We start from the raw sequence: 57671 nt of genomic DNA on the forward strand, positions 1-57671 counted from the left end.
GGGGCCATCACCATCGAGGAGATCGACCTGTCGATCTCCGACGGCGCCGACGAGGCCGAGGCCGCCGCGCCCGGCCACTCCGAAGACGCCGTCATCTGGGAGGAGCTCGCCGCCCGCACCTCCGCCGAGACCCGCCTGACCTGGTCCTACCTCGTGTTCCTCGCGCTGGCCGTGCAGATCGCGGCCATCGGCGCCCTCCTGGACCAGCCGATCCTCATCGTCGGCGCGATGGTCCTCGGCCCCGACTTCGGGCCCGTCGCGGCCTTCTGCTTCGGCGTCATGCAGCGCGACCTGCCGCTCATCGGCCGGGCCGCCCGCACCCTCGCGGTCGGCTTCGCCGTCGCCATCGCCGTGACCCTCGCGTGTGCGGCCGCCAGCCGCCTCGTCGGCTGGATAGAGCCGACCATGCTCGACGACCGGCCCCTGACCAGCTTCATCATCCACCCCGACCGGTGGTCCTTCATCGTCGCCGTCCTCGCGGGCGTCGCCGGCATCCTCTCGATGACCGCCCGCAAGTCCCAGGCCCTCGTCGGCGTCTTCATCTCCGTCACCACCGTGCCCGCGGCCGGGAACATCGCCGTGGCCGTCGCGCTGGCGCACTGGGACGAGGTGGGCGCGTCCCTCGTCCAGCTCGGCGTCAACCTCGCAGGGCTGGTCGTCGCCGGGATCGGCACGCTCCTGGTCCAGCGGTTCCTGTGGAGCCGCTTCGAAGTGGGCTTCAACGCGACCGCCGTGTCCCGGGAGCCCTGAGTCGCGTTACAAGGCGTCGCATTCGGCGAGGATGCCGAGGGAGACGGCCTCGCCGGGGCCGTGCCCGGTCTCGCGGTGGATCAGCAGGGCCTCGCGGGCCCGCGCGGCGGCCGCGGCGGGCCGCCCCGCCTCCAGGTCGACCGCGGCGAGCACGTTGAGCGCGCGCCCTTCGAGGAACCGGTAGCCCGCGTCCCGCGCGGTCCGCAGCGCCTCCCCGGCGGCCTCCGCGGCACCGGGGTCGCCGTTGCGGAGCATCGCGGACGCCCTGCCCGCCATGGCCTCCACGCGGTGGAACACCGTGGCGTCGTGCTCGGTCATGGCGAGCACGCGGTCGTACAGTTCGACCGCTTCGGCTGAGTCGCCCGCGGCGTCGCACGCCTCCGCAAGGGTGACCGTCCCCGCGGCCCAGACCCGGTGGTCGGCCTCGTCGGTCCGGTCCGCGACCACGTGCGCCGCCAGCTCCCGGGCCTCGTCGATCCTCCCCGCGGCGAGGAGGAGCCTGGCGCGCACGCCGGGCAGGTCGCTGGTCCGGTCGATGGTGGCGGCCCGGTGGAGGATCGCGGTCCCCTCCTCCAAGCGGGCGTTCGCGACGTCGAGCCGTCCGCGGAAGCCCTCGACCTCGGCGAGGTGGGCCAGCAGGATCACGCTGATCGGGTCGTTCCCCGCTGCGGTGGTGAGTTTCAGGGCCTGTTCGAGGAAGTCGACGCCGGTGGCGAGGTCGCCCAGGAGGGAGTGGAACAGGCCCAGCATGTTCAGGTTGGTGGACTCGGCGCGGGTCTCGCCGATCTCGCGGAAGGCGTGCAGTGCGGCGTAGGCGTGCTCCAGCCCTTCCCGCATACGGCCCTGGCGGTAGCAGGCCACCGACAGGTTGCCCTCGGCCGCGGCCACGCCCGCGGGCCAGTCCGCCTGCCGCGCAAGAGCGGCGGCGTCGCGCAGGTGCCCGATGGCCTCGGCGTGCCGGTTCGAGCGCATGAGCCCGCAGCCCAGCGCCATCGCCGCGGCGGCCCCGCCGAGCGGGTCGCCCGCCGCCGCGGCCGCGTCCACGGCGGCCCGGCCGAGACGCATGCCGTCGGCCCCGAGCATGTTCAGCCACGTGTACCCGCGCAGCACGTCGGCCATGAGCCACGCGAACGGCGACCGCCCTTGCACTGCGGCGAATTCGGCGGCGGCGCAGAGGCTCTCCAGCTCCGCCGCGAGCCACTGCGCCGGGTCCCGGGGCGCGGGCCGCTCGTGCAGTGCCGGAGGCAGTGTCAGGCCGATCATGGCCGGGTAGAGAGCCGCACGGCAGGCGCCCGCGCTCTGGAGGTACCAGTCGAGGAGGCGGTCCAGGGCCGCGTCGCGCTCCGGTTGCGGCGCTTCGGTGTCGAGGAGTTCGGCGGCGTAGAGGCGGATGAGGTCGTGCAGGCGGAAGCGGCCGCGGCCGTCGGGCTCGACCAGGTGGCCTTCGACGAGCGAGCGGAACGCCTTCGCCGCCGCGGGGCCGCCGTGCAGCGCGGCGGCCGCATCGGGCCCGAAATCGGGTCCGGGGATGAGGCTCAGCAGCCGGAACAGCCGCGCCGCTTCGGGATCGAGCGCCCGGTACGACCAGGAGAACACCGCGCGCAGGTCCACCGAGTCCTCGTCCACCGCGAGCGCGTCGAGGCGCGAGCGCTCCAGCTCGTCCGCGACGGCCCCCAGCGTCAGGCCCGGCGCCGCCGCGGCCCTGGCGCCGGTGATAGCGAGCGCCAGCGGCAGGCCGGTGCACAGGTCCGCGATCCGCTGCGCCGCTTCGGGTTCGGCGGCGACCCTCGCGGCCCCGAGCTGCCGTTCGAGCAGCTCGGCCGCCTCGTCGGCGTCGAACGCCTCGACCTCGACGACCGCGGCCCCGTGCGAGGCGGCGAGCCCGACGAGCCTGCGGCGGCTGACGACCACCGTGCGGACCTGCGCGGGGTCGGGCAGGAGCGGGCGCACCTGGGCGGCGTCCCGCGCGTTGTCGAGGATGAGGAGCCGCCGCCCGGCGCCCATGACGCTGCGGTACAACGCGATCTGCGCCTCCGGGTCGGACGGGAGCCGCCGCTGCTCCACGCCCAGCGAGGCGAGCAGGTGGCGGACGGCCTCGTCCGGTGCCATCGCGGTCCCGTCGGGGCCGAAGCCGCGCAGGTCGATGTAGAGGCGCCCGCCTGGGAACCGTTCGGCGGCCCCGTGTCCCCAGTGGAGCGCGAGCATGGTCTTGCCGACGCCGCCGACCCCGGTGAGGACGACGAGCGGCGGCGCCGCGTCGAGGGCCGCGAGCGCCGCGGTCCGGCCGGTGAACACGGCCGTCGCGGACGGGAGGGTCACCGGCGCCGGGGCCGCGGCCGCCGCGGGCTCCCCGTTCAGCTCGGCCAGGCCCGCCTCGTCGAGGCCCAGCGCGTCGGCGATGAGCCGCAGCGTCTTCGGCTGCGGCCGCACCCGCCCCGACTCGATGTCCCGGACCGTGCGCGTGCCGACGCCCGCCTTCAGCGCCAGCTCCTCCTGCGACATCATCGCCCGCAGGCGCAGCGGCCGGAGATTGACGTGGGCTTCGGGCATGCGGCAATGATAGGCCGCCGCAGCCTGCGGTCCGCCCTCGTTCCGCCCCGCGGACGGGTGGCCCGCCCGCCATAGAATCCTTCGCAATCTGTTGGCCGCCGCTTCACGCCAGCGCTCGGTGAGCGGGGGAGCATCGGTGCCGGAGGTGGGAATGCTGCTCGTGATCGCCGACGACGAGGACGCCGTGTGCGACTCGCTGTCGCGGACCTTCCGCTTCGAGGGCTACGCGGTCCGCACCGCGAAGGACGGCCGCGCGGCGCTCGACGCCATCCGCGAGCACCGCCCCGACGGCGTCGTCCTCGACGTGACCATGCCCGTCCTCGACGGCCTGGAGGCGTGCCGGATGCTCCGCGCCGAAGGGAACCTCGTGCCGGTCCTCATGCTCACCGCGCGCGACGACGTCAACGCCCGGGTCGCGGGCCTCGACTCCGGTGCGGACGACTACCTCGCCAAGCCGTTCGCCCTGCAGGAGCTCCTCGCGCGCGTGCGGGCCCTGGTGCGCCGCACCAGGTACGAGGCCCTCGCCGAGGAGCCCCCGGAGCACCGCTTCGACGACCTCACGCTCAACCCCGTCACCCGCGAGGTCGCCCGCGCGGGCCGCCAGGTGCGGCTCACCCGCACCGAGTTCGCGATCCTCGAACTGTTCATGCGCCACCCGCGGCAGGTGCTCACCAGGTCCGTCCTGTTCGAGCAGGTCTGGGGTTTCGACCACGGCGGCGGCTCCAACAGCCTCGACGTCTACCTGGGCTACCTCCGCAAGAAGCTGGAGGCCGAAGGCGGACGGCGCCTCCTGCACACCGTGCGCGGCGTCGGGTACGTGCTGCGCGAAGAAGCACTGTGAGGAAGACGCGATGAGGCTCCGGCCGCGGCGCCGCCCGGGCCGACTCAGCATGCACGCGCGGGTCGCCCTGCTCACCGCGATCGGCGTCATGTTCGCCGTCGCCGTCGTGTCCCTCTCGGGCTGGTACATGATGCGCAAGCGCATGTACGAGAACCTCGACGCGCAGCTCCAGAGCGACGCCCAGACCGCCGCGCAGGCCGAGACCCCCGACGACGCCCTGCACGACATGTACGCCGCCGACCTGCCCGCGAGCGACTGGCGCGACGAGATGGACGACCTGCCCGCCGAGGCCCAGCGACTCCTCGACGCCGACGGCCCGCCGCCGCCGATAATCGTCCGCTTCCTCGACGCCGACGGCGTCCCCGTCTCCAGCACCGAGGGCGCCGAGTGGCTCGGCAGCGCGCACCCGCTCCCGATCCTCCTGTCGGACAACGTGGTCACCGTGGAACTCGCCGACGCCGGGCCGGGGGACCTGCGGTTCTACCGCGTCGCCACGGTCGCTGCCGACGACGGCGCCGTGCAGGTCGCGCGCCTGGTCACCGGCATCGAAGGCGTCCTCGAAGACCTCCTGTTCCTCGTCGCCTACGTCGGTTTCCTCGGCGCGCTCCTGTCCGGCGTCGTCGGCTGGGGCGTCGCCCGCACCGGCCTGCGCCCCCTCCACCGGCTCACCGGCGCCGTCGAGGACGTCGCCCGCACCCAGGACCTCCACTCCGTCATCACCGTCGACGGCCAGGACGAGATCGCAAGGCTCGCAACGGCCTTCAACCGCATGATGACCGCGCTCAACACCGCGAAGGCCGCGCAGCAGCAGCTCGTGCAGGACGCCGGGCACGAGCTGCGCACCCCGCTCACCAGCCTGCGCAACAACGTCGAACTCCTCACCTACGCCGAGACGCAGGCCGAGTCCGGCCGCACCCTCGCCGCCGAGGACCGCGCCCGCCTCCTGCGCGACCTCGGCACCCAGGCCGAAGAACTCACTGCGCTCACCGCCGAACTCGTCGAACTCGCCATGGAGAACACCGACCCCGAACCGCTCGTGCCCCTCGACCTCGCCGACGTCGTCCACGGCGCCGTCACCCGCGCCCGCGCCCGCTGGCCCGGCATCGTCTTCGCCGTCACCATCGCGCACGCGGTCATGGACGGCCAGCCCGGCGGCCTCGCCCGCATGGTCCTCAACCTCCTCGACAACGCCGCGAAATGGAGCCCCCAGGGCGGCGTCGTCGAAGTGCGCCTCCGCATCTCGCCGAGCGGCGGCCGCGCCGTGCTCACCGTCGCCGACGAGGGCCCCGGCATCGGCGAACCCGACCGGCCCAAGGTCTTCGAGCGCTTCTACCGCGCCGCCGAGGCCCGGTCCATGCCCGGCTCCGGCCTCGGGCTCGCAATCGTCGCGCAGGTCGTCGCCACCCACGGCGGCGACGCCGAAGCGGGCGCGTCCCCTTCCGGCGGCGCGGAACTGCGCGTGAGCCTCCCGGTCAGCGGGCGCCAGCGCCAGTTCTTAGGGAAACCGGCGACCGCCTCTTAAGAAGTTTTCATCCGCGGACACGACAGTCGGATCACGGGTCGCCGACCCGCGCGCCCGCCGCCCAGCGCCGTGATCCGAAAGGACCCCATGCTGATCCTGGCCATCGTTCTCGCCGCCGCCGGAGCCGCCTGCATGGCCGGCGCCGCCCACCTCCAGCACGGCGCCGTCCACCGGTCCGCCGCCGGCCCGGTCCTGCGCCTGTCCGCGCTCCGCACCATCCTGCGCACCCCCGAGTGGTACGCCGGGAACGGCCTCGTCGTCCTCGGCGCCGGACTCCACATCACCGCCCTGACGCTCGCCCCGATCACCGTCGTGCAGCCGATCGGCATGCTCGCCCTCGTGCTCACCGTCGCCTTCTCCGGCACCGCCCTCACCCGCGCCGTCGCCGCCGCGCTGGCGATGAGCGTGGTCGGCGTCGTCGGCATGACCGCCTTGTCCGCCACGGGAACCGGCGCGGCCGTCCCCGCCCCCGACATCGTCGCAGCACAGTGGACGCTGCTCGCCGCGGCCGCCGCCGCACTCGCCGCCCGCTTCGCCACCGGCACGGGCCGCGCGCTGCTCCTCGCCGTCGCCGCGGCCGTCCTCTTCGGATTCACCTCCGCGCTCGTCCGCGCGGCCGCCGTCGCGCCCATCGCCCCGGAACTGCTCGCCGCGGTCCTCGCCGAAGCGGCCGTCGCCGCGCTGGCCGGGGCGTGGCTGCTGCACAAGGCCTATGCGGCCGGGCCCGCGGCGACGACCGCCGTGGGCGCCACCACGATCGTCGACCCGCTCGTCGCGGTCCTCATCGGCGGCCTCGCGTTCGCCGAGACCTCCGGCGCCGTGCTCGCCGTGATGGCCGCGCCCGCCGTCCTCGCCGTCGCCGGTCTCGTGGTCCTCGCCCGCGCCCTCCCCGCGCGCACCGCGCCCCAGGCTCCGCGACGTGAAGGGCCGCTGCGCATCGCGATCACCGCCGACACGTACTGGCCCGACGTCAACGGCGCGGCCAACTTCGCGCACCGCCTCGCGACCGGCCTCGCCTCGCGCGGCCACGACGTCCACGTCATCTGCCCCTCGACCAGGAACGAGCCCTTCACGGAGACCGTCGGCGGCGTCACGGTCCACCGGATCGCCTCGGTCCGCACCCCGTTCCACCCGACGTTCCGGTTCTGCCCGCCTTGGCGCGCAGCGAAAGCCGTGCCCGCTCTGCTCGCCGCGATCGAACCCGACCTCGTCCACACCCAGGCGCACTTCCTGATCGGCCGCAGCGCCGTCCGGGCGGCGGTGGCCGCGGGCACGCCCCTGGTCGCCACCAACCACTTCATGCCCGAGAACCTCATGGGCTTCGGGCCCGCGCCGCGCTGGACGCACCGCCTCATCGCGGCCGCCGCCTGGCGCGACCTCGCCCGCGTCTACGACCGGGCCACGGTCTGCACCACGCCGACGCCGCGCGCGGCGGAGCTGCTGGAGCGCAACGGACTCGACCGGCCCGTCATCGCGATCTCCTGCGGCATCGACCGCGGGCGCTACGCCGGGTCCACCGGGCCCGCCGCCGCGCCGACCGTGCTGTTCACGGGCCGCCTGGAAGCGGAGAAGAACGTCGACGAGCTGCTGACGGCCGCCGCGTCCCTCCCCGACGACGTGCGGATCGAACTCGTCGGCGACGGCAGCGCCCGCCCGCGCCTGGAGCGGCAGGCCGCCGACCTCGGCATCGCCGACCGGGTCGTCTTCCACGGCTTCATCACCGATGACGAAGTGGTGCAGGCGTATCAGCGCGCGCACGTGTTCTGCATGCCGGGGACGGCCGAGCTCCAGAGCATCGCGACCATGGAGGCGATGGCCGCGGGCAAACCGGTCGTCGCCGCCGACGCGATGGCCCTCCCGCACCTGGTGCGCCCGGGGCGCAACGGCTGGCTCTACCCGCCCGGCGACACCGCCGAGCTGGCACTGCGCCTCGGCGCGATCCTCGCCGACGAGGCGGTCCGCACCGCCATGGGCAAGGCGAGCCTCGACCTCATTGCCTCCCACGACCTCGACGCCACGTTGGACGAGTACGAGCGCGTCTACCGCGACATCGCGAACGTCCCGGTCCCGGCCCCCGAGCCGGTCGCGGTCTCGGTCGCATAGCGCCGCAACGCGAAAGGGCTCCGCGGTGGTCCGCGGAGCCCTCAATGCTCCATTCGGCGGCGGGGGAGGACCCGCGCGCCGGGTCCGGTCACCAGTCCCATCGCTCACCGCGCGGGGAGCGGCCCCGGCCGCCCTCGCGTCCGTGTCCGCGCTCGCCGCCGCGCCCGCGTCCGCGGCCGCCGCGGTGCCCCGGGCCGTCGAAGCCCGGCCCGAACCCGCGCCCGAACCCGGGTCCGCCGCGGCTCTCGAATTCGAACGCGATCTGCTTGAACTTGCGCATGCGCGCGTCGGCGGCCCCGGTCAACTGCGACTCCTTCGCCTCGATGACGCGGTCGAGGAGCCCGGCCAGCTGGTCCTGCTCCTCGTCGCTGAGCACGCTGAACGGGTCGTCGCTGGGGGTCTCCTCGCGCTGCTCGGCGGCGCTGCGCCCGGCGTCGGTCAGGTCGACCATGCTGGTGCGGCGGTCCTCCGGGCTCGGCTCGCGCCGCACGAGGCCGGCCTCTTCGAGCTTGCCCAGCAGCTCGCCCAGCGACTGCGAGCGGATGCCCAGCAGGTAGGCGAGGTCCTTCTGCGCGATCGGCGACTGGAGCGAGAGCAGGTGGAGCACCCGCCCCTGGCCCTGGAAGGCGCCCGCCCGCGGGCGGTCCCCGCGGCGCAGGTGCGCGTCGCCGCGCCGCAGCAGCAGGAACAGGTACGAGAGGCGCCAGCCCAGGTTGCGGCCGGTCTCCTCGTCGTCCCAAGCGGTGTCATCGCCCGTGCGCTCGTCGCGCTCCGGGCCTCTCTGATCATGTTCGTCGTACATGAGTGGATTCCTTTCGATCGGACCTCCGGGATTTCCGAAGGTTCCTTCGTAGATCATAAGCGAAGGAACCTGCAAACAACAACAGGTACCTTCGATTATTTTGCAGGACCCTTCGTTCCCTGCGTCACGTCGCGCCGCCGTAGGCTGACCGGATGGAGCAGGACGAGCGCGCACGCCACCGTTCATCGTTCGGCGGTGCGGCCGCCGCCTACGCCGAGCACCGTCCGGACTACGCGAAGGCGGCCGTCCGCTGGGCCCTCGACGCCGCGCCCGGGCCGCGGGTCCTCGACCTCGGCGCCGGGACAGGCAAGCTGGCCGCGCTCCTCGCCGCTGCGGGCGTCGACGTGGTCGCCGTCGAGCCCGACGAGTCGATGCTCGCGCAGCTGCGGCACGACCTGCCCGAGGTTCGCGCCCTCCATGGCAGCGCCGAAGCGATCCCCTTGCCCGACGACTCGGTCGACGCCGTCCTCGCCGGGAACGCCATGCACTGGTTCGACATGGCCGCGGCCGGACCCGAGATCGCCCGGGTCCTCGCCCCCGGCGGCGTCCTCGCCGGGCTCTGGAACGTCCTCGACGACGGCATCGACTGGGTCGCCGGGCTCGCCCGGACCGCCGGGCCCGCCGTCGTCGGCCCCCGCGACACGCCCGCGAGCTGGCGTACCGAGACCGCCGACATGCACCTCCCCGCCACGGGCGCGCCCTCCTTCGGCTCACCCGAACGGGCGCACTTCCCGCACCACCAGCGCCGCACCGCCGACACCCTCGTCGCCACCCTCGCCACGCGCGCGGGCGTCCTCGTCATGCCCGACCGGGAGCGCCGCGACCTGCTCGACCGCCTCCGCACCTACCTCGAATCCCGCCCCGAGACCGCCCGCGGCGAGTTCACGCTCCCGATGCAGACCTGCGTCCTGCGGGCGAGGTCACTCAAGGCCCGGACTTGATTTAGACTCAATCCAAGGTAAGATCAAATCCAGTAAGGGACGCCGCCAGGCGTCCCGCTGCGACGCCGGGCGCGTCGCGGGTCCCTAGAAAGAAGCCGCCGGGGCCCGCGCACCGCCCGACCCGGCTCTGCCGCATCGGCCCCCCTGTCAAGGACCCGCCGATGGGAGCCGCAGCCGGACCGGGTTCACAGGGCTTTCCCGGGACGGCGAGACGAGGGCCCCATGCCGAACGGCATGGGGCCCTCGTCTGCGCTCGGGGCGCGCGTCAGATCGTGTTGGAGTACTGCTCGAACGTCTGGTTCGCCGCCAGGGCCAGGGTGACCGCCTCTTCGAGCTGCTCCTTCGCCTGCTGCCACTGGCCGAGGGCCTCGCCGGGGAGGGCGCTTGAGGTGTCCTGCGTGGCGGCGCTGCCCGCGCCGATCGCGGTCTCGATCTGGGTCTGCGCGGCGCCGATCTGGCCGATCGCCTCGTTCGCCTGCTCGATGGCGGACTGGATCTGCGCCTTGATCTCTGCGGTACTTGCCACGGGCGGTCCTCTTTCTGGAAGCAACATCGAGTCGCTACAACGGTAGCCGCGATGCGCGGCGCGCGGGCGCCGGCGGACGCTCGTTTCGTTCAAGACCGGCGCCTCGAAGATCGGTAGGTTCGGAATCGGCCGCTCCTCAAGGGAGGCGGCGGATCGATTCGGGAAGGACACCGATCATGAAGGACGTCACGACGTTCCTGTGGTTCGACGGCAAGGCGATGGACGCGGCCGAGCACTACACCTCGATCTTCGAGGACGGGAAGATCCTGGAGGTCACCGAGAACGGCTCGGCCGGTCCCGGCGAGCCCGGGTCGGTGCTCACCGTCGACTTCGAACTGGCCGGGCGGCGGTACATCGCGCTCAACGGCGGCTCGGGCAACGCGTTCAACACCTCGGTCTCGCTCATGGTCCACTGCGACACCGCCGAGGAGGTCGACTACTTCTGGGAGCGCCTCTCCGAAGGCGGCGAGAAAGGTCCCTGCGGCTGGCTCAAGGACAAGTTCGGCCTGTCCTGGCAGGTCACTCCCACCCTCATGTTCGAACTCCAGAAGGACCCGAACCAGGTCAAAGCCCAGGCCGTCGTCGCAGCGATGCTCCGCATGGGCAAACTCGACCCGGCAGAACTCCAAGCCGCCTTCGACGCCGCCTGACCGGCCCCTGGAAGTCCGGGGGTCGGGCGACGGGGGCGTCGAGTACGCTCCGCGGCGAAAGGCCTGGCCGACTCCCGGAAGGGGCACATGCAGATGCGCACGCTCTACGTCGTCACCCATCCGGAGGCGACCCATCATGTCGAGCGAGTTGTGGGCGGATGGCACGACTCGGCCCTGACAGCCCGCGGTGCCGCCGCCGCGCAGGCGATTGCCTCAGCGCTGCGGGCGGAGGTCCCCGACGGCGCCGAAGTGGAGTTGTGGTCCTCAGACCTGCAACGCACCGCGCAGACCGCCGAGGTGATCGGCGCGGCGTTCGGGGTGCGGCCGGTGTTCGACGGGCGGCTCCGGGAGAAGTCGTTCGGAGAGGCCGAGGGCAAACCGCAGGAATGGTTGGACGCCAGGCGGATCGCGCCTCCCGCAGTCGGCGACCGGATGGCCCACACCGGCGGGATCGCAGGGCTCGAACCGGATTCGGCCGTGGCGCAGCGGGTGTATGCGGCGGTGGACGAGATCGCCGATCGCCCGTGCGCGCATCAGATCGTCGTCACCCACGGGTACGCGCTGACGTTCGTCGTGGCCGCGTGGGTGCGGATGCCGGTCGCGTCATTGGGATACGCGGTGTTCAAGGCGGGCTCGGGGAGTATTACGACGCTCGTCGAGGACGACTTCTATCGGAGCCGTGCTGTGGTGCGGCTGGGCGAGGTGGGGCATCTCGGCTCGGTCGGGTGAGGGTCTGCGCAAGCGGATCCAGTCGGGGGAGCGGCCGCTCGTGTAGGGGCTGGCGAGGCGTTTGGCGATCGAGCCGCGGGGGTCGGCGGGCGGATCGGTGGTCCAGGGGCGGGTGCGCCAAGTGTCGGAGTCGAGGCCGAGGCCGTCGAGGGCGATGCGGCGGTAGATGTAGGGCTCGTGGCGGACGTCGACGGCGTTGAGGGCGAGGACGTCGAAGACGACCACGGTGGCAGGGAAGGCGTCGGCGAGACGGGCCGCGTCCTCGGGGGACGTGTATCGGCGGCGCATCCCGGCGGGGGAGAGGACCAGTTCGCCGTCGAGGACCGTGCCGTGGAAGTCGGTGATGCGCGCGAGTTCGGGGAAGCGGTCCGCGAGGTCGGTGCCGTAGCGGGTGAGCATGCGCCAGCGCCCGTCCGCGGCGCCGCAGACGACGCGCAGGCCGTCCTGCTCGCGCTCGTAGGACCAGCCGCCGCGGGAGGGCGGCGGGCCGGGGATAGGCAGCATCGGTGCGGGCAGGTCCACGTCCTGAGACTAGGACGGATATCGAAAGAACTCTCAGGTTTCACTCCTGCCGCATGCGCATCGGTGCGATCCTGGGTCCATGGCGATCTGGAGCGGGGCGATAGCGTTCGGGCTGGTCAGCATCCCGATCAAGGTCACTGCGGCCACCGGCAGCCACGACCTGGGCCTCCACCAGTACCACGCGGCCGACGAGGGCCGGATCCGCTATTTGAAGGTGTGCGAGATCGACGACGAGCCGGTGGACCCCGACGAGATCGTCAAGGGCTTCGAGACCCCCGACGACGAGGTGGTCCTCCTCGACGAGGACGACCTCAAGGACCTCCCGGTGAGCACGTCGAAGACCATCGAGGTCCTGGAGTTCGTGCCCGCCGAGCAGATCGACCCGATCTACTACGACAAGAGCTACTACCTCGAACCGGACAAGACCGGCGGCCGCCCCTACGTGCTCCTGCGCGAGGCCCTGATCCAGCAGGACCGGATCGCGGTCGTGAAGGTGACGCTGCGCCGCCGCGAGAGCCTGGCCGCGCTGCGCCCCCGCGGCGAGGCGCTGGTCATGCACACGATGATGTGGCCCGACGAGATCCGCAAGCCCCAGACGAGCGGCCTCGACGCGGAGGTGCGCGAACAGGAGCTGGAGATGGCCGGGACGCTCATCGACGCGATGGCCGCCGACTTCCACCCCGAGGGCTACACCGACGCCTACCAGGAGGCCCTCGCCGACCTCATCGAGGCGAAGCACGAGGGCCGCAGCGCCCCGAAGTCGAAGCGGGAGCGGCCGAAGGCCAAGGTCATCGACCTCATGGACGCGCTCCAGCAGTCCGTCGACCAGCGCAAGCGCCCCGCCAAGAAGACGGCGCGCAAGGCCGCGAAGAAGACGGCCAAGAAGAGCGCCAAGAAGACCGCCCGCAAGGCCCCGGCCAAGAAGGCCGCGAAGAAGGCCGCCGCATCGCGCCGCAAGAGCGCCTAGCGCGCGAGGCGCCGGCGCTTCGCCGCGCTCCTCGCGGCCCGCCGCGGGCCGATGAGCGCGTCGAGCTTCGCGCGGGCCGGGCCCGCCGGGGCCGCGTATTCGTCGATGTCCGCCCACGGGTCCGCCTTGCGCGCCAGGCGCCTGCGGATCGTGCGGATGGTGTGGCCGCCGGGGACGGCGCGGCCGAGCTCGCTCCAGTCGAGGGGCACGGCCACGCCCGCGCCGGGCCTGGCGCGCAGCGTGTACGGGGACGCGAAGGTCTGCGACCGGCCGTTGCGGTTGACGTCGAGGAAGATCCGGCCTGCGCGCTTCTCGATGCGGTGCTGCACGGTGAGCACTTCCGGGTCGGCGCGGGCGAGGTGCCCCGCAAGGTCGCCCGCGAGCTCGCGCACGAACCGGAAGTCCTCGCTGCGGTCCAGGGGCGCGACGACGTGGAAGCCGCGGCCCCCGGTGGTCTGGAGGAACGGCGTGAACCCGAGGTCGGCGACGAGGTCGCGGACGCGCCGCGCGACGTCCCGCAGCACCGCCACGGGCACGCCGTCCGGCGGGTCGAGGTCGACCACCATCCGGTCGGGGTAGTCGATCGCGTCGACGGTGCAGGGCCGGATGTGGAACTCGATCGCGCTGTGAGCCGCGAGGTAGACGAGCGTCGCCTCGTCGTCGCACACCACCGCGTCGGCCTGCGTCCCGTCGCGCTTGGGGACCGCCACGGTGCGCACCCAGTCGGGGAAGTAGTCCATGGCGTGCCGCTGGAAGAACCCCTCGGCGCCGATCCCGTCGGGGTGGCGCAGCAGCGTCAGCGCCCGCCCGGCGAGGTGGGGGAGCATCACGGGGGCGACGGCCCGGTAGTGGGCGAGGACGTCGGCCGCGGTGATCCCCTCGCCGGGGAACATCTCCTTGTCCGGGTGCGGGACCCTGATGGTGCGCCCGCCGACCTCGACGTGCTCCGGGCGGGCCATCAGGCGGTCTCCCTGACCACGTCCCGGGCGGGCTTGTCGGTGCGCTCGCCCTGGTAGCGCGGGTGGCGCAGCATCCCGTCGGCGGTCCACTCGGTGAACGCGACCTGGACGACCAGCTCGGGCCGGACCCAGTGGGCGCGCTCGCGGACCGGGTCCTTGAACGGGCTCTTCGGCTCGGCGAGCGCGTCCATGCGCTCGCGCAGGGCCCGGAGCGTGGCGTCGTCGTACCCGGTGCCCACCTTCCCGGCGTACCGCAGCGGGCCGCGCCCGTCGTGGTAGCCGACGAGGAGCGCCCCGAAGCCGGCGCGCGAGCCCTGCGGGTCGGTGAAGCCGCCGACGACGAACTCCTGGTCGCGCACGCATTTGAGTTTCAGCCAGTTCTTGGAGCGGCCGCTGCGGTACCGCGACGAGGCCCGTTTGGCGATGAGGCCCTCCCAGCCGCGGCCGCAGGCGTCCTCGAAGAGGGCCTCGCCGTCGGTGTTGCGGTGCGCGGAGTATCGCAGCGGGTCCTGGAACGTGAAGGCCCGGCGCAGGAGCCGCTTGCGGTCGCGCAGCGGCAGGCGCGTGACGTCCTCGCCCTCCACCGAGAGCAGGTCGAACAGGTAGTAGTGGACGCGGATGCCGGTGGCGGCGATCCGGGCGGGGTCGGTGAGGTGGATGCGGCCCTGGAGGCGCGCGAAGCTCGTCTGCGCGCCGTCGAAGGCGACGATCTCGCCGTCGGCGGTGAACCGCGGCCCGGCGAGGTCGGCGAGCGCGTCGGCGATCTCGGGGAACCCGTCCTCGATGGGCCGCCCGGTGCGTGACCACAGGCGCACCGCGCCGCCGTCGCGTTCGGCGATGGCCCGCATGCCGTCGAGCTTGCGTTCGAACACCCAGTCGGGACTGGAGAACCGGCGCTCGGTGAGCGTGGCGAGCATCGGCTCCCGGAACCCGGTCACGACTCGTTCCCCCGTGTCATGCCCGCTCAATACCCGGCCGGGGACCTCGGCAAACGCTCCCCGGCCCGGGCCCGGTCAGCCGTGGAGCGTGGGCTTGTAGACGAACTCCTGGATGCGGCCGTCGTACGTGCTCGTCTCGATGAGCTCCAGGTCGAAGTCCTCGGCGCCCGCGAAGATCGGGGCCGCGCCGGACCGGCCGGTGACGACCGGGAACAGCGTGATCTGGAGGCGGTCGACCAGGCCCGCGGCCAGGAGCGACCGGTTGAGCGCGAGGCTCCCGTGCGAGCGCAGCGGCACCTCCGAGCGCTCCTTGAGGCGGCGCACGACGTCGACGCCGTCGCCGCGCACCAGGGTCGCGTCGTGCCAGTCGAGCGGTGCTTCGAGCGTGTCGGAGACGACCGTGGCGGGGGCCTCGATCATCCGCGTGACCCACGGGTCGCGGACCTCGAAGTCCTCGTCGGCGTTGGCGAGCATGCCTTGGAAACTGCGGAAGGTGTTGCCTCCGAAGACCATCCGCTGGTCCTGCGAGTACTGGTCGAGGCGGTGGGCGAGGAACTCGGGGCCCTGCTTGCCCCAGTACCCGCGCCAGTCGCCGGTGGCGGCGCCGAAGCCGTCGAGGCTGGTGAAGACGTCGAAGGTGTACTCGGCGGTCATGTGGAACTCCTAGCGGTCGGTGCAGTCGTGTACCAGTGCAGACTGGCACCGCCGCCGGAATTCATCGGCCGTTTCAGGCCCTCGGGATGTCCTTGCCCGTGGGCCGGTACTCGGTGAGGACGATGCGGCCGTCGAGGACGCGGTGGTCGGTCAGCTCCAGGTCCGCGGCGGCGACCGCCGAGAACGTCGAGTCCCGTCCCGCGTCGCCCGCGAACAGCGGGAACGTGAGGATGCGGACCCGGTCGACGAGCCCGGCCGCCAGCAGCTGGTCGGCGAGCGACAGGCTGCCCCAGGTGCGGATCGGGTCGCCGTCCCCGGCCTTCATCGCCGCGATCCCCGAAGCGAGGTCGGTCTCGATGCGCGTGTTCGGCCACGGGATCTCGGTGAGCGTGGTCGTGAAGACGGTCTTGTCGAGCGCCATCGTCGACTCGTACGTGTCGCCCCAGGCCTCGGCCGGGAGCGACGCGAACGCCTCGTACGTGCGCCGCCCCATGACGACCCGCTGCGGCTTCGCGGTCTCCTCGTCGATCCAGGCCCCCAGGTCGGGCCCGTAGTACCCGAAGTAGCCGGGGAGCCCGTCGCTCCCGGCCCAGCCGTCGACCGAGACGAACAGGTCGACCGTGAGTGTGCTCGCCATGATGTACCTCCATCGGCTCCGCAGGCGTCCGTCCATCCTAGGGGCGGGGACCGACAGTGGCCTCCAACGAGTACGCGCAGGGGAGGAGGACCTGCCGGTCGTACTCTCCGGCCGGGTCGGTGAGCAGGGACGTCAGGAGGTGGACCGCGCGGCGGCCCATCTCGTGCCGGGGGACGCGCAGCGAGGCCCACTGGCGGGTTCCGACCTCGCCGACGGGGATGTCGACGAGGACCACGATCGACAGGTCCCGGGGGATCTCCAGGCCGCGGATGCTCGCCATGGCCGCGAGGACCCGCAGCAGGCTCACCGACTCCACGAGCAGCGCGGTGGCGCCGGAGGCGACCGCGGCGTCGAGCCACTGCGCCGTGAGGCCTTCGGGGTCGGTGAAGTGCGGCTCGGGGACGGGGAGCCCGAAGCGGCCCAATGCGGTCGCGAAGCCCTCCCAGCGGTCCACTTGAGGCTCGTGCCTGGAGGTCTCGCCGAGGTAGGCGAAGGACCGGTGGCCGACGCCCACGAGCTCGTCGACGATGCGGCCGGTCGCGGTGCGGTAGTCGCCGCCCACGTACGCGATCCCGTCGGCCACCTCGCGGTGCCCTATGTAGACGAACGGGTAGTGCTCGGCGGAGAGCCGGGCCAGGTCGTCGCGGTCGGCGTGGTGGCCGAGGAGGAGGCTCCCGGCGGCCTGCTGGAGCCCGTTCGCGCCGTCCTCGTAGATGCGGCGCACCCCGTCGTCGTGGCGCGCGGCGGTGAACAGCATGAGGTTGCAGCCCTCGGCGGCGGCCTGGTCCTCGATGCCGCGCATGAACTCGAAGTAGTAGTCGCCGGTGCTGGTGGGGAAGATCGGCTCGAAGGTGTGGACGCCGAGCAGCAGCGGCTGGGCCCGCGCGGCCGGGGCGCGCTGCGCCGAGGCGGGCACGTACTGGAGGCGCCGCGCGGTGCTGAGGACCCGCTTGCGGGTCTCCGCGGAGATCCGGCCGTTCTCGGCGGTCCCGTTGAGCACCATCGAGACCGTCGACTGCGAGACCCCCGCCTCCTTGGCGATGTCGGCCTGCCGTGACGTCCGCTTGGTCATCGTTCCATCCTCCTTCATCGATGCCCGTCCCCCGTGCCCAGAATCGCGCCGCCCGCGAGCAGGTCGCCGCGCAGCCGCCCGTAGTCCACGTCCTGGACGGCGGTCTTGTCGGCCGCCGCGAGTGCCGCCGCCGTCCCGGCCGCCTCGCCGAGCATCATGAACACCGGCTCCATGCGGACGGACGCGAACGCGACGTGCGACGCGGACACCGCCGACGCCACCAACAGGTTCTCGCACTCCCCACGCGCGGGCACGAGCGCCCGGTAGGGAACGCCGAACGGTGTCGACAGTGGATGCTGCACATTGCCCTCGTTCACGGGCTGCCCGTCGACGACGACGCGCTTGGCGTTGTGGGAGTCCATGACGTACGAGGCCAGGGCCACCGGGTCGGCGCAGCCGCGCCCGGCGGCGTCGTGCTGGGTGACGACCCGCTCGGCGACCATGCGGCGGGCTTCGCGCACGTACAGCTGGTGCGGCCAGTGCGACTGGGCCGCGAACTCCTGCGGCGCGAGCCCGAACAGGCGGGTGTCGGCCCGCACCCGCTCGGGCAGGCGCCGGTCGTTCGCGAGGAAGTGCAGCAGCCCGGCCTGGTAGCGCACGTGGTCCTGGTAGATCGCCTCGCGCTCTTCGTATCCGGCCTCGGGCCAGCGGTAGTTCGCTCCGATGTGGTCGGAGGAGACCGCGCCGTGGTTGTTCATGTCGTACACCTCGCCGCGCACGCGGGTGCAGCGCCCGTACAGCTCGTACACGCCCGCGTCGACGTAGCGGCGCAGCAGCTCGTACCGGCCGGGGTCGTACCCGTCGGGCTCGGGGAACGGGACGCGGTCGGCTCCCGTGGTGACGTGGAGCCGGAAGTTGTACGCCTGGAGCCGCCGGTCGCCGTCCCCGGTGGCGCCCATGGGGTCCGGGCTGATCCCCGGGAGCAGGCCGCTCTCGGGCCGTCCCGGCTCGACGTAGGGGTCGACGGGCCGCTGGAACTGGTGGTTCCAGCTGCGCTGCACGCCCGCCTGCGGCTCGCCGTACACCTCGGACGACTCGCGGCCGACGGTGTGCGAGACCCCGGCGCGGGCCATGAGGTCGCCCTCGTAGGAGGCGTCCACGAACACCCTTGCGGCGTAAGCGGAACCGTCGTCGGTGGTGATCGCCGCGATCCGCTGGCCGTCCATGACGACGCCGTCGAGGTGCCTGCGCCTCCGCAGCTGCACGCCCGAGTCGGCGAGCCACTCGGTGAGGATCGCCTCGGCCAGGCCCGCCTCGACGTCCCAGTGCGGGTCGGCGGCCCGGTAGCGGTGCGCCACGCGGCGGTAGAACTCGCGGGCGAGGCCGCCCACCGTGGCCGCGTCGCCCACGTCGGTGGTGCCGAGCCCGGAGGCGGTCATGCCGCCGACGTGGTCGCCGAAGGCGAGGAGCACCACGGACCGTCCCTTGCGGGCGGCCGCGATCGCGGCCGTGGCGCCGCCCGCGGTGGCGCCGTAGACGACGACGTCGGCGTCGAGCCGCTCGGGGGCGCCGATCGCGGGGAGGAGGTAGCGCACGCCGGGGAGGGCGGGCGCCGAAGTCATACGATCGTTCATCGCATCAGCATACAACGAATTCATATCAGCGCTATCGGCACGCATGTGCCACGCTTCCATGCGGGAAAAACTTCCGGATCGCTCTTGACATCTCCCGGCATCCTTGCGGTAACGTGGGCTCGACCTCATCGAATATCGACTGCGTTGCTGATAATATCAGCAACCATCATCGACCGGGAGACCCCCACATGCCTCCAGTGCACGAGACCGCGACCGACCTCCTCGTCGTCGGCGGCGGGCTCGGCGGCGTCGCCGCCGCCCGCACCGCCGCCCGCCTCGGCCTCCACGTGCTGCTCACCGAGGAGACCGACTGGCTCGGCGGGCAGCTCACCGCCCAGGCCGTGCCCTCCGACGAGCACCCCTGGATCGAGTCCGGCCTCACCTCCGCCGGGTACCGCGAACTGCGCGACCGCATCCGCGACTACTACCGCCGCAACTACCCCCTCACCGCGGCGGCCGAGGCCGAGCCCGCCCTCAACCCCGGCCTCGGGAACGTCTCGAAGCTCTGCTGCGAGCCGGCCGTGGGCGTCGCCGCCATTGACGAGATGCTCGCCCCCTACCGCTCCGCCGGGCGCATCACCGTCCTGTACGGGCACGTGCCGGTCGCCGCCCACGTCGAGGGCGACCGCATCGCGGCCGTGACCCTCCGCGGCCCGCAAGGCGACCGCACCGTCACCGCCCCGCTCGTCGTGGACGCCACCGAGCTCGGCGACCTCCTCGAACTCGCGGGCGTCGAGCACGTCGTGGGCGCCGAGTCCCACGCCCAGACCGGCGAGCCCTACGCCGCCCCCGAGCCCGACCCGACCGACCAGCAGTCGATCACCTGGACCTTCCCCCTCGAATACCGCCCCGGCGAGGAGCACGTGGTCGACCGGCCCGCCTCCTACGACCACTGGCGCACCCACGTGGACGACTTCTGGCCCGGACCCCAGCTGTCCTGGGAGAAGATCGACATCCACACCATGGGCGGGCGCACCAACCGCATCTTCGAGGGCGACATGGACGCCGTCATGCTCCCCGACCTGTGGCACTTCCGCCGCATCCGCGCCCGCACCCAGTTCGACCCCGAGCTCATCGACACCGACATCACCCTGGTGAACTGGCCGAACATCGACTACTGGGAGGCCCCGCTCATCGGCGCCGACGTCGACGCGGCCGCTCGCGACCTCGCCCTGCAGCGCTGCAAGGAGCTGTCGCTGTCCTACCTCCACTGGATGCAGACCGAGGCCCCGCGCCCCGACGGCGGCACCGGCTACCCCGGCCTCAAGCTCCGCCCCGACCTCACCGGCACCGCCGACGGGCTCGCCAAGACCGCGTACATCCGCGAGTCCCGCCGCATCAAGGCCCGCTTCACTGTCTTGGAGCAGCACGTCGCCGTCGTCGACCGCCCCGAGGGCCAGGGCGCCGAGCAGTTCGCCGACTCGGTGGGCATCGGCCACTACAACATCGACCTCCACCCCAGCGCCGCGGGCGTCAACTACGTCAACCTGGAGACCTACCCGTTCCAGATCCCGCTCGGCGCGCTCCTGCCCGTGCGCGTGCGGAACCTCCTGCCCGCCAACAAGAACATCGGCACCACCCACATCACCAACGGCTGCTACCGCCTCCACCCCGTGGAGTGGTCGATCGGCGAGGCCGTCGGCGCCCTCGCGGCCCTGTGCGCCGCCGAGAAGACCGAGCCGCACGCCGTCGGCGACTCCCCGCGCCTCACCGAGGACCTCCAGCAGCTCCTCGCCACCACCGTGGGAGCCCCCGTGGCCTGGCCCGAGGACGTGCAGCGGACCCGCCCCTCGCAGGCGTCCAAGAACGCGACCCCGGTGCTCGCCAAGCCGAAGAAGCGGGTGCCCGGTGCCTGACGTCCTCATCTACGGCGCCACGCCGGCCGGGATCATGGCCGCGCTCCGCCTCTCCCTGCGCGGATACAGCGCCCTGGTCCTCGAACCCACCGGGCACGTCGGCGGCATCGTCGCGGGCGGCCTCGTCAAGACCGACACCCCCGACGTCCCCGAGGCCCTCGCCGGGCTCACGCGCACCCGGTTCTTCGCCGGGATCGGCGCCGAGTACGGCGAGGACGGCCCGAAGTACCTCTTCGAACCCAAAGCCGCCGAACGGGTCTCGTGGAACCTCTTGCACGAGGCCGGAGCGGAGGTCCGCACCGGCCAGCGCGTCGAGTCGCCCGCCGACGTCGAGCGCACCGCCGACCGCATCACCGCCGTCCGCACCGGCGGCGAGTGGCACCGGGCCCGGTTCTTCATCGACGCCTCCTACGAAGGCGACCTCATGGCCCACGCCGGAGTGCCGTACACGACGGGCCGCGAAGCCGCCTCCCAGTACGACGAGCCCCTCGCCGGGTTCCAGCCCGCCCGCGCCTACCGCCGCGGCCCCTTCACACCCAACACCGGCTACCCGGTCGGGCCTGTCCCCCTTGAGGCCGAAGGCGACGCCGACGGCAAGACCCAGGCGTACAACTTCCGCGGCGTCCTCACCCGCGAAGCCGACCGCCTCCCCTTCGAACGGCCCCACGACTACGACCCCGCCCGCTACGGCCACCTCCTCCAGCACCTGCGCGACCGCGACGTCGCCGGGCTCTCCTCGATCGTCACCCATACCGCCGCGCTCCCGAACGGCAAGTTCCAGACCAACCAGGCCCTGTTCTTCGGCTTCGACCTGCCCGGGGCCTCCTGGGACTACCCCGACGGGTCCTGGAAGCGCCGCGACGACATCGTCGCCGAGCAGGCCGCCTGGCACCAGGGGATGCTCTACTGGCTCGCCAACGACCCGGCCCTCCCCGAGGCCTTCCGCGCCGACGCCCGCACCTTCGGCCTCCCGCCCGACGAGTTCACCGACAGCCCCCTGGGCCCCGGCTTCCCGCACGCCCTCTACGTCCGCGAGGCCCGCCGCATGGTCGGCGCGCACGTCCTCACCCAGCACGACCTGCTGAAGCCGAACAACCGAAAGGCCACCGCCGTCGCCTGCTGGGCCTACGCGATGGACTCCCACGTCGTCCAGTACTACCCCGAAGGGGACGGCACCGTGGTCGGCGAGGGCACCCTCTCCGGCACGGTCCACAACCCGCCCGTGGACCTCTACGAGATCCCCGCCGAGGTCCTGTTCCCCTCGCGCGGCACCGCGAACCTCACCGTCGCGGTCTGCTTCTCCGCCAGCCACATCGGGTTCTCCTCGCCGCGCATGGAACCGAACTTCGGGATGCTCGGCGAAGCCTGCGGCGAACTCGCCGCCCAGTCCCTCGCCACCGGACTCCCGGTGCAGGACTACGACTACCCGGCGCTGGCGGCGGCGCTCACCGAGCACGGCGCGGTCCTCGACCTCCCCGACAAGGGACGGCGCCCATGACCGACGTCATCGAGTTCCCGATCGGCGGCCCGGACCTGCCCGCGTTCCAGCCCGGCCCGCTCGACGCCGCCGCAGGGTGGCGCGACCACCGGATCGAGCTGACAACCGAAGTACCCCAGGGGAACTGGCTGCTGCGGCTCGAATTCGACGCCGGGCACGGGCCCTGCCCCGACCTGCTCGTGGACATCGACGGACGGGCCGGGCTGTTCCACCCCGACGTGGTCCGCGAGGACCGCTCCGAGGTCTACCGGCACGGGCCCATCGCGGGCGCGGCCGTCGTGGAGGTCCCGCTCGGGGACCTCGCCGCGGGGGAGCACCGCATCGGCGTCACCACCACATTGGACGCCGAGGCCGCGACCGGCCCCGTCGCCGACCCCGGCGGGCCCACCCGCCATCGCGAGCAGTTCGGCCACCACTTCGGCTCGGGCCTCACCTGGCGGCGCCTCGCCCTGGTGCCCCACGACGCACCGGCCCGAGTCCACGTCTCGCTCGCATCGACGCCGCTGTTCATCGAAACCGAAGGGCTGCACCAGCTCGTCGACCTCACCGTCACCGCCCCCTTCGGCGCCGCCGCCCCCCGCACCGCCGAGGTCCGCATCGCGGACCGCACCTGGACCCACGACCTCGCGCGCCCCGGCCGTGACGCCGGCCAGGTCCGGGTCCGCTTCCCCGTCCCCGGACTCACCGGCCCGACCGCGGCCGAGGTCCGCCTCGACGGCGGCGCGCCCGCCGCGTTCACCCTCGAACCGAAGCGCAAGTGGACCGTGCACCTCATCCCGCACGTCCACCTCGACGTCGGCTACACCGACGTCCAGGGCAAGGTCCTCGAACTCCACTCCCGCAACCTCGACCGCGCCCTCGCCGCCCTCGACCGCGACGACGGCTTCGCGTTCTCCGTCGACGGGTCACTCGTCGTCGCCCAGTACCTCGCGACCCGCTCCGGCAAGCGCGCGGAGCGCGTCCTCGCCGCGCTCCGCTCGGGCCGCGTCTCCGTGAACGCCTTCCACTCCCTGTTCCTGTCCGGCGTCGCGAGCCTCGAAGAGGTCTACCGGGCCGCCTACCTCGCGGCGCGGCTGCGCGACGAGCACGGCGTGCCCGTCGACTACGCCAACCTCACCGACGTGCCCTCCTACTCCGCGGCCGTCCCGTCCATGCTGCGCGCCTTGGGGATCGACGCCTTCGTGGGCATCGAGAACCACCACCGCGGCGGCGGCGCCGACTCCGACCTCCAGCACCTCGCCAGCCCCGTCATGTGGGAGGGGATCGACGGCTCCCGCGTCCTCACCCACTTCTCCGACACCTACTCCCAGCTGCGGTTCATGGCGGGCGACCCGCAGACCCTCGCGGGCGGCGCGCACGCGCTCGCGCGCTTCCTCGCCCGCTACGAGCGCGAGGACTACCTCCCGCACGACCTGCCCGTCATCGGCACCCACGCCGACAACGAGGACCTCGCCGACGGCGACGCCGCGTTCGCGGCCCGCTGGAACGCCGCCTACGCCTGGCCGCGCATCGCAGTGTCCACCATGGCCGGCTACCTCGACGCCGTCCGCCCGCTCGCCGACCGGCTCCCGGTGTGGCGCGGCGACGGCGGCTCCTACTGGGAGGACGGCGTCGGCACCGGCGCCGCCGTCGCGGCCGAGCACCGCCGCACCCAGGCGCTCCTGCCCGTCGCCGAGGCCCTCGCGGCCCTCATCGCGTGCACCGACGACACTTACCGCCCCAACCGCGACGCCCTCGACGCCGCCTGGGAAGGCGCCCTCTTCGGCTGCGAGCACACCTGGACCTGGTCCCACGCCAACGCCCACCCGCACGGCGACCAGGTGGGGGACCAGCTCGACTGGAAGCGCCACCAGGTCCACACCGGACACCGGAACGCCCTGGACGAGACCCGCCGCGCCCTCTCGCAGCTCGGCGAGCTCGTCACCACCGCCGGCCCGACACTCCTGGCGCACAACCCGCTCGGCTGGGCCCGCGACCTCGACGTCGAGGTGGAGGCCCCCGCCGGGACCCCGTTCCTCCACGGCGGCGAACCCCTTCCGACCGAGGCGCTGGCCGACTGCGACGGCCTCGTCAAGCACCGCCTCACCGTCCCGGACGTGCCGCCCTTCGGCTACCGCGCCGTCCCCATGGGCGCGGCCCGCACCCTCGCCCCCGGCGAGGAGGGCGGGGTCGCCGAACGCACGGCCGCAGCGATCGACGACTGGCGGCCCGTCCCGGCGACGCTCACCACCGACCGCTGGGACCTCGCCCTCGACCCCGACACGGGCGCCGTCCGGTCCCTCACCCACCGCCCCACCGGCCGGGCCCTGCTCGACCATGCCCTGCAAGACCCAGCCTCGCCGTGGCGGCTCGGCGACGTCCTCTACGTCCTCAACGGACCGGACGCGCTCACCAGGGGCGACCACCCCGACGCGTTCGCGCACTCCGGTGCGCCCCATACCCATCCGCATCCGCCGACGTCCACGATCTCCGGCCGCCGCCCGCTCGCCGACCCGCCCGACCTCACCGTCGCCGCCGCCGCGATGCGCCCGGTCGGCCTGCGCCGCACCTACGACGGCTGGCGCCTGCGCACCGTCGGCACCGCCCGCAACCTTCCGCACGTCGAGGTCGACCTGCTCCTGCGCGACGGCGACGACCGCGTCGACGTCCACGTGCGCTTGGAGAAGGAGCGCGAACTCGCCAAAGAGGCCGTCTACGTCGCCTTCCCCTTCGCCGCAACCGAACCGCGCTTCCACTACGACCGCCAGCAGGGCTGGGTCGACCCCGCGGCCGACCACGCCCCCGGCGCCTGCAACGAGTGGTTCACCACCCAGTACGGCGTCGCCGTCGAGACCGCCCCCGGCGGGCCGGCCGTCTACTGGACCAGCGCCGACGCACCACTCGTCGCCCTCGGCGACATCGTGCGCGGCGAATGGCCCGACCACTTCCGCCCGCGCAGCGGCGCGGTCTTCTCGTGGGTCATGAACAACTACTGGCCCACCAACACCCCGCCAGAACAGCACGGGACCCTCGACCTCCACTACTCCTTCACGCCCGCAACCGGATTCGACCCCGCCGCGGCCGGCGTCTTCGGCCGCGAGACCCGCTTCCCCGGCGTCGCGAGCGAGGTCAACCGCCTCGACAAGTTCGACACCGACCCCCGGCCGCTCCCGGCCGACGCCGCCTCCCTCCTGGACCTCGACCTGCCGCCCGGCGTCCACGCCACCGTCGCCGAACCGCGCGACCGCGACGGCCTGCTCGTCCGGCTCCAGGACCTCACCGGGCGCGGCGCGGAGGTGCCGCTCCCGCCCGGGACCGCCGTGCGCTGCCGCGCCGACGAGACCCCGCTCCACCCCCTCCACGGCCCCGCGGTCGCCTTGCGGCCCTGGGAGGTCGTATCACTCCTCCTGAAAGGGGCCGCCCGATGAAACGGCGAGTCCTCCTCGGCGCCGGAGCCGCGATCGGCGGCACGGCCCTCGGCGGTGCGATCACCGCCGCACCCGCCGCCGCCCAGACCGCCGCGGGCCCCCGCGTCGGCACCTGGGGCGCCGCCGCCTACCCCCTCGCCGACGTGACCTTCGGCGGCCGGACCGGCCGGTTCATCGTCCGCACCAGTGTCCCCGGAACCGCGCCGCGCCTGCGCCTGTCCAACGTCGGCGGCACCGCCCCGCTCACCGTCGGTACCGTCTACTTCGGCCTCCACACCGGAGGCGGGGCCGTCGCCGCGGGCACCAACAGGGCCGTCACCTTCAGCGGCAGCGCCTCCGCGGTCATCGCCGCCGGGGCCGTCGTCCTCTCCGACCCGATCGACCTCGACCTCCCCGCCGAAGCCGATGTCGCCGTGAGCATCCACGTCCCGGACACCGTCGCGAACGTGACCGGACACAGCATCGCCGCCCAGCGCTCCTACCTCACCGTGGACGGCGACCACGCCGCCGACGAGTCCGCCGACGCGTTCACCGAGTTCATCTCGAAGTGGTACCTCCTCGACGAGATCACCGTCCAGCTCGACGGCCCCGGCGGCGCGGTCGTGTGCCTCGGCGACTCCATCACCGACGGCGTCGGCTCCACCTCGAACCTGAACCGGCGCTGGCCCGACTACCTCGCCCGCAGGCTCCTCGCCGCGGGCGCGAGCACCGGCGTCCTCAACGCGGGCGTCTCCGGCAACCGGGTCCTGTGGGACGGCGCGGCCCCCTCCGCGCAGGCCCGCCTCGACCGCGACGTCCTCTCCCACCCCGGCGTCCACGCCGTGGTCCTCCTCGAAGCGATCAACGACATCGCCTCCGGGAAGGCCGCGGCCCCCGGTGACCTCCTCGCCGCGTACGCGCAGATCCGCGAGCGCCTCGCCGTCCACGGCGTGCGCCTCGTCCTCGGCACCGTCACCCCCTGGCTCGGCTCGGCGAGCTACACCGACGCCAAGGAGGCCATCCGCGTCGCCGTCAACACCGCGATCCGCGAGAGCGGCGACCCGTACATCGACTTCGAGGCCGCCGTCCGCGACCCCGACGACCCCAGGAAACTGCGCGCCGAATACGACTCCGGCGGCGGCGTCCACCCCTCGTGGGCCGGCTACGAGGCCATGGCGGCCGCCGTAGACCTGACGCTGCTGGAACCGAACCCTTCACTGTGACACCTGATCGGAGCTGATCATGAGCGACATCCACATCGGCAGGCGAGGCCTGCTCCGGGCGACCGGCGGCGCCGCGCTCCTCGCGGCCGCGGGCGGCACCGCCGCGTGCGGCGACGGCGCGGGCACCGGCGAGGCCCAGACCCTGAGCGAGACCGGCGTCGAACTGCCCTCCTACATTCCCAGCGAGATCGCCGCCCCGGACCTCCCCGCCACCGAGGACGGCGTCCTCGCCGGGTACTACTCCTTCCCGCGCGACCTCGTCGACGCCTTCGACGCGCCGCCCGCCGACGGCGCCGGGACGGTCTCCATCCTCACCAACATGTTCAACCCGGTCCCGCCCGGCATGGGCGACAATGCCTACTGGCAGGCCGTCAACGCCTCCGTCGGGGCCGAACTCGACATCACCATGACGCCCGCCGCCGACTACCTCGCGAAGCTCTCCACGATCATCGCGGGCGGCGACCTCCCCGACATGCTCCTGGTCTCCGCGAGCCTCGCCAACCGCTCCGACGTCCTCGCGAACCTCTGCGCCGACCTCTCCGGGCATATCTCCGGCGACAAGATCGCCGACTACCCGCACCTCGCGAACTTCCCCACGGACTCCTGGCTCCCCAGCGTCTACAACGGCGGCCTGTACGGCGTCCCGAACCCGCGCGCGATCGTCGGCACCATCATGTTCGCCCGCGGCGACCTCTTCGCCGCGCAGGGCCTCAACCTCGCGCCCGGCAGCTACGACGAGTTCCTGGAGGCCGCCACCGCCCTCACCGACCCCGCCGCCAACCGGTGGGCCTTCGGCAACCCGCGCGGCCTCATCACCTACGTGGGCAACATGCTCGGCGTCCCAAACGTGTGGCGCGAAGAGGGCGGCGAGTTCACCAACGAGTACGAGACCGAGGAGCGCCGCGAAGCCGTCGCCCGGGTCGCCGAGATGATGGCCGCCGGGCTCTTCCACCCCGACGCCGCCTCCGAGAACATCAACCTCCGCGACCTGTTCGGCAACGGCACCATCGCGATGGGCCCCGACGGCTACGCCGCCTGGGACATCCTCGCCGACACCTACGGCGTCGACGTCCAGGGCATCCCCGCGCCCTCCTACGACGGCAGCGGCGAGGGCGTCCACCGCGCCGGGACCACCAGCTTCGGCCTCATGGCCTTCAAGAAAGCCGACGACGACCGCATCGCGCAGCTCCTCAACGTCGCGAACTGGCTCGCCGCCCCCATCGGCTCCACCGAGTACATGCTCCGCAAGTTCGGCGTCGAGGGCCAGCACTTCGAATGGGACGGCGACACCCCGGTCAAGACCGCGTTGGGCACCAACGAGACCACCGTCCCGTTCGAGTACGTCACCGACGCCGCCCCGATCCTCGGCCCCCGCGCCCAGGCCCGCGTCGACGCCCAGCGGGCCTTCCAGGAGACCGCCGTCCCGCGGATCGTCCGCGACCCGTCCATCGGTCTGTACTCGAACACCGCCATCGACAACGCGGGGGAGCTGGCCGAGATCATCAAGGCCGCCGAACTCGACATCGTCTCCGGCCGCAAGGGCATCGAGGCCTGGGACGAGGCCGTCGACGCCTGGCGCGCCGCGGGCGGCGACGCGATCCGCGCCGAGTTCGAGGCCGCCGTCGACACCGCCTCCCCGTCCCCGTCCGAGAGCGCCTGATGGGCGCCCCGCCGATGACCGGCACCAGGACCACCGCACCGGCGAGCGGACCCCAAGCGGGTCCGCCGCCGGGCGCGGCCCGGCCCCGCCGCGCCGGTCGTGCGCAGCGGTTCCGCAGGGACCGGTTCCTGCTGCTCCTCGCCCTGCCGGGGATCGCGGTCGTCCTGCTGTTCCACTACCTGCCTCTGGCCGGGAACGTCATCGCGTTCAAGGACTACCAGCCGTACATCGGTATCAACGACTCCCCGTGGGTCGGGTTCGCGAACTTCTCGGTCATCTGGAACGGCGACCCCGAGTTCCTCAACGCGCTCACCAACACGCTCGTCATCTCGTTCGTGCAGGTCGCGTTCGTCTTCCCCATCCCGATCGCGCTGGCGCTGCTGCTCAACTCGCTCCTGTCCGAGCGCCTCAAGCGCCTCGTCCAGTCGGTGCTGTACCTGCCGCACTTCATGTCCTGGGTGGTCGTCGTCGCGATCTTCCAGCAGATGCTCGGCAACGCGGGCCTGCTCAACACGTTCCTGCGCACGCACGAGCTCGGCGACGTCTCGCTCCTGGGCAACCCCGACCTGTTCATCCCGCTCATCACCGCGCAGGTCATCTGGAAGGACGCGGGCTGGGGCACCATCATCTTCCTCGCCGCTCTGTCGCGAGTGGACACCGAGCTGTACGAGGCGAGCGCCGTCGACGGCGCCTCGCGCTGGCGCCAGCTCTGGCACGTGACCCTGCCGAGCATCCGCGGCGTCGTGGTGCTCCTGCTCATCCTCAAACTGGGAGACGCGCTGACCGTGGGCTTCGAACAGATCATCCTGCAACGGGACTCGGTGGGCGCCGACGCCTCCGAAGTGCTCGACACGTACGTGTACTACAACGGCGTCATCGGCGGCGACTGGGGCGTCGCGGCCGCGGTGGGCCTCGTCAAGGGCCTGGTCGGCCTCGTCCTCGTCTACCTCGCGAACAAGTTCGCGCACCTCCTCGGCGAGAGCGGGGTGTACCAGAAATGACCGCCCTCGCCAACCGCAAGCCGGTGCGCCGCAACGTCAACGGCACGCCCCCGCCCGGAATCGCCGTGCGCGGAGCCAAAGGCGTCGTGCTCATCCTCGCGTGCGCGTTCGTGGTGATCCCGTTCCTCGCGGTCGTCTCCACGAGCCTCGCCGACCAGCAGCAGATCACCGAGGCCGGCGGGTACGTGCTGTGGCCCGAGCGGCCCAACCTCGACGCGTACCGCGCGATCCTCGCCGGGGGCGTCGTCACCAGGGCCCTGTTCGTCTCGGTCGGCGTGACGCTCGTCGGCACGCTGCTCTCCCTCGCGTGCACCGCGCTCCTGGCGTACGCGCTGTCGCGGCCCGGGTCGTTCGCCCACAAGCCGCTGCTCATGACCGTCCTGTTCACGCTGTTCTTCACGCCCGGGATCATCCCGATGTACCTGCTGGTCAGGTCGATCGGCCTGCTCGACTCGTACTGGTCGCTCATCCTGCCGGTCCTGGTGAACGCCTTCCAGGTGCTCATCATGCGCGCGTTCTTCATGGAGATCCCGCGCGAGCTCACCGACGCCGCCCGCATCGACGGCGCGGGGGAGCTCCAGATCCTCACCCGGATCGTGCTGCCCCTGTCGAAGGCCGTGCTCGCCGTGATCGGCCTGTTCCAGGCCGTCGCGTTCTGGAACGCGTTCTTCAACGCCGTCCTCTACATCAACGACACCGCGAAATGGCCGCTGCAACTGGTCCTGCGCACCTACGTCGTCGACAACACCTCCCTCGGCGTGGACGGCACCGAACTCGCCGGGGCCGCCATGCCCGCCTCCCAGTCGATCCAGATGGCGATCCTCGTCGTCAGCCTCGTCCCGATCGCCCTCGTCTACCCGTTCCTCCAGCGCCACTTCGCCAAAGGCATCCTCATCGGCGCCGTCAAGGGCTGACCGACTTCCGATCCCCGCTCACTGAACCCCCGCCGTCACGAAGGAGTGACCACCATGAGCACCGACCACGCCCCCGAACCCCGCACCCTCACCCGCCGCGGCCTCACCGCCCTCGGCCTCGGCGGCCTCGCGGGCGCCGCCTTCGCCGCCCCCGCCAATGCGAACAACGACCAAGGCGAGGACACGCTCGCCCAGCTCGCGGGCGCCGAGCCCGTCGCCACCGTCGAGGACCTCCGCGACAAGGCCGGGACAGCCCCCGGCGAGACCGTCTACCTCGTCGGCTACCACCTCGACACCCCCGGCCGCGGCGGCGGCGTCCTCTTCTGGGACGCCGAGTCCACCGCCGACGACGATGGCGGCACCGTCTTCGCCGTCGCGGGCACCGCCACCGGCCGCTGGCGCCGCCAGGTCGAGTCCTACGCCGACCTCTCCTGGTTCGGCTGGCGCGGCGACGGCGAGGCCGAAGCCGACGACACCACCGCCGACTCCGGGCCCCTCCAGGCCGCGATCGACGCCCTCCCCGCCGGAGGCACCATCGCGATCGGCCCCGGCATCGTCCTCCTCCGCGCCACCGTCAACGTCCTGCGCGTCCCCATCACCTTCGCCGGGGCCGGGCACACCGACAGCCTGGCGACCGGCACCCAGATCCTCGTCGACACCGGCGCCGAGGACGGGTTCCTCCTCACCGGCATGCACGGCGGCGGCTTCCGCGACCTCCAGATCCGCGGCACCGGCCTCACCGGCGGCTCCCTCGTGCGCACCGAGCGCGCCGGGTCCGAGAAGGACGACGGCAACTACATGATCGCCTTCTCCAACGTGCGCTTCCGCGACGGATACAACGGCACAACCCTCCGCGGCTGCAACACGATCCGCTTCCAGAACTGCGTGTGGAACACCTTCTCCGGCGAGCACGTGGTCCTCCTCAACGGCGTAGCCGACGACAACCGCGCCGACCCGATCGAGTTCGTCCAGTGCGGCATCGCCGCCGGGCCCGACAACACGACCACCGACAACGTCATCGTCGACGGCCTCGGCGGCTCCCTCAAGTTCATCGCCACGGCCGTCCTCTTCGGACGCCACGGCCTGTGGATGCGCAACACCACCGGCACGACCGCGCTCCCCAAGTTCGTGTACTTCGAAGGCGGCGGCTTCGAGAACACCCACGGCGTCTCCGTGCTCCTCGAACGCGGCGCCCAGGCCCAGTTCGCCAACACCTACATCTCCACCGACGGCGAAGACGACCTCGTCCGCGTCGGCCCCGACTTCACCGGCTCCGTAACCTTCGCCGGCTGCGTCATCCGCGGCGCGGGCCGCAACGGCATCGACTTCGCCTCCAAGCGCCTCACCGTCTCCGGGTCCCTCATCGGCAACAACGGCCGCACCGCCCACGTCGACTTCGCCCGCACTATCGACGCCATCGCCGACAACGGGGACGGGAAGTTCCGCGTCACCACCGCCGCGGCCCACGGCTGGCAGACCGGCGACCGCGTCACCGTCTACGACGCGGACGGCACCACCGCGGCGAACGGCAAATGGACCATCACCGTCGTCGACGACGACACGTTCGACCTCCAGGGCTCCGAGGCCTCCGGCTCCTACTCCGGCGGCGGCTCGGCCTACCGCCACGGCGCGGGCCTCAACATCCGCGAAAGCGCCACCCGCGTCGTCGTCACCGGCAACGCCGTCGGCGGCTTCGTCGGCGACGGCACCAACCGCCAGGACTACGCCCTCGTCACCGCCGCGCCCGACGTCCTGGTGTCCGCCAACGACTTCAACGGCAACCACGCGGGCGGCCTGCTCATGAGGACCACCCCCACCGCCGAGACCCGCATCTCCGGCAACAAGGGCACCGGCGACGTCGACGGCTGGTTCGCCGCCCGCGTCGACGGCGCCGTCGCCAATGGCACGTACGACTTCCCCGGCGCCCTCTACATCGCGGGCGAACGCGTCACGATCGTCAAGACCGCGCTCGCCGTCGCCGCGGGCGGCTGCTCCGTCCGCTTCGCCGTCAACGGCGAAGCCGCCACCGGTCCCGTCGCCGCCACCGCCGACCCCGCCGTCAAGACCATCACCACCGCGGCCGTCGTCGACGGCACCGCCGCGCCGAAACGCATCGGGCTCCTCGTCCAGAGCGCCACCGCCGACGCCGCGGACCTCACCGTGCAGTTCGGCTACCGCCGCGCCGGATGACCTTTAGGGCCTGACCCACAGGACAGGCCCTAACGCCGTCCGCCGCCCGGCCGCGGCGGACGGCGCCCCCGGGACCGCTGAATCCGCGGCCCCCGCCTCGTCTCTACCGGTAACGGCGCCGCACCGGCGCCCTTGAACCGGGAGACCCGTCCATGACCACCACCGAACCCGCCGTCCGCCCAGGGCGCACCCTGAACCCCCGCCTCGCGCTGGCCCTGCTCGCGCTCCCGTCGATGCTCATCGCCATCGACATCAGCGTCCTCAACGTGGCCCTGCCGCAGATGGCCGCCGACCTGCGGCCCACCCCGACCGAACTGCTGTGGATGAACGACATCTACGGCTTCATGGTCGGCGGCACCATGATCACCATGGGCGCCATCGGCGACCGGATCGGCAGGCGGCGCCTCATCGTGTGGTGCTCGGTGGTGTTCGCGCTCGCGTCGGCGCTGGCCGCGTTCGCGGTGGAGCCGTGGATGATCATCGCCACGCGCGCCGTGATGGGCGTCGCGGGGGCGGCGATCATGCCCGCGTCGATGGCGCTCATCGGGCGGATGTTCCCCGACCCGAAACGGGCCGTCGCCGCCATGGGCGCCTACATGACGTGCTTCCTCACCGGCATGGCCGCCGCGCCGCTCATCGGCGGCGTCATGATGGCGCACTGGTGGTGGGGCTCGGTGTTCCTCCTCGGCGTCCCGGTCATGCTCGTGACGCTGGTCGCCGCGCCGCGCCTGCTCCCCGAATACAAGGCCGAGTCGGCCGGGCGCATCGACCTGCCCAGCGCCGCCCTGTGCCTCGCCTCGATCCTCCTTGTGGTGGCCGCCCTGAAGCTGCTCGTGAACGGCGGCTGGTCCTGGGAGCCCGCGCTCGCCGGGGCCGTCGGGCTGGGGCTCGGGGTCGTGTTCGTGCGCCGCCAGCGCGCCCTGGACGACCCGCTGGTGGACCTGGCGCTGCTGCGTCGCCCCGGCGTCGCCCGCGTCATGTGGGTGCTGTTCCTGACGGCCCTGCTCATGGGCGGCACCTCGCTGTTCTGGTCGTTCTACCTGCAAGACGTGCAAGGGTTCTCGCCCCTCTTCGCGGCCCTGTGGCTGCTGCCCTCCACGGTGGCGATGATGTGCGCCTCGAACCTGGGCCCGTGGCTCGGGCAGCGGATGGCGCCGACCAAGGTCGTGATGATGAGCCTCGCGGTGATGGCGGCCGGGTTCGTCTGCTACGCGGCGGCCACGACCGGCCGGGCCGGGATCGCGGCGATGGTCGCCGGGAGCGTGCTCGCCACGGCCGGGATCGGGGCGGCGTTCCCGTTCCTGATGAACGACGTGATCTCCCGCGCCCCGCAGGAGCGGGCCGGTTCGGCGGCGTCGTTCGTGCAGACCGCCAACGAGATCGGGATCGCCACGGGCCTGGTCGTCCTCGGCAGCGTCGGCACCGTCGTCTACCGCGCCGCCATGGGCGCGCAGTCCGGGTCCTGGGTGGACGGCTACCGCGATGCGGCCCAGAACACCGAAGTGCTGCACCGCGTCAGCGAGGCGTTCACCGCGGGGTTCCGCACGGTCGGCCTCGTCGGCGTCGCCGTCATGGCGGTCGTGCTGGTCCTCTACGCGGCCCGCGCTCGCATGGCCGACTAGCGGACCACGATCGAGAACGGCACCTCGTGGTGTCCCGGGTCGTCCTTGTCGGGCGCGGCGATGATGTCGAGCACGCGGTTGGCGAGGGCCTCGCGGCCCGGGGCCACGGTCGAGAACGCGGGGATCGAGTAGCGGCCGTCGGCGATGTCGTCGAACCCCATGACGCGCACCTGCTCGGGGACGGCGAGGCCGCGCACGCCGAGCGTGTACAGCGCCCCCAGCGCGAGCGAGTCGTTGAAGCACAGGAGGCCGTCGAACGAGGCGCCCGCGTCGAGGAGCCGCTGCGCCGCGCGGGCGCCCTCGGCGCGGTTGAACTCCTGGACGTGCCCGGTCAGCGCGTCGTCCGGTGCGATGTCGGCGCGGCGCAGCGCGAGCGCGTAGCCGTCGAAGCGGTCGCGGGAGGTCTCCATCGGGCCCTCGTCCTGGACGCCGATGGTGGCGATCCTGGTGCAGCCCTGGGCGATCAGCTCGGCGGTGGCGGCGGCAGCGGCGGCGACGTTGTCGATGCCGACGTGGTGCTCCCGCTCGCCCGCGATGCGCTCGCCGTGCTCGCCGACGAGGACGAGCGAGACGTCCCGGCGCCGCTGCTCCACATCGGAGGCGTCGAGTCCCAAGGGGCTCAAGATGAGCCCGTCAATGGCGGGCAGCCCGGTGCCGTCGAGGGCCTCCAGTTCGCGTTCGCGCGCGCCGCCGGTCTGGGAGACCAGGACGGTGAGGTTGCGGTCGCGGGCGACGTCGACGAAGACCGACGCCAGCTCGGCGAAGTACGGCTCGGCGAGCGTCGGCAGCGCGAGCGCGAGTACCCCGCTGGAGCCGCGGCGGAGCTGGCGCGCGGCGAGGTTCGGCCGGTAGCCCAGCTCCTCGATCGCGACCAGGACCTTCTCGCGGACCTCGGCGCCGACCCAGCCGGTGTTGTTGACGACGTTCGACACGGTCTTGGGGCTGACGCCCACGCGCGCGGCGATGTCGGCGAGGGTGACGCGAGGTTGGGCCATGGGAGTCTCTCTGTTGTGACGGGGCGCGAAAACGCTCAGTCGATGATAGCGGCCCGGCTGGTACATTCAACGTTGAACTATACCGATGAGGGAGTCGTGAACATGAAGAACCAGTCGCCGGTGTCCGGCATCCGCGCGAGCCGCCAGGAGGTCGCCCGCCCGCGCCCGCAGCTGCTGCGGGAGTCGTTCCTCGACCTGAGCGGGGAGTGGGGCTTCGCCCACGACGACGAGGACCGGGGCCTCGCGGAGGGGTGGTGCGACGGCCGGGCGCTGCCGCGGTCGATCACCGTCCCGTACCCGCCTGAGTCCGCGGCGTCCGGGGTCGGGGAGACCGGGTTCCACCCGGTCGTCTGGTACCGCCGCGAACTCGCCGCCGCGGACCTCGCCGCGGTCGGGCACGAGGCGGGCCGCCGCCTGATCGTCCACTTCGGCGCCGTCGACTACCGCGCGAGCGTGTGGCTCGACGGGCGCCTGGTCGGGTCCCACGAGGGCGGGCACACGCCGTTCGCGCTCGACCTCACCGACCATCTCGGCGCGGGGCCGGGCGTCCTGGTCGTGCGCGCCGAGGACGACCCGCTCGACATCGCGCAGCCGCGCGGCAAGCAGGACTGGCACGAGTCGCCGCACGCGATCTGGTACCACCGCACCACCGGCATCTGGCAGCCCGTGTGGCTCGAATCCGTTGCGGCCCTGCACATCACCGGCGTCCGTTGGACCTCCGACCTCACTCGCGGCACCGCCACCGCGCAGGTGACCCTGAACCGCCGCACCGACGCCGCCGTGCGCGTGCGGATCGCCCACGAGGGCGAGGTGATCGGCGAGGCCGAGGCCCGCGCCGGGGGCGCCCAGGTCGCCGTCACCGTCCCCCTCGCGGGGCAGGAGAACGGCCAGCACTACGAGCAGCTGCTGTGGCGGCCCGAGTCGCCGACGCTCCTCGACGCGTGGATCGCCGTGGGGGACGACGCCGTGGCGAGCTACCTCGGCCTCCGCTCGGTCGCCGTCGCCGACGGCCGGTTCCTCGTCAACGACCGGCCCGTGGTTCTGCGTTCCGTACTGAGCCAGGGCTACTGGCCCGACACGCACCTCGCCGCCCCCGAGCCGGCGCTGCGGCGGGAGGCGGAGCTCATCGCCGAGCTCGGCTTCAACTCCGTGCGCGTCCACCAGAAGATCGAGGACCCGCGCTTCCTGTACCACGCCGACCGGCTCGGGCTCCTCGTCTGGGGCGAGATGCCCGCGACCTACACGTTCTCGGACGAGGCCGTGGTCCGCACGACCCGCGAGTGGACCGAGGCGGTGCGCCGCGACGCCTCGCACCCGTCGATCGTGACCTGGGTGCCGCTCAACGAGTCCTGGGGCGTGCAGCACCTCGCGTCCCGCGGGGACCAGCGCGCGTTCGCCGAGGCGCTCTACCACCTGACGAAGGCCCTCGACCCTTCGCGGCCGGTCATCTCCAACGACGGCTGGGAGCTCGGCACCTCCGACCTGTGGACCGTCCACGACTACGAGTCCGAGGGCGCGGTCCTCACCGCGCGCTACGACGTGCCCGAAGCCGACCTGCGGGCCTCCCTCGAAGGGATCGGCCCGTCGGGTCGCCGCATCCGCCTGGACGGCACCGAGGACCGCGGCGAGCCCGTGATGCTCACCGAGTTCGGCGGCGTCAAGTGGGCGCCCGGCGCCGCATCCGAGGAGGCCTGGGGCTACTCCGAGGCTTCGAGCGCGGAGGACTTCGACCGCCGCGTCGGCGACATCCTCCGCGCCGTCCAGGGCGCCTCGATCGGCCGCGGCCGCCGGACCGGGCTCGCGGGCTGGTGCTGGACGCAGCTGACCGACACGCTCCAGGAGGTCAACGGCCTGCTCACGGCCGAGCGGAAGCCGAAGCTCCCCATGGAGCGGCTCCGCGCGCTCGTGCGCGGGGACTAGCCCGTTCCATATCGGCCGTTGCCCCTCGCGAGGGGTGTGTGATAGCGTTCGCCAAAATAGTTCAGCGTTGAACTGGATCCGCCTTAGTTCAACGCTGAACTATCCCGGCACGCCACCAGTCCAGCCACTGAGGAGGATCCATGTCAAGAACGAAGACGCTCGCGGCCCTCGGCGCCGCAGCGGCGCTCGGGCTCGCCGCGTGCTCGAACGGCGGCACCCACGAGGCCGCCACCTCGTTCGCCGCCGACACCGAAGCCGAGATCACCTTCACCTGGTGGGGCAACGAAGAGCGCGCCGACTGGATGAACCAGGCCCTCGACCTGTTCAACGAGGAGTACCCGAACGTCGAGGTCGTGCGCAACTTCAACGCCTGGGGCGACTACTGGACCGCCCGCAACACCGAGGCCGCCGGCCAGGCCCTCCCGGACGTCCTCATGATGGACGCCGGCTACCTCGGCGAGTACGCCGACAAGGGCCTGTTCCTCGACCTCGGCGCCTACCAGGGCGGCCTGCTCGACACGAGCGGCTACGCCGACACCCTCCTGCAGTCCGGCACCGTCAACGACCAGCTCGTGGGCGTCCCCATGGGCTACAACGCCTGGTCCATGATGTACAACAAGGACCTGCTCGACGAGCTCGGCGTCCCCTACCCGACCGACGACATGACCCTCGACGACCTCGAAGCCTATGTGCTCCAGGTGAACCAGGCCGGGGCCTCGCACGACCCGCGGATCTACGGCGCCTCCGACTACACCGGCGGCCTCCCCGGCTTCATCTACTCCCGCATGCAGGAGGGCGAGCCCGTCTTCACCGAGGACGGCCGCCCGGCCTTCGAGGAGCAGGACGTCGTCGACTACCTCGACTCCGTCGCCGACCTGCGCGACAACGGCGACTTCTACCCGATCGAGCGCACCGTCGCCCTCGACCCGCTCGGCGGCTTCCTCGGCGGCGAGGCCGCGCTCTGGTTCAACTTCTCCACCACCGTCGCCCAGGCCATGAGCGACATCGGCACCGAGAACATCGGCATGGTCCAGGCCCCCACCGAGAACGGCCAGCACGTGCTCGCCGATCACCCGAGCATGCTCCTGTCGGTCGCCGCGAACTCCGACCAGCCCGACGCCTCCGCCGTCCTCGTCGACTTCCTCGCGAACTCGCCCGAGGTCAAGGCCATCTTCGGCGCCTCCCTCGGCGCGCCGCCCACCGAAGAGGGCCGCGCCGCCGTCGAGCAGTCCGTCTCCGACTCCGTCGACTTCGGCTACCTCGACGCCGTCGCGGACGAGATCACCGAGAGCTACCCGCTCCTGCCCTCCGGCTACGGCTCCATCGAGGCCAAGTGGGGCGAGCTCCACGAGCAGCTCCTCTACGGCGACATCGACACCGAGCAGCTCGCCGAAGAGCTGTTCGCCGAAATGGACATGCTCCTCGGATGACCGCGACGCGCCAACGCGCCCGCGACCGCTCCACCCGCGCCGGATACGCGTTCCTCTCCCCTTGGCTCATCGGGTTCCTCGGCCTCACCGCCGGGCCGATGATCGCCTCCCTGTACCTCTCGTTCACCGACTACAACCTCTTCACCGCCCCCGAGTTCGTCGGCATCGAGAACTACCAAAGGCTCCTGACGGACTCGAACTTCCACCAGGCCGCCAAGGTCACCGCCCTGTACGTCGTCTTCGGCACCCCGATCAAGCTCGCCGCCGCGCTGGGAGTCGCCTTGCTCCTGCACAACTCCCGGCGCGGCCAGGGCTTCTACCGGTCGGCCTACTACCTGCCCTCGCTCATCGGCGGCAGCGTGTCGATCGCGATCGTCTGGAAGGCCATGTTCATCGACGAGGGCATCGTGGCGCAGATCGGCTCCGTCTTCGGCGGCCCCGACGCGTCGGCGGGCGGCTGGGTCGGCGACCCCGGCCGCACCCTCCCGATGCTCATCCTGCTCACCGTGTGGCAGTTCGGCGCCCCCATGGTCATCTTCCTCGCGGGCCTGAAGCAGGTCCCGACCGAGATGTACGAGGCCGCCGAAGTGGACGGCGCCGGACCCGTGCGCCGCTTCTGGAACATCACCATCCCGCTGCTGTCCCCGGTGCTGTTCTTCAACCTCCTGCTGGAGACGATCCACGCGTTCCAGATCTTCAACTCCGCGTTCATCATCTCCAACGGCTCGGGCGGCCCCGCCCAGTCGACCCTGTTCTACACGCTGTACCTCTACTTCCGCGGCTTCCGCGACTTCCAGATGGGGTACGCGTCCGCGATGGCCTGGGTGCTCGTGATCGTCGTCGGGCTCATCAGCCTCCTGCTGTTCCGCAGCTCGAAATCGTGGGTGCACTACTCGGGAGACGACCGATGAGCCGAAAGAAGAACGCACGCCGCACCCGCGGCTCGATCCTGTTCCACGCCTTCGCACTCGCGGTGCTCGTGGTCATCCTCTACCCCGCGGTGTGGATGCTCATGAGCTCCTTCAAGCCGAGCAGCGAGATCATCGGCGAAGTGAGCCTCCTGCCCGCGAACGGGGGCTTCCAGAACTACGCGAAGGCCCTCGAAGGCATCGGCGGGATCTCCTTCTGGACCTTCGTCCTGAACTCGCTGGTCCTCGCCGCGGGCTCAGTCGTCGGCATCCTGCTGTCGTGCTCGCTCGCGGCCTACGCGTTCGCGCGCGTGGCCTTCCGCGGCCGGAACCTCTTCTTCGTGTGCATGATCGTCACGATGCTCCTGCCGTTCCACGTCGTGATCATCCCGCAGTACATCGTGTTCAACAACCTCGGCATGATCAACACGTACTGGCCGCTGCTCCTCGGCAAGTTCCTCGCCACCGACGCGTTCTTCGTGTTCCTGATGATCCAGTTCATCCGCGGCCTGCCGCGCGAACTCGACGAGGCCGCCGTCATCGACGGCGCGGGCCACCCCCGGATCTTCTTCTCGATCATCCTGCCGCTCATGAAGCCCGCGCTCGTCACCTCCGCGATCTTCGCGTTCATCTGGTCGTGGAACGACTTCTTCGGGCCGCTGCTGTACCTCAAGGAGCCCGGCATGTACACGATGCCGCTCGCCTTGCGGCTCTACGTGGACCAGACCTCGACCTCCGACTACGGCGCGCAGATGGCGATGGCGATCCTGGCGCTCCTGCCGGTGCTGCTGTTCTTCTTCGCCTTCCAGCGCCAGCTCGTCGGCGGCGTCGCCACCCAGGGGCTCAAGGGATGAGCGCGCGCACCGCCCCGAAGCGCCGGGCCCCGGCGGAATACCTCGTCCGCTTCGGCGGCGGTGCGCTCGGCCTGTTCGGCGAGATGATCGTGGTCGGCCTCGTGGTCACCGCTCTGTCGCTCCCGCTGGCGACGGCCCTTGCGGCCGTCGCCGCGGGCACCCGCCACCTCGACCGCCACGCCGCCGACCACGGCGACGGCCTCGGCGACCTCCTGACGTCCGCCTGGAGGGCCTTCCGGACCGGTTGGGCCGCAAGCGCACTGACCGCGCTCGCGGTGGCACTGCTCGGCCTGAACGTGGCGCTCGGCGTCCAGGGCCTCGTCCCCGGCGGGATGCCCCTCGCGGTCGTCAGCGCGGTCTTCGCCCTGGCCATTGCGACTGTCGCGGCGCGGGCGGCCTCCCTGTGGGAGCCCTCCGCGGACTGGCGCGACCTCTTCCACGAGGCCGCGGTACTCACGGCCGCCGACCCGGTCGGCACCGCCTACGTCCTCATCGGACTCGGCGTCGCCGCGGTCGTCGCCTGGATGTTCCTGCCGCTCATCGTCATCGCACCGGGCATGCTCGCCGTCGCGCTCATCGCGGCACGGCGTCGCGCCCGCGCCTAGCCCCTGCTCCGTCAACCGACGATCCCCGACACCTTGAGAAAGCGCATACCCTCACACGGGAGTTGACAATGACGTCACCACACGGGCCCGGTCGGCCGACGCGCCGCGGGCTGCTGCGGACCGGCACCCTGACCGCGGGCGCCCTCGCCTTCGCCACCGCCGTATCGCCCTGGGCCGCACAGGCACAGGAGACTCCGGGACCCGACGGGCCGCTCTGGCTCCGCTACCGCCGGCCCGCCGACCCCGGCCTCCTCGCCCAGTTCAGGGCCACCTTCAAACGCGTCGCCGCCTTCGGCGACGACCCGCGCATCGCCAATGCCGAGGCCGAGGTCCGCCGTGCGCTCACCGGCCTCACCGGGACCGAGCCCGCCAGCGGCTGGTCGGGGGAGCACGGCACCCTCGTCATCGGCACCGCGGACGCGTCGCCGCATCTGCGGATCGACGACGCCGACGCCCTCGGACCGGAGGGCTTCGCGATCCGCGTCGAGCGCTCCGGCCGCCGCGTCAAGCGCGTCATCGTGGCCGCGAACGCCCCCGCGGGCGTCCTCTACGGCTCGTTCCACCTGATCCGCATGCTCCAGAACGGCATCGCGCCCGCGGACCTCGACGCCACCGAGACCCCCGACCTGAAGCTGCGGATGCTGAACCACTGGGACAACCTCGACGGCTCGGTCGAACGCGGCTACGCCGGACGCTCCATATTCGACTGGGACGCGCTTCCCGAGATCTCCCAGCGCATGACGGACTACGCGCGGCTCACCGCCTCGATCGGGATCAACGCCACGGTCCTCAACAACGTCAACGCCGACGCGGCGTTCATCGACGCGCCCATGCTCGCGAAGCTCGCTCCGCTGTGCGCGATGCTCGCGACCTGGGGGATCAGCCCGTGGCTGTCCCTGAACTACGCCAGCCCGATCGTCCTCACCGCGGACGACGAGGACCCGATCACCACCGCCGACCCCGCGGACCCGCGGGTCCAGGCCTGGTGGAGCGCGAAGATCACCGAGGTCAAGGAGGCGATCCCGGCGCTCGGCGGGTTCCTCGTCAAGGCCAACTCCGAGGGCCGCCCCGGCCCGCTCGACTACGGGCGCACGCACGCCGACGGCGCCAACATGCTCGCCCGCGCCGTCGCCCCGCACGAGGGCCTCATCGTGTGGCGGTCCTTCGTCCACGAGGACTTCGGCGACTGGGCCGAGTACCAGCACCGCGTGTTCGCGCCGCTCGACGGCGAGTTCGACGACAACGTCATCGTCCAGACCAAGAACGGCCCCATCGACTTCCAGGTCCGCGAACCCGTCCACCCCCTGTTCGGCACGCTCCAGAACACGAACCAGACCGCCGAACTCCAGATCACCCAGGAGTACACCGGCCAGGCCGGGCATGCGGTGTACCTCGCTCCGATGTGGCGTGAAGTCCTCGACTTCCCCACGGGCGGGCCCGGAACCGGCCCCACGGTCGCCGAGATCATGGCCGCCGACCGCGCCGGGCTCGCGGGAGTCTCCAACTTCGGCGACGACGACAACTGGACCGGCTACGACCTCGGGGCCGCGAACAGCTACGCCTTCGGACGCCTCGCCTGGTCCACCGGCGCCGACCCGTGCGACCTCGCCGCCGAGTGGATCCGCATGACCTTCGGCCTCGGCCCCGCCGACACCGCCGCGGTCGCCGGAATCCTGCTCGACTCGTGGCGCACCTATGAGGACTACACGTCGCCGCTCGGCATGGGCTACTTGAGCAACCCCGGCGGCGCGCACTTCGACCCCGACCCGGTCGGCACCGTCACCCAGTCCCACCACAGCACCGGCGCGGGCACCGGCTTCGACCGGACCGTCACCACCGGCACCGGCTTCACCGGCCTGTACCCCGACGCGTGGACCGAGGTCTACGAGGACCTCGACACCGTGCCCGACGAACTGCTCCTGTTCATGCACTGGGTGCCTTACGACCATCGGCTCCGCTCCGGCGCCACCGTCATCCAGCACCTCTACGACACGCACTTCCTCGGGGTGGAACGCGTGCGCGAGTTCGCCGACGCCTGGGCCGGCCTCGCCGGACGCGTCGACCCCGAGCGCTTCGCGGCCGTGGCCGACGCCTTCGCCGCGCAGATCGGCCACGCCACGACCTGGCGCGACGCGATCGTGGCGTTCTTCTTCGACCTCGGCCGCGTCCTCGACGAGGACCGGTCCTGGACCCAGGTCGCCGTCCCCGGAGAACGGGTCCTCGTCGGCGGGTGGGGCAACCGCGTCGCCGTCGAGGTCACCAATGCGAGCGGCGAAGCGCGCGAATTGACCGCCCGCCTCGCGCCCGCCGAAGGCGACTGGGGCGCAGCGGCACTCGACGTCCCCTCGCGCGAGACCGCCACCGCGGTCCTCCCCGTCGAACCGCCCCTCCGCGGCTGGGAGGGCCCCGTCGACGTCGAGATCGCACCCGAGGGGACCCTGCTCGGAGGTCGCGGGCTCCGCTTCCTCGTCGCGCCCGCCGGGCAGCGCTGCCACCTCGCCCTCGACGCCGGGACCGACGGCTCACCGGTGCAGCCGGGCTACCGGCGCCTCACTCCCGCGACGACATGGTCTGAGGCCCAAGGCTTCGGCTGGATCTCAGGCCCGACCCCGAACGGGCGCGACCGGAACGTCCTCGAACCGCTCACCGCCGACCTCGTCGGCCACGCGAGCGCCTGCACGCTCCGCATCGCCGTACCGGCCGGGCGCCACACGGCCCAGCTGCTCATCGGCGACCGGGGCGCCCGCTGCCGGCCCTTCACGATCACCGTGGGCGACACCGAGGCCACCACTCCCGACCTCCCGTCCGGCTCGTTCGCCTGGGTGGACCTGGACCTCGACGGCGGCGGCCCGGTCGACCTGCGGTTCGAAGGCATCGACGACTGGTGGAAGCTCGCCGCGCTCGTCATCCCGGACCCGGACGCCCCGCTTCCGCCCGTGCGCGTCCACGCCGCCACCGCCGAACCGGTCTGGTGGACCGGCGGCACGTACGAGGTCCTTGCGGCAGTCGCCAACAGCGGCGACACCGATGCGGAGGTCACGGTCGAGGTCGCCGTTCCCGACGGCTGGGCCAGCGAGCCGGTCACGGTCACCGTCCCCGCAGGGTCCGAACAGGACATCGCCGTCCCGGTGACCGCCGGACCGGACCCCGCCATCAAGCGCCTCGCGCTCACCGTCCACGCCGACGGCGCCGAGCTCGAAACCGGCAGGCTCGTCGAGGTCGTCGCCGCCCCCGACCCGGCCCGGGCCGCGCTCGCCCTCGACGCCGGGCCCGACGCGGAAGCCGTGCTCCCCGGCTACGCGGCCCTCACGCCCGAGAGCGACTGGGACGCCGACCGCGGCTACGGCTGGAACGGTCCGCGGCCCGGCGCCCGCGACCGGCGCAACACCGACCTGCTGCGCCGCGACCTCGTCGTCGCCACCGCCGAACGGACCCTCGACCTCGCGATTCCCGGAGGGCCGCACCGGGTCTGGATCCTCACCGGCGACCCGCTCACCGACTCGGCGATCACCGTCGTGTCCGAGGACGGCGGGGAACTGGGCCGCTCCGGCCCCGCCACCCTGCCGGCGCGGGCGATGACCTGGTTCTCCTTCGACCTGGACGGCGGCGCCGACGGCCGCACCGTGTCCCTGACCCTCACCGGCAGCGGGCTCAACCAGATGTGGCGCATCGCCGCGCTCGCCGTCCTGCCCCAGTGAACCCGCTGAAAGAGAGGCACCCCCTGATGCGAAGATCCACAATGGCGGTCGCGACCGCGGCCGTCCTGAGCCTGCTCGCCGTCGGCCCGCCGGTCGCGGCCGACCCCGGCGACGCGCCGGGCACCTACGAGAACCACGTCATGGACGACCTGGCCGACGCGTTCTCGGACCCGTCGATCATCCAGGGCAAGGACGGCTACTGGTACGCGTACGCGACCCAGACGAGCCTGCGCAAGGACAACCGCGGCGGCCCCTGGGACGACCAGTACTTCATGCCGATCATGCGCTCCCTCGACCTCGTCGACTGGGAGTACGTGGGCGAGGTCTTCGGCCGCGACAACCACCCCGAGTGGCGCGACTTCGAGAAGACCTACTACTGGGCCCCCGATGTCCGCTACATCGACGGCCTCTACTACCTCTACTACGCCGCCGCGGGCGGCGGCGGGCCGCGGAACCAGATCGGGCTGGCGACCGCGCCGACCCCGGCCGGGCCGTGGACCGACATCGGCCGCCCCGTCATCGAGGAGGACGACGGCGCCAACCAGATCGACCCGGCCCTGTTCGTGGACGACGACGGCACGAAGTACCTCTACTACGGCTCGTTCAAGGACGCGGGCGTGCGCGCCGTCGAGCTGAACGCCGACGGCACCGCGCCCGTGGGCGACTCGGTGCAGGTCGTCGGCAGCCGCCAAGGCGAGGCGCCCTATGTCGTCAAGCGCGACGGCTTCTACTACCTCTTCTACTCCGGTCTCGGCTGCTGCGAGCGCGAGAAGGGCGGCTACCCCGTCTTCGTCGGCCGCTCCGACAGCCCGCTGGGCCCGTTCACCGACCGCGACGGGGACAGCCTCACCGGCCTCTACCCTGGCGGCACGATCGTGAACTCGCCCAACGGGAACCGCTGGGTCGCCTCCGGGCACTCGGCGAACGTCGTGGACCACTCGGGCCAGGAGTGGATCCTCGTGAACGGCTTCGACCGCTTCGAGGAGGACCTCACCTGGGGCGGGCGCCCGACCCTCATGGACCGCCTGGACTGGATCGACGGCTGGCCGACGGTCAACGCCGGGGCCTGGTCCAGCGACGGCCCGCAGACCGCCCCGGTCGGCGCGTGGGACGCGGGCAGCCGCTTCGAGGACGGCCTCGGCGGGTTCACCGCTGAGGGGCCCGGCCGCTGGACCACCGGCGAGGACGACCTCTCCGGCGGCTTCGCCGCCGGCGGTGCGAACTCGCCGACGCCGTCGTTCCTGCTCCCCGACGACGGGCCCTCCGGCGACGTCCGCCTGGAGGCGGACGTGCGCGTCACCGACGACCGCGGCCGCGCCGGACTCGTCCTGGGCTACCAGGACTCCCGCAACAACGCCGTCGCCTGGATCGATGTCTCGGGCCTGCTCACCGTCGAGGTGAAGCGCCACGGCCGGATCGTGGAACGCGCCGCGTCCCAAGCCTACGAGGGCCTCGACCTGTCGGCCTGGCATTCGCTGACCGCCGTCATCGACGGCGGCGCCGCGCATGTCGAACTCAGCGCCTCGCTCCTCGGGATGCCGCTCGCCGAACTCGACGTCGAGGTCCCCGACTGGACTCCCGGCGGCGCGGCCTCGACCCGCGGCGCCGCGCAGGTCGACAACCTCGGCGCGACCGCGCTCTACGAGCCCGTCACCGAGCGGATCGCGGACCCGGAGGTCGGCGACCTGCTCTTCGGCGAGGAGTTCGACGACGCGGACCTGGCGGGCTGGGAGTGGTTCGGCGCCCCCGACGGGCAGGTCCAGGACGGCTCGTACGTGTGGCCCACGCAGGACGCCGACCTGAGCGGCAAGGGCGCCATGGCGTCCGCGCTCCTCCACGATGCTCCGGAAGGGACGTACACGGTGGAGGCGAAGCTCCACCTGCCGATCTCCGAGGACCCGGCGACGGACGAGTCGCAGCGGCCGCAGGCCGGCCTCGTCGCGTTCCAGACCCCGTCCAGCTCGATCCACCTGGCGCCCGTCAAGAACGGCCCGTCCGGGCAGGTGCTCCTGTGGATCGGCCGCGACCGCAACCCGTGGCCGGAGATGCAGGTCGGCACCGCCGCGGACGACCTGTGGCTGCGCCTGCGCCACACCGTCGACCCGGACACCGGCGAGCACCTGTTCCAGGCGGCCACGAGCCGCGACGGCGTCGACTACACCTGGGGCGGCGTCTGGCACCTGCCGGAAGGCGTCGACCCGCAGATCGGCCTGGTGTCGATGGCCGGCGAGGGCCTGACCGCCACGTTCGACTACGTGCGCTTCTACGAGTAGGGAGCGGGCGGGGCGGGGGACCACCCCCGCCCCGCCCTCATTCGGTCCACGCGGCGGTGGCCTCCAGGCGCTCCCGCCATTGCCGCACGCCCGCGCCGTCGGGGTCCCAGCGCCGGCAGAACGCTTCGAGCGCTTCGCAGCGGGCGACCATCTCGGCCTGCCGCGCCTCCCACGGCGGCACCGGGCCGTAGGCGTCGAAGAAGGCGTCGAGGTCCCCCGCATGCGCGGGATGGTGCGTGCGCACGATCCACTCGCACCAGGCGAGATCCTCGACCGCTGCGCCGAAATGCGCGAACTCCCAGTCGATCAGCGCGGTCACCTCGTTCGACCCGGGATCGAGGAGGAGGTTGTTCGGCCCGAAGTCCCCGTGGACGGCGACCCGGCCCTGCGGCGTGCCGAGGACGTCCGCGGGCAGGTCGTGGAGGCGCCGCAGCACTGCGCCCGCGGAGCGCAGTACCGCCCGCGCCGCGCCCGCGTCGATGAGCTCCTGGCCCTGCACGCCCTCGACGAACGAGAACCGCAGCACGCCCGGCTCGGCCCCGACGACCTGCGGAACCGGAAGGCGCCCTTGCAGAGCGGCGACGAACCGCCGCTCGGTCTCCTGCCGCTCGGCCGCGTCGGGCCCTTGGTAGTGCTTGACGACGCCGGCCGCGCCGCCGACGGTGCGGTTGGTGTAGCCGTGCTTCATGGGGCGCATCAGTCCATTGTCAGGCGGATTCCCGGCGGGCGCGCAGGACCGTGTCGTGGGTGTGGTGCGCGCCTTCGGGAGGCGGGGTGCGGCGCTCGCGGGTCTCGTCGGCTTCGATGCGCCAGCCGCCGCCGAGGCGGCGGGCGATGTCGGCGGGGTGCACGTACGCGTCGAAGTCGAACCCTTCGGGCTCGTGCCCCGGCGCGGGCCGGGCGTGGCCGACCACGAGGAGCGTCCCTCCGGGAGCGACGGCCGCCAGCAGCGCGTCGACCGCGGCCGGGCCGCTCGACCGGAGGATCGGGAAGTAGTGGGCCGTGACCAGGTCGAACGACCCGGGCGGCGGGGGAGCGGCGGCGAGGTCGCCGCGCGACCAGGCGATGCGGTCGGCCACGTGCGCCCCGGCCGCGGCGGCGCGTTCGAGGGCCACCCGCGAGACGTCGATCGCGGTGACCTGCCAGCCCCGCTCGGCGAGCCAGATCGCGTCCCCGCCCTCACCGCATCCGGCGTCGAGCGCCTGCCCCGGCGCGAGGCCCGCGGCCTCGGCCACGAGCGCCTCGTTCGGCCTGCCGCTGAACAGCCGCTCCCGGCTCGCGTACCGCTCGTCCCAGTCCACCGCGCTCATTCCAGATCCCCTTCCGTTCGCTCCCGCCACGGTGCCGCACCACACAGGGAACCGGCAAGTCTTCTTGCGGGAACGGCAAACTCAGAGGCGCGGTGCGTCGGCCGGAAGGGGATGGGCCGCTTCGGGACGCAGGCCGTCGAAGATGATCGCGAGGTAGCGGCGCCACAGGTCGGGGGCGGCGCCGGGGACGGCTTCGGCGACGTAGACCGGCGCGCACATGAGCAGGAGCACGTCGGTGCTCGTGATGTCGGACCGGACCGCTCCCTGCTCCGCGGCGCGGGCGACGAGCGCGTCGATCGCCTTCAGGAGCCGGTCGCGGGCGCCGGCGACCTCGGGCATCGACTCGCTCGCCTCGGCGAGGAACGACAGGTCGCGCTCGCGGCGCTGCTCGGCTGCGGCCGTGAGGAACTCGTACAGCGCGTCCCCGGCGTCCTCTGCGCCGAGGAGCTGTTCGCCCCGCTCGCTCAGGTCCCCCATGCGGTCGACGAGGATCGCGGCGATGAGGTCGTCCTTGGCGGCGAAGTGCCGGAAGACGGTGCCCTTGCCGACGCCCGCGCGGCGGGCGATGTCGGCGACGGACGCGCCGAGGCCGTGCTCGGCGAACTCGTCGGCGGCCGCGGCCAGGAGGAGGCGCCGGTTGCGGACGGCGTCGGCGCGCGGGAGGCGGGTCATGTCCCGAGCATAGCAAGTTGACCGCACGGTCCGTTTAGTGCTAGCGTTCGGCGCGACAGAACATGACCGCACGGTCCGTTTACTGGAGGAACCATGAAGGCAGTCGTCGCGAACGACTACGGCCCGCCCGAGACCTACACCGTCGCCGAGATCCCCGTGCCCCGCCCCGGCCCCGGTCAGATCCAGGTGCGCATCGCCGCCGCCTCGGTCAACCCCGCCGACACCGTGCTCGTCGCCGGGGCGTTCCGCGAGGACTTCCCGCTCGAATTCCCGCACGTGCCCGGCAACGACTTCGCTGGCACGGTCACCGAGACCGGGCCCGGCGTCGCCGCCTTCCGCGTCGGCGACGAGGTCTTCGGCCACGCCGTCCCGCGCGCGATCCGCGTCCTCGGCGGCGTCGAGCGGCCCTCGGTCGGCACCGGCGCGTTCGCCGAGTACGCCGTCTTCGAAGCCGACACGACGTTCATCGCGCACCGCCCGGCCGGGCTCGACGCCGAGGCCGCCGCCGCGCTCCCCACCGTGGGCCTCACCGCCCGCGCGGTCACCGCGACCACTCCGGCGAAGCCCGGCGAGACCGTCCTCGTCGTCGGCGCCACCGGCGGCGTCGGGACCGCGCTCCTCCCGCTCCTCGCCGCCGAGGCCACCGTGATCGCCACGGCCACAACCGAAGACGCCGACCTCGTGCGCGCCCTCGGCGCGACCGACGTGATCGGCTACGACCCCGCCGACCACCCGACCGGCGTCGACGCCGTCTACAACCTCGTCCTCCCCGGCGACCAACTGGAAGGGCTCGCGGCGACCCTGCGCCCCGGCGGGCGCCTCGTCACCATCACCTACCCCGTCACGCAGCCCGAGCAGCTCGGCCGCGACGACGTCGACCTGCACTTCGTCCTCGACATGGACGGCCGCCTCGGCGGCATGGCCGAGGTCGCCGCCGACGCCGCCAAAGGTCTCCTCGCGGCACCCGTCGGCCGCCGCTACACGCTCGACCAAGGGCCCCAGGCGATCATCGACTTCCAGCGCCGCCACACCTTCGGCAAACTCGTCGTCCGCGTCGCCGCCGACTGACCTGTCGGACCGCACCGGGACCGGCGCTGGATAGCATCGGAGCGCCGGGCCCGGGCGGGCCCGAAGGGGGAGGGACACCATGAAGATCGTCGTCATCGGCGGCAGCGGGCACATCGGCACCTACCTGGTGCCGCGGCTCGTGCGCGCGGGCCACGAGGTCGTCAACATCAGCCGCGGCAAGCGCGCCGCCTACGCGGACGCGCCCGAGTGGGCCCAGGTCGAGCAGGTGACTGCCGACCGCGAGCAGCAGGACGCCGACGGCGTCTTCGGCGACACCGTCGCCGCGCTGCGGCCCGACGCCGTCGTGGACCTCGTGTGCTTCACGCTCGACTCCGCGACAGCGCTCGTCGAGCGCCTGCGCGGCGAGACCGGCCACCTGCTCCACTGCGGCACCGTCTGGCGCTACGGCGTCAGCCACCGCTCGCCGATCCGCGAAGGCGAGGGCACGCCGCCGTTCGGCGAGTACGGGATCCAGAAGGACCTCATCGCGCGGATGCTCAAGACCGAGACCGCATCCGGGGGCCTCGCCACCACCGCGCTCCACCCCGGCCACATCGTCGGCCCCGGCTGGCACCCCATCGGCCCGCTCGGCAACCTCGACCCCGAGGTGTGGCGCACCCTCTCGGCGGGGCGCACTCTCCGCATCCCCGGGATCGGCGCCGAGCACATGCACCACGTGCACGCCGACGACGTGGCCCAGGGCTTCGCGAACGCCGTCGAGCGCCCCGAGGCCGCGTCGGGCGAGGACTTCCACATGGTCGCCCCCACCGCGATGAACGTGCGCGGCCTCGCCGAGGCCGCCGCCTCCTGGTTCGGCCAGGACGCCGACCTGGAGACCGTCACCTGGGACGAGTTCCGCGCGGGCACCAAGGCCGAGCACGCCGACGCGAGCTGGGAGCACCTGTCCCGCAACCACGTCCTCAGCATCGAGAAGGCCCGCACCCTCATCGACTACGCGCCCGCGTACCAGCCCGACGAGGCGATCCTGGAGGCCGTGCGCTGGCTCATCGACCACGACCGCCTCGAAGTGGAGCGGCCCCTCGCGGTGTGAGCCCGGGGCCGGCGCGCGCGAGCGGGGCCTCTGTACGATGACCCCGCTTGCGCGCCTTGGCAGGACCGAGCACACTCCCCGCACACCGTCGCCTCCGGCGACCGCTCAGAAGGACCCCCATGCCCCGACCCTTGCCCGGAACCGGAGCGCTCGTCACCTACATCCGGACCGGCGACCGCGACGCCCGCACCGCCTACCGGGACCTGGACGACCGCGACCGCCTCGCTTACGGCGACATCGTGCGCCGCGTGTACGCGACCGCGCTCGCCCACCACTTCGGCGACGCGGTCGAAGACGGCACGTTCGACCATGTCACCGTCGAGAGCGACGCGCTGGAGGACTTCATCGAGCAGATCGCGGCCCGGCATCCGCATTACAGCGGCGGCGTCAAGCGCGTCCTCCGCTCGACCGCCCTGACCGGCAAGGGCCTGGCGCCGCGCCAGGTCCTCACCGCGCAGCACCTCATCATCCGCGAGATCGCCAAGCAGCACCCGGGCTTCCGCGCCAACGCCGAGCGGATGGTGGCGTCCAAGAGCCGCATCCGCGGCGTCTCCAGCGGCGCTGAGGAGCACTTCAGCACCTGGGAGTTCACCGGCACCGACGCCGACCAGGCCGTCTCGGTGGCCGTGGGCCTCGACGGCACGCTCCAGGACCTCGCGCTCCACCGCGGCGTGGAGCGCCTGGGCGGCAGGACGATCGCCGCGAGCCTCATCCGCGCCTGGGTCGCCGCCGAGAAGCGGCGCTGGGCCCGCGCCCAGGAGGTCCGCTGGCACGACGCCGTCCCGCGCATCGGCTCCGGCAAGGGCGGCGGGGACACCTCCCGCTGGGAGGCCTACTCCGCCACCGGACTCAGCCGCGCCACAGTGGACCGGTACGGCCGCGTGCGCGACTTCGTGTTCATGCGCGCCGGCCTGTTCGGCGAAGGCGGCCGCCACGGCCTCGCCGCCGACGTCGCCGAGGCGGTCGCCGCCGCGCAGCACCGCCTCTACTCGTCCTGGTGAGGAACGAACGGGCCGCCCATCCGGCAAGTAGAGCGGCCCGTTCGCGATCATGGGGGACTAGACGGGTTGCAGCTGCTTGTCCCTGGGCTGCTCCGGAATCTCCGGAGCCGCATGGTCGTCCACGAGGGTCGCCTCGTTGAACGGGTCGCGGCCCGCGAACACCCGGTCCGCCTGGTCGCGGTCGAACTCCTTCGTCCACGTGCCGATGAGGACCGTCGCCACCGCGTTGCCCGCGAAGTTGGTGAGCGCCCGCGCCTCCGACATGAACCGGTCGATGCCGAGGATGAACCCGACGCCGTCGACCAGCTCCGGCCGGTGCGACTGGAGGCCCCCGGCGAGGGTCGCGATCCCCGCGCCGGAGACGCCCGCCGCGCCCTTCGAGGCGATGATCATGAACACCAGCAGGGAGATCTGCTCGCCGATGCTCAGCGAGTCCCCTTGCGCAGTGGCGATGAACAGCGTCGCCATCGTCAGGTAGATCGCGGTGCCGTCCAGGTTGAACGAGTACCCGGTCGGGACCGTGATGCCCACGACCGGCTTGCTCACCCCGAGGTGCTCCATCTTCGCGATGAGCCGCGGCAGCGCCGACTCCGACGACGAGGTGGAGACGATGAGCAGGAACTCCCGGCCCAGGTACCGCAGCAGCTGGAACAGGTTCACCCGGGCCGCCAGCCACAGCACCGACCCGAGCACGCACACCACGAACAGCAGGCACGTCGCGTAGAACCCGAGCATGATGACCGCGAGGCCCTTCAAAGCGGCCCAGCCGGTCTCGCCGACCACCGCCGCGATCGCGCCGAACGCGCCCACCGGCGCCGCCCACATGATCATCGCGAGGATCCGGAACACGAGCTTCTGGAGGTGCCCGATGCCGCGCAGCAGCGGCTCGCCCGCGGGCCCCATCTTCTGGAGGGCGAACCCGGCGAGCAGCGCCACCAGCAGCGCCTGGAGCACCGAGCCCGACGTGAACGCCGACGCCATGCTCTCGGGGATGATCCCCAGCAGGAAGTCCACGGTGCCGTGGCCGCCGGCCTCCGCGGCCTGCTCCTGCGCCGTGGCCGCCGCGGTCGGGTCGAGGTGCATGCCCTCGCCCGGGTGCAGCAGGTTGCCCACGACCAGGCCGATCGCCAGCGCGAACGTCGACATCAGCAGGAAGTAGCCGAGCGCGATGAGCCCGACCCGGCCGACCTTCGCGGCCTTGGCGACCGAGCCGATCCCGAGCACGATCGTGCAGAAGATGATCGGCACGATCATCATCTTGATGAGGGCGACGAACCCGGTGCCCAGCGGCTTGAGCTGCTTGGCGAACTCGGGGAACGCGAAGCCGACGGCGACGCCGAGGACGACGGCGACGATGACGGCGAGGTACAGGAAGTGGGTGCGGTCGCGGCGCTTCGGGGGCGGTGGGGAAGACATCTTCGGCTCCTCAACAGGGAAGGGTTGACCACCGAAGTATCCGAGTGCTTGTGAAGCAAGTCACGATTCTGTTCATTTCGGTCGCGTTAACCGCGTGTGCTCTCATTGTTCGTGACCAAAAGGTGGACCCTGGCCCGGCAGCTCCTCGCGCTGCAACTCGTCCTCGTGGGCGTCCTCGTCGGCGTCGGCACCGCACTCGCCTACGCCGACGCGCAAAGAGCCGTCGACGCCAACGCCCGCGACAAGGTCCTCGCCGTCGCCTCCACCGTTGCCGACTCGCCCGCCGTCACCGACGCCCTCGCCACCTCGCTCCCCAGCCGCGACCTCCAGCCGTTCACCGAGCGCGTGCGCGCCGACACCGAGGTCGACTTCATCACGATCATGGACCGCGACGGCGTCCGCTTCACCCACCCCGACCCCGCCCAGATCGGCCGCCACTTCATCGGCAGCACCGAACCGGCCCTTGAAGGACGGCCCTTCACCGAGACCTACGCGGGCACCCTCGGCCCCTCCGTGCGCGCCGTCGTCCCCGTCTTCGGCGAGGACGGCGACGTCGTCGCGCTCGTCGCCGTCGGCATCACCGTCGAGGCCATCTCCGCCGAACTCAACGAGCGGCTCCTCCCGCTCGCCGCCGTCGCCGCGGGCGTCCTCGCCGTCGGCGTCACCGGCTCCTCCTTCATCTCCACGCGCCTGTCCCGCCAGACCCGCGGCGTCGCCCCCGGCGAACTGCGCGACATGTTCGAGTACTACCAGGCGATCCTCCACTCGGTGCGCGAAGGACTCGTCCTCGTCGGCCGCGACGGCCGCATCGCCTTGTGCAACAGCGCCGCCCGCGACCTCCTCGGCCTCCCCGACAGCCCCCGCGGCACCCCCGTCGCCGACCTTGGCCTCGCCGCCGACCTCGCCGCCACGTTCACCTCGCCCGAGCCGCGCAGCGACGAACTCCACCTCACCGACACCCGGCTCCTGCTCGTCAACACCGTGCCCGTGCGCTCCGGCGACCGCCGCATGGGCAACGCCGTGACCCTCCGCGACCACACCGAGCTCCAGAACCTCACCGGCGAACTCGACACCGTCCGCGGCTTCGCCGAGTCCCTCCGCTCCCAGGCCCACGAGTCCGCCAACCGCCTCCACGCCGTCATCTCCCTCATCGAGCTCGGCCGCACCGACCGGGCCGTGGCGCTGGCGACCGCGGAGCTGGAGGTCGCGCAGCAGCTCACCGACCGGGTCGTGGGCGCGGTGTCGGAGCCGGTGCTCGCGGCGCTGCTCCTCGGGAAGCTCAGCGAGGCCAGCGAACGCGGCGTCGACCTGGAGCTGACCGCGGACACCGCGATGCAGGAGACGGACGGCGAGGTCGACGCCCGCGACCTCATCACGATCCTCGGGAACCTCATCGACAACGCCCTGGACGCGGCCGTCGAGGGCGCGGCCGAGCGGGCGCCGAAGGTCGCCGTGACGATCCGGACCGACGCGGGGGAGCTGTTCGTGCGCGTCGCCGACTCCGGGGCCGGGATCGCGGACGGGGCCGACATCTTCCGGCGCGGCTGGTCCACCAAGGGCGAGACCGGCAGGGGTCTGGGCCTGGCGCTGGTCGGGCAGGCGGTGCGGCGCCTGGGCGGTGCGATCGAGGTCGCGAACGACGAGGGCGCCGTCTTCACCGTGCGCGTGCCGCTATCGTCGGTGCGATGATCCGCGTACTCGTCGTCGAGGACGACCCGGTGGCCGCCGACGCCCACCGGCAGTACGTCGAGCGCGTCGCCGGGTTCACGGTGGCCGGGGTGGTCCACTCGGGCGGCGACGCCCTCCGCTTCTGCTCCAAGCACGCGGTGGACCTGGTGCTGCTCGACTTCTACCTGCCCGACACGCACGGCCTCGCCGTCTGCAACGCCCTGCGCGCCGCGGCCTCGCCGGTCGACGTCATCGCCGTGACCTCCGCGCGGGACCTCTCGGAGGTCCGGGCCGCGGTCTCCTCCGGCGTCATGCAGTACCTGCTCAAGCCGTTCGCGTTCGCCACCCTGAAAGGCAAGCTGGAGGGCTATGCGGCGTGGCGGGCGCAGGTCGCCCGGCCCGGGGAGGTCGGCGGGCAGACCGACGTCGACCGGATGCTGGGGGAGCTGCGCACCTCTGGTCCGGGCCCGCTTCCCAAGGGGCTCAGCGGGACCACGCTCGACGCGATCAACGAGGCCCTCGGCGGCGCCGCCGAGGGCCTGTCCGCGGCGGCCATCGCGACCGCCGTCGGCATCGCCCGCGTGACCGCCCGCCGGTACCTGGAGTACCTGGCGGACAACGGCCTCGCGCGCCGCCACCCGCACTACGGGAGCGTCGGCCGCCCCGAGGTCTGGTACACGCTCGTTAAGCCCGGCTGAGTCCCGGCCGAGTCCCGGCCGAGTCCCGAAACCTGGGACCCGTCAAGACCGGGGCCCGATCCCGCCGGTTTCCCGCCGGTCTTCCGCCTCGAAACGGGCCCGCTCCCGGGGCAGCATTGGCACGACCTCGGGCGCTTGCCCGTCAGCCGACGAAAGGCCCTACCGTGCCCCGCCGTACCCTCGCCCTCCTGCCCGCCGCCGCCCTGCTGCTCGGCCTCGCCGCCTGCTCCTTCGAGATAGGCGACGTGGAGCCCAGCGAGGAGCCGACGAGCGCCGAGTCGTCCGCGGCTGACCAGCAGCCGTCGCAGGAGGAGAGCTCCGCGCCGCCCGCCGACGGCGCGCAAAGCCTCGCGATCGAGGCGTCGCGCCTCGCCGAGGCGTCCGAGGACGCGCTGGAGGCGCAGCTCGGCTACCGGCCCGAGATCGACTGCGGCGACGTGAACATCACGATCTACCTGGACCGCATGACCTACTGCGACCTCATCGACCCCGTCGACGGCGCCGAGTACGAAGTGACCATCACCGTCACGAGCATCGAAGGCGAGCAGTTCGAGTTCGACATCGCCGTGGACGACGTCCCTCAGGGCTGACCCGCTCCTCCCCTCGCGGCCCCCGCCCCGGCGGGGGCCGCACTCCGCCCGCCGACGATCGATAGGGTTCCCCACCATGGCAGCACAGAAGATCAAGGCGTTCGCCGACGGCACGCGCTATGTGGAGGCGGGCGGCTGGGCGATGTTCTTCGCCTGGCTCGTCGACTTCACCGTGTTCCTCGTCCTCATCGTGGTCGGCATGGGCGCCCTCTCGCCGCTGTTCGCAGTGGACGAGGACCTCGCCACCGTGGCCGTCCTGGCGCTCCCGGTGCTCGTCCCGCTGGTCTACGGCCTCTGCTATACGAACGGCCGCGCCCTCGGCGCGGTCCTCACCGGCACGCGCCTGGTGCGCCTCAGCGACGGCGGCCGCATCGGCGCGAAGGGCCCGTGGGCGATGCTCGTCCGCACACTCCTGCTGCCGCTCTTGATCATCGGCGTCGTCGCGGGCGGCGGATACGCCGACGGGACCCTGAAGCGCGGCAGCATCGACGCCGCCCGCACGCGCCGCCTCTACGCAGACGGCCACCACGTCGGCCCGCTCCCGGCCCGCCGCTGACCCGATACGATCGGCTGATGCCGATCCTTTACGCGCCTTACCATCTGGACGAGCACCTCCCGGACCTGCGCCTGGCGCTGCCTGAGGGCGCCGACGTGCGCGAGACCGCCGCCGACCTCCCCGACGCCGACATGTGGACCCGCCTGGTCCGGCTCCACGACCGGTTCGCCGACGACGCGGCCGCCGCCGCAGCGGACGGCCCCGTCCTCGCGGTCACCGGCGACTGCACGCTCTCGATCGGCCTGGCCGCGGGCCTCCAGCGCGCCGGGACCGACCCGGCCGTCGTGTGGATCGACGCCCACGGCGACCTCCAGACCCTGGAGACGACGGCGTCCGGCTACGTCGGCGGCATGGCCCTGCGGTTCCTCCACGGCTACCGCCCCGACCTGTTCGCCGAGCCCCTGCGGCTGCGGCCGGTCGGCGAGGACCGGACCCTCCTCCTCGACGGCCGCGACCTCGACCCGCCCGAGGCCGACCACATCGCGGCGACCGCGATCCGCCACCGCCCGCTCGACGGCCTCACCGCCGCCGACCTCCCCGAGGGCCCGCTGCTCGTCAACCTCGACCTCGACACCCTCGACCCCGAGGCCATGCCCGGCGCCCGCTACCCGGCCCCGGACGGACCCGACGAAGCCCTTGTCCTGCAAGCGCTCCGCACCATCACCGGCACCGGTCGCGTCGCGGGCCTGAACATCGCCTGCACCTGGGAACCCGGCCCCGCCGCGCCCGCGGCCCTCCCCGCGCGCCTCATCGCCGCGGCCGTCGACGCACTGGGCTAGGCAACCCCGCGGCGGGTCCGCGCCCGTATCAACGGCGACGAGCACCCATCCACCGAGAGGACCCCCAGTGCCAGCACCCACCCGTCTCCGGT

47 protein-coding genes and 1 pseudogene (2 of these 48 cut by a window edge) are annotated in these 57671 nt (G+C 72.5%); 33 read left to right on the plus strand and 15 right to left on the minus strand.

The features are described 5' to 3' along the window. A protein-coding gene (locus WA640_RS11025) for a DUF389 domain-containing protein (protein ID WP_335987694.1) crosses the window boundary here: on the plus strand, positions 1-750 show its 3' portion. It extends 204 nt beyond the left edge of the window; only the last 750 of its 954 coding nucleotides appear in the window; the start codon falls outside the window, past its left edge; its stop codon occupies positions 748-750. 6 nt (positions 751-756) lie between these two features. Here the strand turns inward: WA640_RS11025 and WA640_RS11030 are convergent, their stop codons facing one another. Beyond that, entirely contained in the window at positions 757-3300 is a 2544-nt protein-coding gene (locus tag WA640_RS11030; protein ID WP_335987695.1) for a helix-turn-helix domain-containing protein, read from the minus strand. Positions 3301-3451: 151 nt separating this feature from the next. Here WA640_RS11030 and WA640_RS11035 point away from each other — a divergent pair, with 151 nt between their 5' ends. The 3 genes from WA640_RS11035 to WA640_RS11045 all read left to right on the plus strand — a co-directional run bounded on the left by WA640_RS11035 (position 3452) and on the right by WA640_RS11045 (position 7766). Further along, positions 3452-4141, plus strand: a complete 690-nt coding sequence (locus WA640_RS11035; protein ID WP_442904745.1) for a response regulator transcription factor — start codon at positions 3452-3454, stop codon at positions 4139-4141. 10 nt (positions 4142-4151) lie between these two features. Next, positions 4152-5663 carry a sensor histidine kinase gene (locus WA640_RS11040; protein WP_335987697.1) on the plus strand — a complete coding sequence of 504 codons (1512 nt, stop codon included), beginning with the start codon at positions 4152-4154 and terminating at the stop codon, positions 5661-5663. 87 nt (positions 5664-5750) lie between these two features. Beyond that, complete coding sequence (locus tag WA640_RS11045) at positions 5751-7766, plus strand: glycosyltransferase (protein ID WP_335987698.1); 2016 nt, start codon at positions 5751-5753, stop codon at positions 7764-7766. Between the two features lie 88 nt (positions 7767-7854). Here the strand turns inward: WA640_RS11045 and WA640_RS11050 are convergent, their stop codons facing one another. Next, the gene (locus tag WA640_RS11050) at positions 7855-8568 is read right to left on the minus strand and encodes a MarR family winged helix-turn-helix transcriptional regulator (protein WP_335987699.1); all 714 of its coding nucleotides are present in this window, start codon (positions 8566-8568) and stop codon (positions 7855-7857) included. A gap of 152 nt (positions 8569-8720) precedes the next feature. Between WA640_RS11050 and WA640_RS11055 the strand changes: the two genes are divergently transcribed. Continuing rightward, the gene (locus WA640_RS11055; protein ID WP_335987700.1) at positions 8721-9509 is read left to right on the plus strand and encodes a class I SAM-dependent methyltransferase; all 789 of its coding nucleotides are present in this window, start codon (positions 8721-8723) and stop codon (positions 9507-9509) included. Between the two features lie 265 nt (positions 9510-9774). Here the strand turns inward: WA640_RS11055 and WA640_RS11060 are convergent, their stop codons facing one another. Beyond that, positions 9775-10035: a hypothetical protein gene (locus tag WA640_RS11060; protein ID WP_106363727.1), complete on the minus strand. Its 261-nt coding sequence runs from the start codon at positions 10033-10035 to the stop codon at positions 9775-9777. Between the two features lie 176 nt (positions 10036-10211). On the opposite strand from WA640_RS11060, the gene WA640_RS11065 reads away from it, so the two are divergent. Then, positions 10212-10685 carry a VOC family protein gene (locus WA640_RS11065; RefSeq protein WP_335987701.1) on the plus strand — a complete coding sequence of 158 codons (474 nt, stop codon included), beginning with the start codon at positions 10212-10214 and terminating at the stop codon, positions 10683-10685. 93 nt (positions 10686-10778) lie between these two features. Further along, positions 10779-11414, plus strand: a complete 636-nt coding sequence (locus tag WA640_RS11070) for a histidine phosphatase family protein (RefSeq protein WP_335987702.1) — start codon at positions 10779-10781, stop codon at positions 11412-11414. A gap of 156 nt (positions 11415-11570) precedes the next feature. On the opposite strand, the pseudogene WA640_RS11075 reads toward WA640_RS11070, so the two are convergent. Next, a pseudogene (locus WA640_RS11075) lies at positions 11571-11918 on the minus strand (ATP-dependent DNA ligase); the annotation flags it as partial. Positions 11919-12015: 97 nt separating this feature from the next. Between WA640_RS11075 and ku the strand changes: the two are divergent. Continuing rightward, positions 12016-12903 (plus strand): non-homologous end joining protein Ku, encoded by an 888-nt coding sequence (ku, locus tag WA640_RS11080; RefSeq protein WP_335987703.1) that lies wholly within the window; start codon positions 12016-12018, stop codon positions 12901-12903. On the opposite strand, the gene ligD (WA640_RS11085) is transcribed toward ku, so the two are convergent. The 6 genes from ligD (WA640_RS11085) to WA640_RS11110 form a co-directional block, all read right to left on the minus strand. Then, complete coding sequence (gene ligD / locus WA640_RS11085; RefSeq protein ID WP_335987704.1) at positions 12900-13862, minus strand: non-homologous end-joining DNA ligase; 963 nt, start codon at positions 13860-13862, stop codon at positions 12900-12902. The genes ku and ligD (WA640_RS11085) overlap by 4 nt on opposite strands. After that, the gene (gene ligD / locus WA640_RS11090; protein WP_442904746.1) at positions 13862-14779 is read right to left on the minus strand and encodes a non-homologous end-joining DNA ligase; all 918 of its coding nucleotides are present in this window, start codon (positions 14777-14779) and stop codon (positions 13862-13864) included. Before ligD (WA640_RS11090) ends, ligD (WA640_RS11085) begins: the two co-directional genes overlap by 1 nt. A 96-nt stretch (positions 14780-14875) precedes the next feature. After that, positions 14876-15454, minus strand: a complete 579-nt coding sequence (locus WA640_RS11095) for a dihydrofolate reductase family protein (RefSeq protein WP_335987706.1) — start codon at positions 15452-15454, stop codon at positions 14876-14878. A 73-nt stretch (positions 15455-15527) separates the two neighbouring features. Further along, positions 15528-16091, minus strand: coding sequence for a dihydrofolate reductase family protein (locus tag WA640_RS11100; protein WP_181245734.1), 564 nt, complete (start codon positions 16089-16091; stop codon positions 15528-15530). Positions 16092-16128: 37 nt separating this feature from the next. Next, positions 16129-17163 carry a LacI family DNA-binding transcriptional regulator gene (locus WA640_RS11105; RefSeq protein ID WP_335987707.1) on the minus strand — a complete coding sequence of 345 codons (1035 nt, stop codon included), beginning with the start codon at positions 17161-17163 and terminating at the stop codon, positions 16129-16131. 14 nt (positions 17164-17177) lie between these two features. After that, positions 17178-18737, minus strand: coding sequence for an FAD-dependent oxidoreductase (locus WA640_RS11110; RefSeq protein ID WP_335987708.1), 1560 nt, complete (start codon positions 18735-18737; stop codon positions 17178-17180). Between the two features lie 188 nt (positions 18738-18925). On the opposite strand from WA640_RS11110, the gene WA640_RS11115 reads away from it, so the two are divergent. The 9 genes from WA640_RS11115 to WA640_RS11155 all read left to right on the plus strand — a co-directional run bounded on the left by WA640_RS11115 (position 18926) and on the right by WA640_RS11155 (position 34087). Then, positions 18926-20593: an FAD-dependent oxidoreductase gene (locus WA640_RS11115; protein WP_335987709.1), complete on the plus strand. Its 1668-nt coding sequence runs from the start codon at positions 18926-18928 to the stop codon at positions 20591-20593. Further along, a complete protein-coding gene (locus tag WA640_RS11120; RefSeq protein WP_335987710.1) occupies positions 20586-22091 on the plus strand; it encodes an FAD-dependent oxidoreductase in 1506 nt (501 codons plus the stop codon). Before WA640_RS11115 ends, WA640_RS11120 begins: the two co-directional genes overlap by 8 nt. Further along, positions 22088-25498 carry a hypothetical protein gene (locus WA640_RS11125; RefSeq protein ID WP_335987711.1) on the plus strand — a complete coding sequence of 1137 codons (3411 nt, stop codon included), beginning with the start codon at positions 22088-22090 and terminating at the stop codon, positions 25496-25498. Before WA640_RS11120 ends, WA640_RS11125 begins: the two co-directional genes overlap by 4 nt. Continuing rightward, positions 25495-26700 (plus strand): SGNH/GDSL hydrolase family protein, encoded by a 1206-nt coding sequence (locus WA640_RS11130; protein ID WP_335987712.1) that lies wholly within the window; start codon positions 25495-25497, stop codon positions 26698-26700. Before WA640_RS11125 ends, WA640_RS11130 begins: the two co-directional genes overlap by 4 nt. A gap of 19 nt (positions 26701-26719) precedes the next feature. After that, positions 26720-28360, plus strand: a complete 1641-nt coding sequence (locus WA640_RS11135) for an extracellular solute-binding protein (protein ID WP_335987713.1) — start codon at positions 26720-26722, stop codon at positions 28358-28360. Between the two features lie 14 nt (positions 28361-28374). Further along, positions 28375-29361: an ABC transporter permease gene (locus WA640_RS11140; RefSeq protein ID WP_335987714.1), complete on the plus strand. Its 987-nt coding sequence runs from the start codon at positions 28375-28377 to the stop codon at positions 29359-29361. Further along, a complete protein-coding gene (locus tag WA640_RS11145) occupies positions 29358-30275 on the plus strand; it encodes a carbohydrate ABC transporter permease (RefSeq protein ID WP_106363713.1) in 918 nt (305 codons plus the stop codon). The genes WA640_RS11140 and WA640_RS11145 overlap by 4 nt, the downstream gene beginning before the upstream one ends. 54 nt (positions 30276-30329) lie before the next feature. Further along, the gene (locus WA640_RS11150) at positions 30330-32465 is read left to right on the plus strand and encodes a hypothetical protein (RefSeq protein ID WP_335987715.1); all 2136 of its coding nucleotides are present in this window, start codon (positions 30330-30332) and stop codon (positions 32463-32465) included. A gap of 152 nt (positions 32466-32617) precedes the next feature. Next, positions 32618-34087: an MFS transporter gene (locus WA640_RS11155; protein WP_335987716.1), complete on the plus strand. Its 1470-nt coding sequence runs from the start codon at positions 32618-32620 to the stop codon at positions 34085-34087. Here the strand turns inward: WA640_RS11155 and WA640_RS11160 are convergent. Beyond that, the gene (locus WA640_RS11160) at positions 34084-35082 is read right to left on the minus strand and encodes a LacI family DNA-binding transcriptional regulator (RefSeq protein ID WP_335987717.1); all 999 of its coding nucleotides are present in this window, start codon (positions 35080-35082) and stop codon (positions 34084-34086) included. The two genes, WA640_RS11155 and WA640_RS11160, sit on opposite strands and share 4 nt — an antisense overlap. Before the next feature lie 102 nt (positions 35083-35184). Here WA640_RS11160 and WA640_RS11165 point away from each other — a divergent pair, with 102 nt between their 5' ends. The 7 genes from WA640_RS11165 to WA640_RS11195 all read left to right on the plus strand — a co-directional run bounded on the left by WA640_RS11165 (position 35185) and on the right by WA640_RS11195 (position 46770). Then, entirely contained in the window at positions 35185-37002 is a 1818-nt protein-coding gene (locus WA640_RS11165) for a glycoside hydrolase family 2 protein (RefSeq protein ID WP_335987718.1), read from the plus strand. Positions 37003-37142: 140 nt separating this feature from the next. Further along, the gene (locus tag WA640_RS11170; protein ID WP_335987719.1) at positions 37143-38432 is read left to right on the plus strand and encodes an ABC transporter substrate-binding protein; all 1290 of its coding nucleotides are present in this window, start codon (positions 37143-37145) and stop codon (positions 38430-38432) included. Continuing rightward, positions 38429-39343: a carbohydrate ABC transporter permease gene (locus WA640_RS11175; RefSeq protein WP_335987720.1), complete on the plus strand. Its 915-nt coding sequence runs from the start codon at positions 38429-38431 to the stop codon at positions 39341-39343. Before WA640_RS11170 ends, WA640_RS11175 begins: the two co-directional genes overlap by 4 nt. Continuing rightward, positions 39340-40194 (plus strand): carbohydrate ABC transporter permease, encoded by an 855-nt coding sequence (locus tag WA640_RS11180; protein WP_335987721.1) that lies wholly within the window; start codon positions 39340-39342, stop codon positions 40192-40194. The genes WA640_RS11175 and WA640_RS11180 overlap by 4 nt, the downstream gene beginning before the upstream one ends. Further along, complete coding sequence (locus WA640_RS11185; protein WP_335987722.1) at positions 40191-40799, plus strand: hypothetical protein; 609 nt, start codon at positions 40191-40193, stop codon at positions 40797-40799. The genes WA640_RS11180 and WA640_RS11185 overlap by 4 nt, the downstream gene beginning before the upstream one ends. Positions 40800-40867: 68 nt before the next feature. Further along, the gene (locus WA640_RS11190) at positions 40868-44497 is read left to right on the plus strand and encodes an alpha-glucuronidase family glycosyl hydrolase (protein WP_335987723.1); all 3630 of its coding nucleotides are present in this window, start codon (positions 40868-40870) and stop codon (positions 44495-44497) included. 26 nt (positions 44498-44523) lie between these two features. Next, positions 44524-46770 carry a family 43 glycosylhydrolase gene (locus WA640_RS11195; RefSeq protein WP_335987724.1) on the plus strand — a complete coding sequence of 749 codons (2247 nt, stop codon included), beginning with the start codon at positions 44524-44526 and terminating at the stop codon, positions 46768-46770. Between the two features lie 37 nt (positions 46771-46807). Here WA640_RS11195 and WA640_RS11200 read toward each other — a convergent pair whose 3' ends face one another. The 3 genes from WA640_RS11200 to WA640_RS11210 all read right to left on the minus strand — a co-directional run bounded on the left by WA640_RS11200 (position 46808) and on the right by WA640_RS11210 (position 48752). Beyond that, on the minus strand, positions 46808-47467 hold the full coding sequence (locus tag WA640_RS11200) for an aminoglycoside phosphotransferase family protein (RefSeq protein ID WP_335987725.1): 660 nt from the start codon (positions 47465-47467) through the stop codon (positions 46808-46810). Positions 47468-47477: 10 nt separating this feature from the next. Next, the gene (locus WA640_RS11205; RefSeq protein WP_335987726.1) at positions 47478-48080 is read right to left on the minus strand and encodes a class I SAM-dependent methyltransferase; all 603 of its coding nucleotides are present in this window, start codon (positions 48078-48080) and stop codon (positions 47478-47480) included. A gap of 81 nt (positions 48081-48161) precedes the next feature. After that, positions 48162-48752, minus strand: coding sequence for a TetR/AcrR family transcriptional regulator (locus WA640_RS11210; RefSeq protein ID WP_335987727.1), 591 nt, complete (start codon positions 48750-48752; stop codon positions 48162-48164). A gap of 93 nt (positions 48753-48845) precedes the next feature. Between WA640_RS11210 and WA640_RS11215 the strand changes: the two genes are divergently transcribed. The 3 genes from WA640_RS11215 to WA640_RS11225 all read left to right on the plus strand — a co-directional run bounded on the left by WA640_RS11215 (position 48846) and on the right by WA640_RS11225 (position 51872). Next, entirely contained in the window at positions 48846-49820 is a 975-nt protein-coding gene (locus WA640_RS11215) for an NADP-dependent oxidoreductase (protein ID WP_335987728.1), read from the plus strand. A gap of 79 nt (positions 49821-49899) precedes the next feature. Continuing rightward, a complete protein-coding gene (locus WA640_RS11220; RefSeq protein WP_335987729.1) occupies positions 49900-50871 on the plus strand; it encodes an NAD-dependent epimerase/dehydratase family protein in 972 nt (323 codons plus the stop codon). A 119-nt stretch (positions 50872-50990) separates the two neighbouring features. Then, positions 50991-51872, plus strand: a complete 882-nt coding sequence (locus tag WA640_RS11225; RefSeq protein ID WP_335987730.1) for a hypothetical protein — start codon at positions 50991-50993, stop codon at positions 51870-51872. 57 nt (positions 51873-51929) lie between these two features. Here WA640_RS11225 and WA640_RS11230 read toward each other — a convergent pair whose 3' ends face one another. Then, positions 51930-53288 (minus strand): cation:dicarboxylate symporter family transporter, encoded by a 1359-nt coding sequence (locus tag WA640_RS11230; RefSeq protein ID WP_335987731.1) that lies wholly within the window; start codon positions 53286-53288, stop codon positions 51930-51932. A 111-nt stretch (positions 53289-53399) separates the two neighbouring features. Between WA640_RS11230 and WA640_RS11235 the strand changes: the two genes are divergently transcribed. From WA640_RS11235 to WA640_RS11260, 6 genes are all read left to right on the plus strand, one after another. Then, positions 53400-54977: a sensor histidine kinase gene (locus WA640_RS11235; protein WP_335987732.1), complete on the plus strand. Its 1578-nt coding sequence runs from the start codon at positions 53400-53402 to the stop codon at positions 54975-54977. Then, the gene (locus WA640_RS11240; protein ID WP_335987733.1) at positions 54974-55654 is read left to right on the plus strand and encodes a response regulator; all 681 of its coding nucleotides are present in this window, start codon (positions 54974-54976) and stop codon (positions 55652-55654) included. The genes WA640_RS11235 and WA640_RS11240 overlap by 4 nt, the downstream gene beginning before the upstream one ends. Before the next feature lie 164 nt (positions 55655-55818). After that, positions 55819-56244, plus strand: coding sequence for a hypothetical protein (locus WA640_RS11245; RefSeq protein ID WP_335987734.1), 426 nt, complete (start codon positions 55819-55821; stop codon positions 56242-56244). Between the two features lie 76 nt (positions 56245-56320). After that, complete coding sequence (locus WA640_RS11250; RefSeq protein ID WP_335987735.1) at positions 56321-56800, plus strand: RDD family protein; 480 nt, start codon at positions 56321-56323, stop codon at positions 56798-56800. A 17-nt stretch (positions 56801-56817) separates the two neighbouring features. Continuing rightward, positions 56818-57579 carry an arginase family protein gene (locus WA640_RS11255; RefSeq protein WP_335987736.1) on the plus strand — a complete coding sequence of 254 codons (762 nt, stop codon included), beginning with the start codon at positions 56818-56820 and terminating at the stop codon, positions 57577-57579. 67 nt (positions 57580-57646) lie between these two features. Further along, positions 57647-57671, plus strand: partial view of a hypothetical protein gene (locus tag WA640_RS11260; RefSeq protein ID WP_335987737.1) — the start only. Its footprint extends 1109 nt past the window's final position; 25 of the gene's 1134 nt are visible here — the first part of the coding sequence; the start codon lies at positions 57647-57649; the stop codon falls past the right edge of the window.

Origin of the sequence: Glycomyces sp. MUSA5-2, from assembly GCF_037034145.1 — a bacterium.
GTDB classification, from domain to species: Bacteria; Actinomycetota; Actinomycetes; order Mycobacteriales; family Micromonosporaceae; genus Glycomyces; species Glycomyces artemisiae.

Coding starts and splice junctions, on each gene's coding strand:
- WA640_RS11230 (WP_335987731.1), bottom strand. CDS start 53,288: ATGTCTTCCCCACCGCCCCCGAAGCGCCGCGACCGCACCCACTTCCTG.
- WA640_RS11105 (WP_335987707.1), bottom strand. CDS start 17,163: ATGACCAAGCGGACGTCACGGCAGGCCGACATCGCCAAGGAGGCGGGG.
- WA640_RS11125 (WP_335987711.1), top strand. CDS start 22,088: ATGACCGACGTCATCGAGTTCCCGATCGGCGGCCCGGACCTGCCCGCG.
- WA640_RS11045 (WP_335987698.1), top strand. CDS start 5,751: ATGCTGATCCTGGCCATCGTTCTCGCCGCCGCCGGAGCCGCCTGCATG.
- WA640_RS11250 (WP_335987735.1), top strand. CDS start 56,321: ATGGCAGCACAGAAGATCAAGGCGTTCGCCGACGGCACGCGCTATGTG.
- WA640_RS11180 (WP_335987721.1), top strand. CDS start 39,340: ATGAGCCGAAAGAAGAACGCACGCCGCACCCGCGGCTCGATCCTGTTC.
- ligD (WP_442904746.1), bottom strand. CDS start 14,779: ATGCTCGCCACGCTCACCGAGCGCCGGTTCTCCAGTCCCGACTGGGTG.
- WA640_RS11150 (WP_335987715.1), top strand. CDS start 30,330: ATGAGCACCGACCACGCCCCCGAACCCCGCACCCTCACCCGCCGCGGC.
- WA640_RS11190 (WP_335987723.1), top strand. CDS start 40,868: ATGACGTCACCACACGGGCCCGGTCGGCCGACGCGCCGCGGGCTGCTG.
- WA640_RS11215 (WP_335987728.1), top strand. CDS start 48,846: ATGAAGGCAGTCGTCGCGAACGACTACGGCCCGCCCGAGACCTACACC.
- WA640_RS11110 (WP_335987708.1), bottom strand. CDS start 18,737: ATGAACGATCGTATGACTTCGGCGCCCGCCCTCCCCGGCGTGCGCTAC.
- WA640_RS11170 (WP_335987719.1), top strand. CDS start 37,143: ATGTCAAGAACGAAGACGCTCGCGGCCCTCGGCGCCGCAGCGGCGCTC.
- WA640_RS11115 (WP_335987709.1), top strand. CDS start 18,926: ATGCCTCCAGTGCACGAGACCGCGACCGACCTCCTCGTCGTCGGCGGC.
- WA640_RS11175 (WP_335987720.1), top strand. CDS start 38,429: ATGACCGCGACGCGCCAACGCGCCCGCGACCGCTCCACCCGCGCCGGA.
- WA640_RS11155 (WP_335987716.1), top strand. CDS start 32,618: ATGACCACCACCGAACCCGCCGTCCGCCCAGGGCGCACCCTGAACCCC.
- ligD (WP_335987704.1), bottom strand. CDS start 13,862: ATGGCCCGCCCGGAGCACGTCGAGGTCGGCGGGCGCACCATCAGGGTC.
- WA640_RS11160 (WP_335987717.1), bottom strand. CDS start 35,082: ATGGCCCAACCTCGCGTCACCCTCGCCGACATCGCCGCGCGCGTGGGC.
- WA640_RS11050 (WP_335987699.1), bottom strand. CDS start 8,568: ATGTACGACGAACATGATCAGAGAGGCCCGGAGCGCGACGAGCGCACG.
- WA640_RS11040 (WP_335987697.1), top strand. CDS start 4,152: ATGAGGCTCCGGCCGCGGCGCCGCCCGGGCCGACTCAGCATGCACGCG.
- ku (WP_335987703.1), top strand. CDS start 12,016: ATGGCGATCTGGAGCGGGGCGATAGCGTTCGGGCTGGTCAGCATCCCG.
- WA640_RS11205 (WP_335987726.1), bottom strand. CDS start 48,080: ATGAGCGCGGTGGACTGGGACGAGCGGTACGCGAGCCGGGAGCGGCTG.
- WA640_RS11225 (WP_335987730.1), top strand. CDS start 50,991: ATGCCCCGACCCTTGCCCGGAACCGGAGCGCTCGTCACCTACATCCGG.
- WA640_RS11135 (WP_335987713.1), top strand. CDS start 26,720: ATGAGCGACATCCACATCGGCAGGCGAGGCCTGCTCCGGGCGACCGGC.
- WA640_RS11200 (WP_335987725.1), bottom strand. CDS start 47,467: ATGCGCCCCATGAAGCACGGCTACACCAACCGCACCGTCGGCGGCGCG.
- WA640_RS11100 (WP_181245734.1), bottom strand. CDS start 16,091: ATGGCGAGCACACTCACGGTCGACCTGTTCGTCTCGGTCGACGGCTGG.
- WA640_RS11035 (WP_442904745.1), top strand. CDS start 3,452: ATGCTGCTCGTGATCGCCGACGACGAGGACGCCGTGTGCGACTCGCTG.
- WA640_RS11095 (WP_335987706.1), bottom strand. CDS start 15,454: ATGACCGCCGAGTACACCTTCGACGTCTTCACCAGCCTCGACGGCTTC.
- WA640_RS11220 (WP_335987729.1), top strand. CDS start 49,900: ATGAAGATCGTCGTCATCGGCGGCAGCGGGCACATCGGCACCTACCTG.
- WA640_RS11130 (WP_335987712.1), top strand. CDS start 25,495: ATGAAACGGCGAGTCCTCCTCGGCGCCGGAGCCGCGATCGGCGGCACG.
- WA640_RS11145 (WP_106363713.1), top strand. CDS start 29,358: ATGACCGCCCTCGCCAACCGCAAGCCGGTGCGCCGCAACGTCAACGGC.
- WA640_RS11030 (WP_335987695.1), bottom strand. CDS start 3,300: ATGCCCGAAGCCCACGTCAATCTCCGGCCGCTGCGCCTGCGGGCGATG.
- WA640_RS11165 (WP_335987718.1), top strand. CDS start 35,185: ATGAAGAACCAGTCGCCGGTGTCCGGCATCCGCGCGAGCCGCCAGGAG.
- WA640_RS11065 (WP_335987701.1), top strand. CDS start 10,212: ATGAAGGACGTCACGACGTTCCTGTGGTTCGACGGCAAGGCGATGGAC.
- WA640_RS11210 (WP_335987727.1), bottom strand. CDS start 48,752: ATGACCCGCCTCCCGCGCGCCGACGCCGTCCGCAACCGGCGCCTCCTC.
- WA640_RS11255 (WP_335987736.1), top strand. CDS start 56,818: ATGCCGATCCTTTACGCGCCTTACCATCTGGACGAGCACCTCCCGGAC.
- WA640_RS11070 (WP_335987702.1), top strand. CDS start 10,779: ATGCGCACGCTCTACGTCGTCACCCATCCGGAGGCGACCCATCATGTC.
- WA640_RS11240 (WP_335987733.1), top strand. CDS start 54,974: ATGATCCGCGTACTCGTCGTCGAGGACGACCCGGTGGCCGCCGACGCC.
- WA640_RS11140 (WP_335987714.1), top strand. CDS start 28,375: ATGACCGGCACCAGGACCACCGCACCGGCGAGCGGACCCCAAGCGGGT.
- WA640_RS11195 (WP_335987724.1), top strand. CDS start 44,524: ATGCGAAGATCCACAATGGCGGTCGCGACCGCGGCCGTCCTGAGCCTG.
- WA640_RS11055 (WP_335987700.1), top strand. CDS start 8,721: ATGGAGCAGGACGAGCGCGCACGCCACCGTTCATCGTTCGGCGGTGCG.
- WA640_RS11185 (WP_335987722.1), top strand. CDS start 40,191: ATGAGCGCGCGCACCGCCCCGAAGCGCCGGGCCCCGGCGGAATACCTC.